The 56,371-nt window shown below is 69.5% G+C and carries 50 protein-coding genes and 2 pseudogenes (2 of these 52 only partly in view); 16 read left to right on the top strand and 36 right to left on the bottom strand.

What is annotated here, in order from left to right:
* The 6 genes from ACZ5Z2_RS07080 to ACZ5Z2_RS07055 form a co-directional block, all read right to left on the bottom strand.
* A protein-coding gene (locus tag ACZ5Z2_RS07080) for an SPOR domain-containing protein (RefSeq protein WP_464761247.1) crosses the window boundary here: on the bottom strand, positions 1-903 show its 5' portion. The gene continues 204 nt to the left of window position 1, outside the view; the window shows 903 of its 1,107 coding nt (coding positions 1-903); it begins with the start codon at positions 901-903; its stop codon lies beyond the left edge, outside the window.
* A gap of 76 nt (positions 904-979) precedes the next feature.
* Positions 980-2,272 (bottom strand): bifunctional tetrahydrofolate synthase/dihydrofolate synthase, encoded by a 1,293-nt coding sequence (gene folC, locus ACZ5Z2_RS07075; protein ID WP_464761246.1) that lies wholly within the window; start codon positions 2,270-2,272, stop codon positions 980-982.
* Positions 2,273-2,420: 148 nt separating this feature from the next.
* Positions 2,421-2,552: a hypothetical protein gene (locus ACZ5Z2_RS07070; RefSeq protein ID WP_464761245.1), complete on the bottom strand. Its 132-nt coding sequence runs from the start codon at positions 2,550-2,552 to the stop codon at positions 2,421-2,423.
* 100 nt (positions 2,553-2,652) lie between these two features.
* Positions 2,653-5,337, bottom strand: a complete 2,685-nt coding sequence (locus ACZ5Z2_RS07065; RefSeq protein WP_464761244.1) for a heavy metal translocating P-type ATPase — start codon at positions 5,335-5,337, stop codon at positions 2,653-2,655.
* Positions 5,334-5,759 carry a MerR family transcriptional regulator gene (locus tag ACZ5Z2_RS07060; RefSeq protein WP_464761243.1) on the bottom strand — a complete coding sequence of 142 codons (426 nt, stop codon included), beginning with the start codon at positions 5,757-5,759 and terminating at the stop codon, positions 5,334-5,336. Before ACZ5Z2_RS07060 ends, ACZ5Z2_RS07065 begins: the two co-directional genes overlap by 4 nt.
* A gap of 48 nt (positions 5,760-5,807) precedes the next feature.
* Positions 5,808-6,281: an Lrp/AsnC family transcriptional regulator gene (locus ACZ5Z2_RS07055; protein ID WP_464761242.1), complete on the bottom strand. Its 474-nt coding sequence runs from the start codon at positions 6,279-6,281 to the stop codon at positions 5,808-5,810.
* 161 nt (positions 6,282-6,442) lie between these two features.
* Between ACZ5Z2_RS07055 and ald the strand changes: the two genes are divergently transcribed.
* Entirely contained in the window at positions 6,443-7,561 is a 1,119-nt protein-coding gene (gene ald, locus ACZ5Z2_RS07050) for an alanine dehydrogenase (RefSeq protein WP_464761241.1), read from the top strand.
* Positions 7,562-7,834: 273 nt separating this feature from the next.
* On the opposite strand, the gene ACZ5Z2_RS07045 is transcribed toward ald, so the two are convergent.
* The 3 genes from ACZ5Z2_RS07045 to ACZ5Z2_RS07035 form a co-directional block, all read right to left on the bottom strand.
* Positions 7,835-9,679: an ABC transporter ATP-binding protein gene (locus tag ACZ5Z2_RS07045; RefSeq protein WP_464761240.1), complete on the bottom strand. Its 1,845-nt coding sequence runs from the start codon at positions 9,677-9,679 to the stop codon at positions 7,835-7,837.
* Positions 9,680-9,872: 193 nt separating this feature from the next.
* A complete protein-coding gene (locus tag ACZ5Z2_RS07040) occupies positions 9,873-10,214 on the bottom strand; it encodes a transcriptional regulator (protein ID WP_464761239.1) in 342 nt (113 codons plus the stop codon).
* Complete coding sequence (locus ACZ5Z2_RS07035) at positions 10,211-10,882, bottom strand: hypothetical protein (RefSeq protein WP_464761238.1); 672 nt, start codon at positions 10,880-10,882, stop codon at positions 10,211-10,213. Before ACZ5Z2_RS07035 ends, ACZ5Z2_RS07040 begins: the two co-directional genes overlap by 4 nt.
* 164 nt (positions 10,883-11,046) lie before the next feature.
* Between ACZ5Z2_RS07035 and ACZ5Z2_RS07030 the strand changes: the two genes are divergently transcribed.
* Positions 11,047-13,488: a DUF3772 domain-containing protein gene (locus ACZ5Z2_RS07030; RefSeq protein ID WP_464761237.1), complete on the top strand. Its 2,442-nt coding sequence runs from the start codon at positions 11,047-11,049 to the stop codon at positions 13,486-13,488.
* Between the two features lie 436 nt (positions 13,489-13,924).
* Here ACZ5Z2_RS07030 and ACZ5Z2_RS07025 read toward each other — a convergent pair whose 3' ends face one another.
* From ACZ5Z2_RS07025 to ACZ5Z2_RS07015, 3 genes are all read right to left on the bottom strand, one after another.
* Positions 13,925-14,386, bottom strand: coding sequence for a DUF3761 domain-containing protein (locus ACZ5Z2_RS07025; RefSeq protein ID WP_464761236.1), 462 nt, complete (start codon positions 14,384-14,386; stop codon positions 13,925-13,927).
* Between the two features lie 215 nt (positions 14,387-14,601).
* Positions 14,602-16,248, bottom strand: a complete 1,647-nt coding sequence (locus ACZ5Z2_RS07020) for an alpha/beta hydrolase (protein ID WP_464761235.1) — start codon at positions 16,246-16,248, stop codon at positions 14,602-14,604.
* A gap of 137 nt (positions 16,249-16,385) precedes the next feature.
* The gene (locus ACZ5Z2_RS07015; protein WP_464761234.1) at positions 16,386-18,044 is read right to left on the bottom strand and encodes a serine hydrolase; all 1,659 of its coding nucleotides are present in this window, start codon (positions 18,042-18,044) and stop codon (positions 16,386-16,388) included.
* Positions 18,045-18,171: 127 nt separating this feature from the next.
* Here ACZ5Z2_RS07015 and ACZ5Z2_RS07010 point away from each other — a divergent pair, with 127 nt between their 5' ends.
* The 5 genes from ACZ5Z2_RS07010 to ppk1 all read left to right on the top strand — a co-directional run bounded on the left by ACZ5Z2_RS07010 (position 18,172) and on the right by ppk1 (position 22,342).
* Complete coding sequence (locus tag ACZ5Z2_RS07010) at positions 18,172-18,963, top strand: phosphatase PAP2 family protein (protein WP_464761233.1); 792 nt, start codon at positions 18,172-18,174, stop codon at positions 18,961-18,963.
* Between the two features lie 31 nt (positions 18,964-18,994).
* A complete protein-coding gene (locus ACZ5Z2_RS07005; RefSeq protein ID WP_464761232.1) occupies positions 18,995-19,408 on the top strand; it encodes a guanyl-specific ribonuclease in 414 nt (137 codons plus the stop codon).
* Positions 19,405-19,830, top strand: coding sequence for a barstar family protein (locus ACZ5Z2_RS07000; RefSeq protein ID WP_464761231.1), 426 nt, complete (start codon positions 19,405-19,407; stop codon positions 19,828-19,830). The genes ACZ5Z2_RS07005 and ACZ5Z2_RS07000 overlap by 4 nt, the downstream gene beginning before the upstream one ends.
* Positions 19,827-20,054, top strand: coding sequence for an RNA-binding S4 domain-containing protein (locus ACZ5Z2_RS06995; RefSeq protein ID WP_464761230.1), 228 nt, complete (start codon positions 19,827-19,829; stop codon positions 20,052-20,054). Before ACZ5Z2_RS07000 ends, ACZ5Z2_RS06995 begins: the two co-directional genes overlap by 4 nt.
* Before the next feature lie 131 nt (positions 20,055-20,185).
* Positions 20,186-22,342, top strand: coding sequence for a polyphosphate kinase 1 (gene ppk1, locus ACZ5Z2_RS06990; protein WP_464761229.1), 2,157 nt, complete (start codon positions 20,186-20,188; stop codon positions 22,340-22,342).
* A gap of 21 nt (positions 22,343-22,363) precedes the next feature.
* On the opposite strand, the gene ACZ5Z2_RS06985 is transcribed toward ppk1, so the two are convergent.
* The 12 genes and pseudogenes from ACZ5Z2_RS06985 to ACZ5Z2_RS06930 all read right to left on the bottom strand — a co-directional run bounded on the left by ACZ5Z2_RS06985 (position 22,364) and on the right by ACZ5Z2_RS06930 (position 32,449).
* Complete coding sequence (locus ACZ5Z2_RS06985) at positions 22,364-23,437, bottom strand: protein-glutamate methylesterase/protein-glutamine glutaminase (protein WP_464761228.1); 1,074 nt, start codon at positions 23,435-23,437, stop codon at positions 22,364-22,366.
* Between the two features lie 28 nt (positions 23,438-23,465).
* A complete protein-coding gene (locus tag ACZ5Z2_RS06980) occupies positions 23,466-23,969 on the bottom strand; it encodes a chemotaxis protein CheD (protein ID WP_464761227.1) in 504 nt (167 codons plus the stop codon).
* Positions 23,966-24,844, bottom strand: coding sequence for a CheR family methyltransferase (locus tag ACZ5Z2_RS06975; RefSeq protein WP_464761226.1), 879 nt, complete (start codon positions 24,842-24,844; stop codon positions 23,966-23,968). Before ACZ5Z2_RS06975 ends, ACZ5Z2_RS06980 begins: the two co-directional genes overlap by 4 nt.
* 2 nt (positions 24,845-24,846) lie before the next feature.
* Positions 24,847-25,407, bottom strand: a complete 561-nt coding sequence (locus tag ACZ5Z2_RS06970) for a chemotaxis protein CheW (protein ID WP_464761225.1) — start codon at positions 25,405-25,407, stop codon at positions 24,847-24,849.
* A 9-nt stretch (positions 25,408-25,416) separates the two neighbouring features.
* Positions 25,417-26,409: pseudogene (locus ACZ5Z2_RS06965) on the bottom strand (methyl-accepting chemotaxis protein); the annotation flags it as partial.
* A 105-nt stretch (positions 26,410-26,514) separates the two neighbouring features.
* Positions 26,515-27,042 (bottom strand): annotated as a pseudogene (locus ACZ5Z2_RS06960) (MCP four helix bundle domain-containing protein); the annotation flags it as partial.
* Positions 27,043-27,095: 53 nt separating this feature from the next.
* Positions 27,096-29,276 (bottom strand): chemotaxis protein CheA, encoded by a 2,181-nt coding sequence (locus ACZ5Z2_RS06955; protein WP_464761224.1) that lies wholly within the window; start codon positions 29,274-29,276, stop codon positions 27,096-27,098.
* 1 nt (position 29,277) lies between these two features.
* Positions 29,278-29,589, bottom strand: coding sequence for an STAS domain-containing protein (locus ACZ5Z2_RS06950; RefSeq protein WP_464761223.1), 312 nt, complete (start codon positions 29,587-29,589; stop codon positions 29,278-29,280).
* A gap of 55 nt (positions 29,590-29,644) precedes the next feature.
* Positions 29,645-30,013 (bottom strand): response regulator, encoded by a 369-nt coding sequence (locus ACZ5Z2_RS06945; RefSeq protein WP_464761222.1) that lies wholly within the window; start codon positions 30,011-30,013, stop codon positions 29,645-29,647.
* A 12-nt stretch (positions 30,014-30,025) separates the two neighbouring features.
* Positions 30,026-31,228: a methyl-accepting chemotaxis protein gene (locus ACZ5Z2_RS06940; protein ID WP_464761221.1), complete on the bottom strand. Its 1,203-nt coding sequence runs from the start codon at positions 31,226-31,228 to the stop codon at positions 30,026-30,028.
* A gap of 143 nt (positions 31,229-31,371) precedes the next feature.
* Positions 31,372-31,929 carry an NADPH-dependent FMN reductase gene (locus ACZ5Z2_RS06935; protein WP_464761220.1) on the bottom strand — a complete coding sequence of 186 codons (558 nt, stop codon included), beginning with the start codon at positions 31,927-31,929 and terminating at the stop codon, positions 31,372-31,374.
* Between the two features lie 112 nt (positions 31,930-32,041).
* Positions 32,042-32,449 (bottom strand): hypothetical protein, encoded by a 408-nt coding sequence (locus ACZ5Z2_RS06930; RefSeq protein ID WP_464761219.1) that lies wholly within the window; start codon positions 32,447-32,449, stop codon positions 32,042-32,044.
* A 143-nt stretch (positions 32,450-32,592) separates the two neighbouring features.
* Between ACZ5Z2_RS06930 and ACZ5Z2_RS06925 the strand changes: the two genes are divergently transcribed.
* Positions 32,593-33,435: a class I SAM-dependent methyltransferase gene (locus tag ACZ5Z2_RS06925; RefSeq protein ID WP_464761218.1), complete on the top strand. Its 843-nt coding sequence runs from the start codon at positions 32,593-32,595 to the stop codon at positions 33,433-33,435.
* Positions 33,436-33,553: 118 nt separating this feature from the next.
* Here the strand turns inward: ACZ5Z2_RS06925 and ACZ5Z2_RS06920 are convergent, their stop codons facing one another.
* The 5 genes from ACZ5Z2_RS06920 to ACZ5Z2_RS06900 all read right to left on the bottom strand — a co-directional run bounded on the left by ACZ5Z2_RS06920 (position 33,554) and on the right by ACZ5Z2_RS06900 (position 37,476).
* Positions 33,554-33,937 (bottom strand): hypothetical protein, encoded by a 384-nt coding sequence (locus ACZ5Z2_RS06920; RefSeq protein ID WP_464761217.1) that lies wholly within the window; start codon positions 33,935-33,937, stop codon positions 33,554-33,556.
* A gap of 507 nt (positions 33,938-34,444) precedes the next feature.
* Positions 34,445-36,040 (bottom strand): carboxylesterase/lipase family protein, encoded by a 1,596-nt coding sequence (locus ACZ5Z2_RS06915; RefSeq protein WP_464761216.1) that lies wholly within the window; start codon positions 36,038-36,040, stop codon positions 34,445-34,447.
* 54 nt (positions 36,041-36,094) lie between these two features.
* Entirely contained in the window at positions 36,095-36,550 is a 456-nt protein-coding gene (locus tag ACZ5Z2_RS06910) for an iron chaperone (protein ID WP_464761215.1), read from the bottom strand.
* Between the two features lie 22 nt (positions 36,551-36,572).
* The gene (locus tag ACZ5Z2_RS06905) at positions 36,573-36,983 is read right to left on the bottom strand and encodes a VOC family protein (protein WP_464761214.1); all 411 of its coding nucleotides are present in this window, start codon (positions 36,981-36,983) and stop codon (positions 36,573-36,575) included.
* A gap of 28 nt (positions 36,984-37,011) precedes the next feature.
* Entirely contained in the window at positions 37,012-37,476 is a 465-nt protein-coding gene (locus ACZ5Z2_RS06900) for a helix-turn-helix transcriptional regulator (protein WP_464761213.1), read from the bottom strand.
* Positions 37,477-37,538: 62 nt separating this feature from the next.
* Between ACZ5Z2_RS06900 and pyrC the strand changes: the two genes are divergently transcribed.
* Positions 37,539-38,576, top strand: a complete 1,038-nt coding sequence (gene pyrC, locus ACZ5Z2_RS06895; RefSeq protein ID WP_464761212.1) for a dihydroorotase — start codon at positions 37,539-37,541, stop codon at positions 38,574-38,576.
* A gap of 91 nt (positions 38,577-38,667) precedes the next feature.
* Here the strand turns inward: pyrC and ACZ5Z2_RS06890 are convergent, their stop codons facing one another.
* Positions 38,668-40,302: a carbohydrate-binding protein gene (locus ACZ5Z2_RS06890; RefSeq protein ID WP_464761211.1), complete on the bottom strand. Its 1,635-nt coding sequence runs from the start codon at positions 40,300-40,302 to the stop codon at positions 38,668-38,670.
* A gap of 219 nt (positions 40,303-40,521) precedes the next feature.
* Here ACZ5Z2_RS06890 and ACZ5Z2_RS06885 point away from each other — a divergent pair, with 219 nt between their 5' ends.
* The 4 genes from ACZ5Z2_RS06885 to ACZ5Z2_RS06870 all read left to right on the top strand — a co-directional run bounded on the left by ACZ5Z2_RS06885 (position 40,522) and on the right by ACZ5Z2_RS06870 (position 48,317).
* Complete coding sequence (locus ACZ5Z2_RS06885) at positions 40,522-40,674, top strand: hypothetical protein (protein WP_464761210.1); 153 nt, start codon at positions 40,522-40,524, stop codon at positions 40,672-40,674.
* 218 nt (positions 40,675-40,892) lie between these two features.
* Positions 40,893-43,160 (top strand): beta-glucosidase, encoded by a 2,268-nt coding sequence (locus ACZ5Z2_RS06880; RefSeq protein WP_464761209.1) that lies wholly within the window; start codon positions 40,893-40,895, stop codon positions 43,158-43,160.
* A gap of 110 nt (positions 43,161-43,270) precedes the next feature.
* Positions 43,271-45,202: a CocE/NonD family hydrolase gene (locus ACZ5Z2_RS06875; RefSeq protein WP_464761208.1), complete on the top strand. Its 1,932-nt coding sequence runs from the start codon at positions 43,271-43,273 to the stop codon at positions 45,200-45,202.
* Between the two features lie 313 nt (positions 45,203-45,515).
* Positions 45,516-48,317, top strand: coding sequence for an EAL domain-containing protein (locus ACZ5Z2_RS06870; protein WP_464761207.1), 2,802 nt, complete (start codon positions 45,516-45,518; stop codon positions 48,315-48,317).
* 58 nt (positions 48,318-48,375) lie between these two features.
* Here ACZ5Z2_RS06870 and ACZ5Z2_RS06865 read toward each other — a convergent pair whose 3' ends face one another.
* The 4 genes from ACZ5Z2_RS06865 to ACZ5Z2_RS06850 all read right to left on the bottom strand — a co-directional run bounded on the left by ACZ5Z2_RS06865 (position 48,376) and on the right by ACZ5Z2_RS06850 (position 52,440).
* Entirely contained in the window at positions 48,376-48,720 is a 345-nt protein-coding gene (locus ACZ5Z2_RS06865) for a RidA family protein (RefSeq protein ID WP_464761206.1), read from the bottom strand.
* A gap of 84 nt (positions 48,721-48,804) precedes the next feature.
* A complete protein-coding gene (locus ACZ5Z2_RS06860; protein WP_464761205.1) occupies positions 48,805-50,109 on the bottom strand; it encodes a M24 family metallopeptidase in 1,305 nt (434 codons plus the stop codon).
* Positions 50,110-50,276: 167 nt separating this feature from the next.
* On the bottom strand, positions 50,277-51,290 hold the full coding sequence (locus ACZ5Z2_RS06855) for a VOC family protein (RefSeq protein WP_464761204.1): 1,014 nt from the start codon (positions 51,288-51,290) through the stop codon (positions 50,277-50,279).
* Between the two features lie 214 nt (positions 51,291-51,504).
* Complete coding sequence (locus tag ACZ5Z2_RS06850) at positions 51,505-52,440, bottom strand: GlxA family transcriptional regulator (RefSeq protein ID WP_464761203.1); 936 nt, start codon at positions 52,438-52,440, stop codon at positions 51,505-51,507.
* Between the two features lie 228 nt (positions 52,441-52,668).
* Here ACZ5Z2_RS06850 and ACZ5Z2_RS06845 point away from each other — a divergent pair, with 228 nt between their 5' ends.
* The gene (locus tag ACZ5Z2_RS06845) at positions 52,669-53,367 is read left to right on the top strand and encodes a DsbA family oxidoreductase (protein WP_464761202.1); all 699 of its coding nucleotides are present in this window, start codon (positions 52,669-52,671) and stop codon (positions 53,365-53,367) included.
* On the opposite strand, the gene ACZ5Z2_RS06840 is transcribed toward ACZ5Z2_RS06845, so the two are convergent.
* On the bottom strand, positions 53,347-53,880 hold the full coding sequence (locus ACZ5Z2_RS06840; RefSeq protein ID WP_464761201.1) for a gluconokinase: 534 nt from the start codon (positions 53,878-53,880) through the stop codon (positions 53,347-53,349). The two genes, ACZ5Z2_RS06845 and ACZ5Z2_RS06840, sit on opposite strands and share 21 nt — an antisense overlap.
* A 211-nt stretch (positions 53,881-54,091) precedes the next feature.
* Here ACZ5Z2_RS06840 and ACZ5Z2_RS06835 point away from each other — a divergent pair, with 211 nt between their 5' ends.
* Together ACZ5Z2_RS06835 and ACZ5Z2_RS06830 are read left to right on the top strand one after the other, a co-directional pair.
* Positions 54,092-54,703, top strand: a complete 612-nt coding sequence (locus ACZ5Z2_RS06835) for a dihydrofolate reductase family protein (RefSeq protein ID WP_464761200.1) — start codon at positions 54,092-54,094, stop codon at positions 54,701-54,703.
* A gap of 112 nt (positions 54,704-54,815) precedes the next feature.
* Positions 54,816-55,571, top strand: a complete 756-nt coding sequence (locus ACZ5Z2_RS06830) for a M90 family metallopeptidase (protein ID WP_464761199.1) — start codon at positions 54,816-54,818, stop codon at positions 55,569-55,571.
* A gap of 14 nt (positions 55,572-55,585) precedes the next feature.
* Here the strand turns inward: ACZ5Z2_RS06830 and ACZ5Z2_RS06825 are convergent, their stop codons facing one another.
* Positions 55,586-56,371, bottom strand: partial view of a GGDEF domain-containing protein gene (locus ACZ5Z2_RS06825; protein WP_464761198.1) — the 3' portion only. 279 nt of this gene lie beyond the right edge of the window; the window shows 786 of its 1,065 coding nt (coding positions 280-1,065); its start codon lies off the right edge, out of view — the gene reads right to left on this strand; its stop codon occupies positions 55,586-55,588.

Raw genomic sequence — 56,371 nt, 5'->3', positions numbered from 1 at the left:
CATCGCCGCCACCTGCACGGCATAGCCGCCGGCACGAGCAGTGGTTGTCGCGGCCGGCTGCGCGGAGGCTGAGGCATGCCCCATCGGCATCGTCGACACGCTGGAACCGGTATGGCCCAACCCGGCCTCCAGCTTCGCCGGCACGCCGGGAATCGACTGGGTGATCTTCAGCCTCGCCGCCTCGGCGCTGGTGCGCGAATCGAACGGGCCAGCGGTCACCAGGGTGAGTTGCTTGCCCGCCTGCGTGACGACACGGGTGAGCACCGGATAGCCGAAGCCGCGCACGCGCCGCACCAGCCGATCCACGCTGCTGGCGTTGGCATAGGCGCTGAGGTTGAGCACGTACAACGCATGATCTCCCGCCGCCACCGATGCCGGAGCGGCAGGCGACGCGTTGGGAGGAACTGCTGCCACAACCGGCGTCGTAGCCGTCTTCACCGGCGCCTTGGCGACCGCGGGTGCGGGCGCGGGCGCGGGCGTGGCGGCGGCGCTGCCTCGCAGCGGGATCACCGGCTGCGACGGCGAAGCGCCGGAGCCCATCGTCGGCGCGCTCGCCGGCGTCTTGGACGCAGCCGCGTCCGTGCCCACGTCGGCGGGACGGCTGGAAGGGATGTTGACCGTGGCCAATTGGCTGCCAGCCGGCGCCGTCTGCGCCGGTGCTGCCGTCGCGCTGGCGGCGGGCGCGGGCGCGGGCGCCGCGGCCGAGCCGGAGGCCGCCGGCGCACCCGGCGTGAGGCTCATGGTGCGGGTCTGCAGGCTGCTGTCCTGCGCAGCCGGAATCGCCAGGCTAACCGACTGGTCGCCGGCCGTGGCGGACGGCGGCGGATTGCTGGAGAAAAACATCGGCACGAAGATGACGAGCAGGGCTACCAGTACGAAGGCCCCCAGCAGACGTGTTTTCAAGAGTTCGCTCCGAGGCGGCCGGCGCGGCCCGCAATCCGGCGATTATACCTGCCCGGCCGCGACTCCCGCCCGAAACTCACCGTTCGTGTTCAGCCACCACCGCCGCAGCCACGAAGAACGAGCCGAACGCGAGGATGCGTTCGCCCGGCCCGGCGGCGGCGCGCGCCGCAGCCAATGCCGCAGCCAATGCCGCGGCCACGTCGGCGTGCCGGTCGAAATCCGCGCCTGGCAGGGTCTGTTGCAGCACATCCGCCAGCACGCCGGCCGCCAGCCCGCGCGAGGTGGCGCCATCCAGCCCGGCGAGGTGCCAGTGATGGATGCGCGCGCCCAGCGCGGCGATCACCCCGGCCACGTCCTTGTCCGACAGCGCGCCGTACACCGCATGGGTACGGGCGGGCGGTTGCGCATCCAGCCACGCCGCCAGCGCACGCGCGGCCTGCGGGTTGTGGCCCACGTCCACGATCAGCGGCGGATCGCCACCCAGCAACTGCAGGCGCGCCGCCACGCGCGCATGGCGCAGGCCGTGGCAGATCGCGGCATAGGCCTGTTGCGGCGCCAGCAGATCGCCGGCCGTCCACAACGCATGCAGCGCCGCGATGGCGGCGGACGCGTTGGCGATCTGCACCGGCGCGGCCAGCGCGGGCAGCGGCAGTTCCATCGCGGTACCGTCGCGATGCCGCCAGCGCCAGCCGTCCGCGCGACGTTCCGCGACGAAGTCCACGCCCGCGCGTTCCACGCGCGCCCCGATCGAAGCCAGCGCATCGAGCAAGCCTTGCGGCGGATCGGATTCGCCCACGACGACGGGCCGCCCGGCGCGCGCGATGCCCGCCTTCTCGCGGCCGATGCTGTCGCGATCCGGGCCCAGCCAGTCCATGTGGTCGAGATCCACCGTGGTGACCACGGCCACGTCGGCGTCGACGATGTTCACTGCATCCAGCCGGCCACCGAGGCCGACTTCGAGGATCGCCACGTCGAGCTGCGCGCGCGCGAAGAGATCCAGCGCCGCCAGCGTGCCGTACTCGAAATAGGTCAGGGGCGTGTCGCCCCGCGCCGCCTCGATGCGCTCGAAGCTGGCGACCAGCGCCGCATCGTCCGCGTCCACGCCATCGATGCGCACGCGCTCGTTGTAGGCGAGCAGGTGCGGCGAGGTGAACGCTCCCGTACGCAAGCCCGCGCCCTGCGCCATCGCCTCCAGCAGGGCCACGGTGGAACCCTTGCCGTTGGTACCGCCCACGGTGATCACCTTGCGCGCCGGCGAGGGCGCACCCATCCGCCGCCATACGCCGCGCACGCGCTCCAGGCCCAGTTCGATGCTGCGCGGATGGACGTGTTCCTGGTAGGCCAGCCATTCGGCGAGGGTGCGGGACATGCTCGGCTTCGCGCATTGAGAGAGTGCGCGAAGCTTAGGGGCTGTCCGGCAGCTCCGCATCATGGAACCGTCCTTTCGGCCGGCAAGGCGCGTGGAGGCGCAAGGGCAAAGCCATTGAAGAAGCCGGACAGATCCCCAGGCGCCTTCATCAACCCAGCGGGTGGATGAGTCCGCGCAGCGACCAGACGAGGACGGATGCGATCAGCGCGCTGGAAGACAGCGCCAGCAGCAGCGGCGCAAGGCGATCCATGGCGATGCGAATCCGGGCAATGGTGTTCATGCGGCATCTCCTTCGACCCGTGATTGGGTGCGGGAGAAATACTCCCCTGCCGGCCCGCGGCCCGGCAGGGTCGCCCGTCAATCATCGCCAGTGACAGCCGTCACAACGCCGTGCGGCGCAGCCGCAACGCATTGCTCACCACCGAGACCGAGCTAAGGCTCATCGCCAGCGCCGCGACCATCGGCGACAGCACGATGCCGAACGCGGGATACAGCGCGCCCGCCGCCAGCGGCACGCCGATGCCGTTGTAGACGAAGGCGAAGAACAGGTTCTGGCGGATGTTGCGCACCGTGGCGCGCGACAGCGCGCGGGCGCGCAGGATCGCGGCCAGGTCGCCCTTCACCAGGGTCACCTGCGCGCTTTCCATCGCCACGTCACTGCCATTGCCCATCGCGATGCCCACGTCGGCGGCGGCTAGCGCGGGCGCGTCGTTGACGCCGTCGCCGGCCATCGCCACCCTGCGGCCCTGCGCGCGCAAGGCATCCACCGCCGTGGCCTTGTCGGCCGGCGACACCTCGGCATGCACTTCGGCGATGCCCAGCTCACGCGCCACGGCTCGCGCGGTGGTGGCGTTGTCGCCGGTGAGCATGACGACTCGTACGCCCGTCGCCTTGAGCGCCGCCACGATCTGCGGCGCCTCGGGCTTGATGCGGTCGGCCACCGCGAGCAGCGCGGCCGGCGTGCCATTCACGGCAAGGTGCATCACCGTGGCGCCCTGCCCGCGCAGCGCATCCGCGCGACGGCTCGCTTGCGCATCGAGCGCGATGCCGAGCTCCTCCAGCAGCTTCGCGTTGCCCAGCGCCACGCCGGCGCCATCCACCGTGGCGACCACGCCGCGACCGGCAAGTGCACGGAATCCGGTTGCGTCGAGCAACGCCACCTGTTCGGCATCGGCGGCGGCCACGACGGCATGCGCCAGCGGGTGCTCGCTGGGTCGCTCCAGCGCGGCGGCCAAGGCCAGCAGCCGTTCGCGCGGCTGGCCGTCCAGCACCACCAGCTCGGCGAGCGCGGGCCGGCCTTCGGTGAGCGTACCGGTCTTGTCCACCGCCAGGGTGTCGATGCCCTGCAGCGCCTCGATGGCGCCGGCGTCCTTGAACAGCACGCCATGCTGCGCGCCGCGCCCACTGGCCACCATGATGGAGATCGGCGTGGCCAGGCCCAGCGCGCAGGGGCAGGCGATGATCAGCACCGACACCGCCGCGATCAGCGCATGCGCGAGTTGCGGCGACGGCCCGAATGCCGCCCATGCAACGAAGGCCAGCATGGCCGCCGCCACCACCGTGGGCACGAACCACGCAGCCACCCTGTCGGCCATCCGCTGCAACGGCGCCTTGCTGCGCTGCGCCTGCGCGACGAGGCCCACGATCTGCGCCAGCAGGGTTTCGCTGCCCACCTTGTTCGCGCGCATCAGCAGCGCACCGTCGCGGTTCAAGGTGCCGCCGGCAAGCATGTCGCCCTTGCCCTTCGCCACCGGCATGGGCTCGCCGGTGAGCATGGATTCGTCGACATGGCTGCCGCCCTCGATCACCTCGCCGTCCACCGGCACCTTCTCGCCGGGACGCACGCGCAGCGTGTCGCCCACGCGCACCTCGTCCAGCGGCACGTCGGACTCGCTGCCGTCGGCGGCAAGGCGCCGCGCCGTCTTCGGCGCCAGCCCGAGCAGCGCCTTGAGCGCCGAACCGGTGCGGCGGCGCGCGCGCAATTCCAGGAAATCGCCCAGCGTCACCAGGGCGACGATCACCGCCGCCGATTCGAAATACACGGCCACACGGCCGTGCATGTCGCGGAAGCCCTCGGGAAAAAGCCCCGGCGCGAGAAAGGCCACCGCGCTGTACGCCCACGCCACGCCGGTGCCCAGCGCGATCAGCGTGTACATGTTGGGCGACCACGGCCTGAGCGAGCGCCAGCCGCGCGCGAAGAACGGCGCGCCGCCCCACAGCACCACGCCGGTGGAAAGCAGCGCCTCGATCCAGCCTGCCGGCGCGGGCGGATGCCAACCGAACAGGTGCGGCCCCATCGCCAGCAGGAACACCGGGAGAGTGAGCGCAAACAGCACCCAGAAACGGCGCGCCATCACACGCAGCTCGTCGCCGCCGTCCTCGTCCAGCGTGGGCATCATCGGCTCCAGCGCCATGCCGCACTTCGGGCAGTCACCGGGGCCGGCCTGCCGCACTTCCGGGTGCATCGGGCAGGTGTAGATGGCGCCAGCCGGTGCGGGCGGCGCGGACTTGCGTTCGCCGAGATACGCCGCGGGATCGGCCACGAACTTCTCGCGGCAGCGCGCGGCGCAGAAGTGGTAGTCGTGGCCATCGTGCGTGGCGTGATGCGCGGTGGCTTGCGGATCCACGGCCATGCCGCAGACCGGGTCTTTCGCCAGGCCTGATTCCGCGTCCACCTGCCCGTCATCCCGGCGAAAGCCGGGATCCAGTGGCTCTGAAAGCCATGAACCCAAGGCGCTGGATCCCGGCCTGCGCCGGGATGACGGCATGGCGATGTGGCCGTGCTCGTGATGACCGCACGCTGCCGATGCCTGGATATGCAACACGGGCGGCATGGCAGGCGTGGCGCAACATCCACCAGCCGCACCCTGCCGGCCATCGTGGTACCGCTCGGGATCGGCATCGAACTTCGCCTTGCAGCCGGCGCAGCAGAAATGCACCTCGCTGCCCGCATGCATGCTGCGATGTCGCGAGGTGGCCGGATCGACCGCCATCCCGCACACCGGATCGCGCGCCGCGACGCTCGCGTTGCCTGTCGACGCGCAGCAACCGCCCTGCCGGCTCATGCGTCCGCCTCCGTGTCGCCCAGGGCACGCAGGATCGGACACTCCTCCGGCTTGCCGTGGCCGGGACACGAGGACACCAGTTGCGCCAGTCCGTCGCGCACGCGCTGCAGTTCAGCGATGCGCTGCTCGATCGCCGCCAGCCGCTGCTCGGCGCGCTTCTTCACCGCCTTCACGCCACGCTGGCGATCCGCCGACAGCGCCAGCAGCTCGCGGATTTCCTCCAGCATGAAGCCCATGTCCTTGGCGCGGCGGATGAAGCGCAGTTGCGCGACGGCGCTTTCGTCGTAACTGCGATAGCCAGAAGCGCGCCGCAGCGGTTCGGGCAACAAGCCTTCGCGCTCGTAGTAGCGAATGGTGTCGATGGCCACGCCGGCGCGCCGGGCGACGGCACCGATGGTGAGATGGGCAGCTTGTGCGTTCATGCACCAAGTCTAGAGCCTGGATCAAGATCCAGAGTCAAGCGTCGATATCTATACCGGCAACTCCGTCGTCCGCTTCACCGTGCGCAGGGCCAGTGTGGACTGCACGCGCACCACGCCGGGGAGCTGGGTGAGGATGTCGGTGTGGATGCGCTCGAAGTCAGCGGAGTCGGCATAGGCCACGCGCACCATGTAGTCCGCCGCGCCGGCCAGCAGGCAGCATTCGGTGACTTCCGGATGGCGCTGGATCGCCGCCTCGAACGCGTCGAGCGCGGTGCGGCCCTGCTGATCCAGCGTCACCAGCACGAAGGCGGTGCCGGGCAGGCCCACGGCCTTTTCGTCCAGCAGCATCACGTAGCGCGAGATCAGGCCGCGCTCCTCCAGCAGCTTCACCCGGCGCAGGCAGGCCGAAGGCGAAAGATTGATCTGCTGGGCCAGCTCCAGATTGGTCAGGCGGCCGTCCTGCTGCAGCAGTTTGAGGATGGCGCGGTCGCGGTCGTCGAGGGCCGGATCAGGGTGCTGCATGGAATTTCAATCTCAGCATGTTTTACACGTGATAAATTCTACATGAAGGCCGTTATACCACCGAAATTGGCGAGTAATTGCGCAACGCAGTCGTCATACTGCCGCCGCATCGGCAGGCAACGCGCCGATCCGCCTTCCACTCCACTCAGAGAGTCATCGCCATGCGCATCGGTGTGCCGAAAGAAATCAAGAACCACGAATACCGCGTGGGCCTCATCCCCTCCTCCGTGCAGGAACTGGTGCATCACGGCCACCAGGTGGTGGTGGAAACCGGCGCCGGCCTGGGCGCGGGCATCAGCGACGCCGACTACGTCGCGGCGGGCGCCAGCATCGCGAACGGCCCCGACCCGATCTTTGCCGAAGCCGACATGATCGTGAAGGTGAAGGAGCCGCTGGCGGTGGAGCGCAAGAAGCTCCGCAAGGGCCAGATCCTGTTCACCTACCTGCATCTGGCCCCCGACCTGGAGCAGACCAAGGATCTGATCGATTCCGGCGCGATCTGCGTCGCCTATGAAACGGTGACCGCCGCGAACGGCACGCTGCCGCTGCTGACGCCGATGTCCGAAGTGGCCGGCCGGCTCGCCCCGCAGGTGGGTGCGCACTCGCTGGAGAAGGCGCAGGGCGGCCGCGGCGTGCTGCTGGGCGGCGTGCCCGGCGTGCCGGCGGCGGAAGTGGTGATCCTGGGCGGCGGCGTGTCCGGTACCCACGCGGCGACCATCGCCGTGGGCATGGGCGCCAAGGTCACCGTGGTCGACCGCTCGGCCGACGCGCTGAAGCGCCTTGCCGCGCAGTTCGGCACCGCGATCTCCACCGTGTTCTCCACCCGCGCCGCGATCGAGGAACTGGTGCGCCGCGCCGACCTGCTGATCGGCACCGTGCTGATCCCGGGCGCCGCCGCGCCGAAGCTGGTCACCCGCGACATGCTGAAGACGATGAAGCCGGGCTCGGTGATCGTGGACGTCGCCATCGACCAGGGCGGTTGCGTGGAAACCTCGCACGCCACCACCCATGCCGAGCCGACCTACGTGGTCGACGGCGTGGTGCACTACTGCGTGGCCAACATGCCGGGCGCCGTGGCGCGCACTTCCACCTTCGCGCTCAACAACGTCACCCTGCCGTTCGCGCTGTCGCTGGCGAACAACGGCTGGAAGAAGGCGCTGGCGCAGGACGCGCACCTGCGCAACGGCCTCAACGTCTGCGAAGGCAAGCTCACCTGCGAGCCGGTGGCCGAGGCGCACGGCCTGCCGTACGTGAAGGCCGAGACCGCGATCGGGATGTAAGACCTGCGAGAAGCCCCTCTCCCTCCGGGAGAGGGGTTGGGGTGAGGGTTCGGTGATACCGCAGCGTTTCGCTCCGCACGCACCCTCACCCGCCTGGATTCGCGCCATCCCTGGCGCTCACCCCTTTGGGGCCGGCTTCGCCGTTCCGCAGGCGCTCCAGCGCCTGCAGGTCGGCACCCACTCAAGGAGGGAGAGGGATTCACTCGGCAACGTCTCGGCAAGTAATCAAGCAGCCAAGCTAGGCCAGGCGCGCGAGCGTCTGGCCTTTTTGTTTCAGGCCGACTCGTCCTCCATCGCCACGAAGCCGCCCGTCTGCCGCTTCCACAGCCGCGCATACAGACCATCGCGCGCCACCAGCTCCGCATGCGTGCCGGTTTCCACGATGCGGCCCTTGTCCAGCACCACCAGCCGATCCATGCGCGCGATGGTGGACAGGCGGTGCGCGATGGCGATCACCGTCTTGCCCTGCATCAGGATGTCGAGGCTTTCCTGGATCGCCGCCTCGGCCTCGGAATCCAGCGCGCTGGTGGCTTCGTCCAGCACCAGGATGGGCGCGTCCTTCAGCAGCACGCGGGCGATCGCGATGCGCTGGCGCTGGCCGCCGCTGAGTTTCACGCCACGCTCGCCCACCAGCGCCTCGTAACCGGTGCGGCCTTCGCCGTCCAGCAGCGTGGGGATGAACTCGTCGGCACGCGCCTTGCGCACGGCCTCGGCGATCTGCGCCTCACTGGCATCGGGCCGGCCGTAGAGGATGTTGTCGCGGATCGAGCGGTGCAGCAGCGAGGTGTCCTGCGTCACCACGCCGATCTGCGAGCGCAGGCTTTCCTGCGTCACCTGCGCCACGTCCTGGCCGTCGATGGTGATGCGGCCGCCTTCGAGGTCGTACAGCCGCAGCAGCACGTTCACCAGCGTGGACTTGCCCGCGCCGCTGGGCCCGACCAGGCCGATCTTCTCGCCCGCGCGCACGGCGAGGTCGAGGCCGGAAATCACGCCGCCCTGTTTGCCGTAGTGGAAGTGGATGTCGTGGAAATGCACGGCGCCGTTGGTCACTTCCAGCGGCATCGCACCTTCGCGATCCTGCACCGCGCGCGGCTGCGCGATGGTGGTGATGCCGTCCTGCACCGTGCCCACGTTCTCGAAGATGCCGTTGACCACCCACATGATCCAGCCGGACATGTTGTTTATGCGGATGACCAGGCCGGTGGACAGCGCGATCGCGCCCACCGTGACGTGCCCCTGGCTCCACAGCCAGAGCGCCAGCCCGGTGGTGCCGGCGATCAGGAAGCCGTTGAGCGTGGTGATGCTGGCATCCATCGCCGTGGTCACGCGGGTCATCCGGCGCAGCTTGTCAGTCTGCTCGCCCATCGCCTCGGCCACGTAGGCCTCTTCGCGCCGGGTGTGCGCGAACAGCTTCAGCGTGAGCACGTTGCTGTAGCCGTCCACGATGCGCCCCATCATCTTCGAGCGCGCCTCCGACGCCTTCCACGAGCACTGCTTGATGCGCGGGATGAAGAACCACAACAGCCCGACGTAACCGAACACCCAGACCGCCAGCGGCAGGGCCAGCCACACGTCGGCATGCGCGAACAGCGCGATGGCGCTGCCTGTGTAGATCACCACGTACCAGATCGCGTCCACGATCTGCACCGCCGACTCGCGCAACGCGCTGCCGGTCTGCATGATGCGGTTGGCGATGCGCCCGGCGTAGTCGTTCTGGAAGAAAGCCAGGCTCTGGCGGATCACGTAGCGATGGTTCTGCCAGCGGATGCGGTTGGTGAGGCTGGGCACGATCGCCTGGTTCACCAGCAGGTCGTGCAGGCTGTTGAACACCGGCCGGGCCACCAATGCCACCAGCGCCATGCCGAGCAGCTCGCGCCCGTGCCGCTGGAAGAAATCGGCGGCGGGCAGCCCCTTCGTCATGTCCACGATGCGGCCGATGAAGCCGAACAGCGCCACCTCGATGATCGCCACCAGGAACCCGACTACGATCACCGCCGCGAACACCGGCCACGCCTGGCGCAGGTAGAACGCGTAGAAGCGCGACACCCGCTTCGGCGGCATGCCGTCGACCGGCTCCTTGAACGCGTCGATCAGGGATTCGAACCAGCGGAAGATCATGAGGTACACGCCGTGCAGGGATGTGCCTAGCGTGGGTGCATGCCCGCCGGTTCGCAAGAGCGGATTTATTTCTTCGTCCGCCTCCTGTACGTGGCATACGCGACGACGAAAGCGACGATGAAGATGGCGGCGATGGCACCCGGCATGGGCTGGCTCCCTCTGGTTGATGGATAGAAAACGGGCGGCGGGCGCCCTACTTCCGCTTCGCCGGGACGTTGGGTGCGGGCAGTTCCTGCACCACCATCGCGAGGCTCTGCCGGTAGTCGGCCAGCGCCTTGCGGCCGGCGGCGGTGATGCGCAGCTCGGTGAGCGGGCGCTTGCCGCGGAAACTCTTCTTCACCTCGATCAGGCCGCCCGCCTCCAGCTTGCCCATGTGGCTGGAAAGGTTGCCCTTGCTGAGCCCGCTGACCTGTTCGAGGAAACCGAACTCCACTTCCTTCGCATTGACCAGCACGGCGAGTATCAGCAGCCGCGCCGGCTCGTGCACCAGCCGATCCAGCGCCATCACCGCGCCGATGCGCGACGGCGCGTTCATGCCTTGCCCGCCTTGCCGCGAAGCTGCAGCAGCCGTTCGCGCAATGGCCGGAAGCGGCGATGATCGGCCACGCCGCGCGCGATCAGCAGCAACGCCGCCAGCGGAAACAACAGGGCCAGCAGCGCCATCGGCGGATTCGCGCCTGCCGCGGCCGTGCCCATCACCGGATACGCGAAACCCGCGCAGGACACCGCCGCCTGGCAGAACAGGAACGCGCCCACCACGAAATCCAGCGGGCTGCGCAGCCAGCGCCACCCGGCCAGCACCAGCAGCCAGACCAGGGCGAGATACCCGAGCGTGGCCGGCGGCAGACGCAGCCCGTGCGACAGCGCGGAGGCCGTCAGCGCCACGGCCACCAGCAAGGCCATAGCGATGCACCAGCGATGGATGCGGCGTTCGGCCATACCCTCCTGCTCCTCCACGCGGCCGAAGCGCTGGTAATAGCCACGTGCCATGCCCTGCTTGGCCAGCAGCCACGCCAGCGGCAGCGCCGCGAGCGCGACACGCAAACCCGGCGTCGTCGGCAGCAGCCCGCCGAGCAGGTACGCGAGCAGGCAGCACGCGCCGCCCAGCACCGATGCCAATCCGCCCGCGCTGCGCGAATAGCGCGCGTACTCGCGGGTCAGGGATTCCAGCTCGCCCAGTTCGCACTGCATCCCGTTCGGCAAGGCGCGACTCCATGTTCATCAAAGTGCAAATAGGTTTGCACCGCAAACTTATCTGTGTCAACCATGAAAGGTCGCCCTGCCAGTCGGGCATTGCCCTGAACGCCAGCGCCACCCGCACGGTTCCGCCGGTTGACCCCCTGCGACGCGGCCCGGATCATGCCGGGATGCTTACCTCGATCCGTCGCCTGCCGGCGCTTACGGCCATCCTGCTGGCCCTGGCCCTCGTTGCCGCTCCCGCCTGGGCGCGCGCCGACGCGGACACCGGCGCCGCCACGACCACTCCGGCGCAGGCCCTGCAGCAGTTGGGCGACCAGCTCGACACGGTGAAGGCCGCGCTGAAGAACGCGCAGGCCGGGAAAGCCGGCACGCCTCCGCTGGCCGACCTGCGCATCAGCGCGATGCAGGTGCAGGATCAGGCGAACCAGTTGGCCGCCGGCCTCGCGCCGCAAATGACCGCCCTGCAGGCGCAGATCACCGTGCTGGGCCCGGCGCCCGCCAAGGGCGTGCCGCCGGAGGCGCCGGAAGTGGCCGCGCAGCGCCGGCAACTGGACAAGGCGCAGGCCGCCCTAAACGCGCAGATCGTGCAGGCGAAGTCGCTCAACCTCGATGCCATGCAGGTAGTGACGCAGATCAGCGGCCTGCGCAGCGACCAGTTCCAGGCGCGGCTGGCGGAGCGCACCAGCACGCCGCTGGGCCACGCGTTCTGGGCCGATCAGGCGCGAACGCTGCCCAACGACATGGCGCGCCTGCGCCGCTTCGCCGCCGATTGGGCCGAAGGCTGGAGCGACGCGTGGCAGGCGCCCAACCGCACGCCGCTGCTGCTGTGCTTGTTCGCCGCCGCGCTGCTGCTGGTGGGCGGACGGCAGGGATTGCAGCGCCTGTGGCAGACCATCGCCGCACACAGGTTGCCGGACGGCCACCTGCGCCGCAGCGCGACGGCGACAGTGGCGGCGCTCTCCACCATGCTGGTGATCGGCCTGGCCGCGAAGCTGGCGCACCTGGGCATCGACTGGAACGACACGCTGGACGCCGGCCTCGACGCCCTGGCCGCGTCGGCGACGCACGCCGCGGCCTTCTCCGCGCTGATCGCCGGACTGGGCAGTGCGCTGCTGTCGGCACAGCGCGCGTCCTGGCGGCTGCTGCCGCTGTCGAACATCGCGGCGCAGCGATTGCAACGCTTCCCGTGGTTGCTGGGCGGCGCCGCCCTACTCACAGGAGTCAGCGAACGCATCGGCCGCAGCATCGGCGCCAGCCTGCCGGCCACGGTGCTGCTGCACGCCTTGCTGGCCCTGCTGGTCAGCGGCCTGGTCGGCGCGCTGCTGCTGCGCCTGCGCCGCGCGCGGCGCGAGGCCGACGCGCAGGGCGATGCCCGCCCGCGCCAGCCGTTGTGGGTCGGCCTGCTGAGCTTCGCCGCCACGCTGGGCGTGGTGGTGTGCTGGCTCGCGGTGTTCACCGGCTTCATCGCGCTGGGCTTCTTCGTGGCGACGCAGATGCTGTGGGCCGGCCTGGTGGTCGCCAGCCTCTACCTGCTGATGCAACTGGTGCGCGACCTGTTCGAGGCGCTGCTGTCCCCGCAGGGCCGCAGCGGCCAGCACCTGCAGGCCGGCTTCGACATTTCCTCCGAGACGCTGGAGCAGGCCACCGCCGTGCTCACCGGCGTCAGCCGCGTGCTGCTGGCGCTGGCCGCGCTGTCGATGGTGCTGGCGCCGTTCGACGCCGGCCCGGGGGAACTGGCGCAGCGCACGTCGCAGTTGTTCGCCGGGCACAGCCTGGGCCAGTTGCCCATCAGCCCCGGCATCATCCTTCGCGCCATCGCCGTGTTCGTGCTGGGCCTGCTTGCCCTGCGCGCGCTGAAGAACTGGCTGCGGGATCGCCTGCTGCCCACCACGCCGATGGACGCGGGCATGCGCGACTCGGTGGTCACCCTGCTCGGCTACCTGGGCGGCGTGGTCGTGTTCACCCTGTCCCTGGCCGCGATGAACGTGAGCCTGCAAAGCATCACGTGGATCGCCAGCGCGCTGTCGGTGGGCATCGGCTTCGGCCTGCAGGCGGTGGTGCAGAACTTCATCTCCGGCCTGATCCTGCTGGTGGAGCGGCCGGTGAAGGTGGGCGACTGGGTGAGCCTGTCCAGCGACGTGGAGGGCGACATCCGCCGCATCAACGTGCGCGCCACCGAGATCCAGCTGTGGGATCGCTCCACCGTGATCGTGCCGAACTCGCAGCTGATCACCCAGAACGTGCGCAACGTGACCCACGGCAGCGCGCAGGGCCGCGTGCGCATCCTGCTGCCGATGCCGCTGGACACCGACGCCGACCAGGCGCGCCAACTGATGCTGGAGGCGCTGCAGGCACACCCGGCCACGCTGGACACGCCGGCGCCGGTGGTGCGGCTGGACAACATCAACGCCAGCTCGATGACCTTCAGCATCACCTCCTACGTGCGCAGCCCGCGCGACGTGGGCGCGGTGAAAAGCGACATCCTGTTCGACGTCCTCGCCCGCCTGCGCGCGGCCAACCTGCCGCTGTCCACGCCGACCAGCATGGTGGTGCGCAACCTAGGCCCGCTGGGCGAGGACAGCCCGGCCGTGCCAGCCCAGGGTTCGTGACGCGTCGCCTCGGCGACGTCGCCTTGGGTTTCAGGCACGCGCCCACTGCTGTCCAGAATAATCTGGGGACGGTGTCGAAGGATGAAGGCCCGCGCCGCTTGCACGAAGCATTGCGAGAAGGCGACTTCATTTCCGATAACGACCACCTATCCAGACTGTCATCCCGGCGAAGGCCGGGATCCAGTAGCGACCATGTTCGCTCAGGCCGCACGGCCACTGGATGACTCGCTTCGCTCGCCCCTTCGGGGCCGCCCTGCGGGCGTTCTGCGCGCTTCGCGCTTGTCCGGCCTGCGCCGGAATGACGAGAAAGACCGCGGCCACGAATGTTCAAAATTATTCCGGACAGTAGTGGGCACGCGCCGAGACCGAACGACCGACAAGCGAAGGCCGGCTTGCGCCGGCCTTCGCTTTTCTTCGGCGGGTGCGGTGCCCGTGGTTACGGCGCGCAGGCCTTGCCGTGCTCGCCGTGGAAGCCCTTGGCCTTGGCGTCGGCCTCGCTCATGTACTCGCCGTGCTTGGTCTTGCCGTACCACTTGTCGCCCTGGCAGTGGTAGACCTTGCTGCTGTCGTTGACCCACACCATGCCTGGGCCGCCGCCCGGCGCCGCGGTGGCGGCCGGCTTGGTCCACGACATCGACTTCTTGGCCGGCGCCGCGGGTGCGGCGGCGGCAGGCGCAGCCGCCGTCTTCGACGACGCGCCAGCGGCGGCATACCACTCCTTCACACCCTTGTGGCCCTTGCAGGCGCCGCGCTTGGTGGCGGTGCTGGTGTAGCTGCCGTCCTTGCACAGGCCGGTGGAGCCGGCGGGCGCGGCGGCGGGTGCGGCGGACTGCGCCTGCACCGCCGGCACGGCCAGCAGGCAACCGAACGCCAGGGCGAACACGATGGACGCTTTCATCATCAAACTCCCTCTTGCGCGATGGTGGTCTCGTTGGCGGACGGCCCTGCCCTCGCCCAGGTCGCCGTGCCGCTCGCCCCTTGCATGCCCGCGCCCCGCAAGGCGGAGCCGCATGCACGCATCGTGGCGCCCGTGCGCGGGAAACTCCGCACCGGTGGCGCCACTATGCCGCAAATCCCCGGCCGCGCAATGCAGGCCGAACACCCCATTCATCGTCAGTGTTGCGAGGGCGGCTTCAGCGTGGAATGCGGCCGAGCCACGGCATACATCTGCCAACTGATCTCCTTCAGCAGGCCCTGGCGGTCGTCGCCGACGCGGTACAGGTCGAAGTGGGTGCGGTCGGGGATGAAGCGGATGTCGGACTTGGCGTGCAGGCCGTCCAACACCGCCTTGAGCCGGTGCGCGGCGCCATCGAGATAGAACGTGTCGGCGGTGCCCACGTAGAGGTGGATCCTGCCGTCGAGGTCGGGCGCGAGCTCCTGCCAGTGGCGCTGCAGGCGGTAGGCGATGTCGTAGTGGTCGCGCCAGTAGTCCACCACGGCCGGGTTCACGTCGCCGGTGGCGCGGTCGAACATCGGTTCTGGCCGGCCGTCCTTGCCCTTGGGCGAGAACACCCACTCGAACGAGGCCATCTGGCCGCCGTACGGCCCCATCACGCGCTCCAGCTGGGCGAACTGCTGGAAGGTGGCCAGCACCTTGCCGTGGTCGCGCACCAGCGGGTACGCCGTGCCGTCGGCCCTGCGGTAGACGTTGGCGTGCGGCGCATACAGATCCACGCCGGTGAAGTCGTGGAAGTCGCTGGGGTCGGGCGAGGTGGACCAGGTGCCGCCGAAGACCTTCGGGTAGCGCGTCTGCAGCCACAGCGTGGCCCAGCCGCCGGAGGAATGCCCCTGCAGGAAGCGCCCGCTGGGCCTGGCGTCCATGCGGTAGGTCTTTTCCAGTTGCGGGATCAGCTCGGTGGTGAGCGCCACGCCCCACGGGCCGTTGTTCACCGAGTCGGCGAACTCGGTGGTGCCGGTGGGGCTGGACTGGTCGAGGAACACCCAGATCATCGGCGGCATCTGCTTTTCCGCCGTGGCACCGTAGACCATCGCGGCGCTGCCGGCCAGCGTGTCCGCGTCGCCGCCGTAGCCGTGCGTGTAGTACACCGTGGGATAGGTCACGGCGGCCTTGGGGTCGTAGCCCGGCGGCAGCATCACCCAGCCGCGCATGTGGATCGGCCGGCCCCAGAACGCGCTCAGCACGGGGCTGACGAAGTCGATGGCCTGCGTGTGCTGGCGCGCCTCGTCGAAGTGCTTGAGCGAAGTCTCGCTCATGTAGCGCTTCGGGATGTCCCACGCCTTGCGCTCCGGCAGCGTGTCCGTGAGCGTCAGGTCGGGCGTGGCCGCCATCGGCAGGTGCAGCTTCACCACCTTGCTCACCAGGTCGCCGCCGTCGCGGCCGTGGTAGTTGTAGTCGTGGTGCACGTCGAGCACGGCCTGCACGTAGTAGTCGCCTGCCGGCAACCGCGACCAGGCCTGCGGGAAGGCGATTTCGTCAGCATCGACGTCCACCGCCTGGCCCGGCGCCAGCCGGCTCACCTCGCGCGCGGCCACGGCGGTCTGGGTGGGGAAGAACGGGCTGGTGTCCACTTCATCCACCTTGCCGTCGCCGCCGTGTTCCTTCGCCGCGACCTCGGCGTCCTTCGCGGCGATGGCGAACAGCAGCAGGCGGCCCGACGCCGGCTGCGTTTCCGCGCTGCCCAGTTGCACGTGGAAGAAACTCCGAACCGGCGCGGTCGGCGCGGTGTCGCGCGCAAAGACGGTGGTGGAGAGCAGCAGGCCGCTGCCGAGCAAAGCAGAGAGAAGATGACAGTGGCGCATATGTGCTTCCCCTTGGTGGTGAATGCAACGACAGGCAGTACCGTCATCCCGGCGCAGGCCGGGATCCAGTGGCGGTTACGCCTGTTCAGGCCGCACAGTCACTGGATTCCGGCTTTCGCCGGAATGACGGGCGCCAATCAGTTCTTCTTGTCTCCAGCCTTCACCGGCACCGGCCGCAGATCCTGGAAATCGAAGCTGAAGTCGGTGAGCGGCGAGACCGGCTGCATGCGCATCTCGCGCACATGGCCGTCGTCGTCCAGCGCGAAGTTGACGAAGGCGTCGGCATCCAGCGAGCGGTCGTCCCAGCGCACGATGAAGGTGTCGTGCTGCCACGGCGTCATCGTGCCCACCAGCTGCCTGGTCTTGCTGAAGCGCAGGCGCAGCTTGCCGCCTTCGTCGTTGACCAGGATGTCGCCGTACCACGGGTCGCGGTAGGTGCCGGCGTAGCCGGACAACGGCAGCGAAGGCTTGCTGTTCTTGTCGCGCGCCGCCTCGTGCCTGGCCCAGCTGGTGTCGGCGTCCGCTTCGGACTTCTTCACCAGTTTGTCGTACACCGCCGCCCAGTCGGTCTTGTGCGCGGCGTTCAGGTACGCATCGAGCACGCGGTAGGTGACCGCGTTGAACGCGGCGCCGGACTGCTGGTTGGTGAGCACCACCACGCCGAGGTTCTGTCCCGGCACCAGGGTGAGGCGCGAAACGAAGCCAGGCCAGCCGCCGGTGTGCCACACCAGCTTGTTGCCCATGTAGTCGGACAGGAACCAGCCTTCGCCATAGCCGGAGAACTGCGGCACGAGCTGCGCCATTTCCGGCAGCGGCGGCTTGCCGATCGGAATCGGCGTGAGCATCGACCACATCTCGCGATGGCTCTTCTCGGAGAACAACTGCTTGCCGTCGGGCAGCTTGCCGCCCGCGAGCTGCACGTTCATCCACTTGGCGAGGTCGTTGACGCTGGCGTAGATGCCGCCCGCGCCGGGGTCGTTGAGCCAGGCCATCGGCGGCACCGGCTTCACGTCCTTGAAGTTGTACGGCGCGTGGCCGGTGGCCGCGTCCATGCCGGGCTTCAGGTAACTGCAGTCGATCAGCGACTCGTCCATGCCCACCGGCTTGAAGATGTGCTGGCGGATGAAATCCGCATAGCGCTGGCCGGAGACTTTCTCGATCACTTCCGTGGCCACCGCGAACAGGATGTTGTCGTAGGCGTAGTGGCCGCGGAAGCTGTTCTTGATCGGCACGTCGGCGAGGCGCTTCACCACGTCCGCGGTGGTGTAGCTGGTCGGCGGCCAGTACAGCAGGTCGCCCGCGCCGAGGCTGAGGCCGCTGCGGTGCGCCAGCAGGTCGCGCACGCGCATCTCGCGCGTCACGTAGGGATCGGACATGCGGAACCCCGGCAGGTAGTCGATCACCCGGCCGTCCATGTCCAGCTTGCCCTCGTCGGCCAGCATCTGCAGCGCCGCGGCGGTGAACGCCTTGGTGTTGGAGGCGATCGCGAACAGCGTGTCCGCGTCCACCTTGTCCGGCTTGCCCAGCTCGCGCACGCCGTAGCCCCTGGCCAGCACCACCTTGCCGTCCTTGACGATGGCCACCGCGATGCCGGGCACCTTGAAGGTCTTGAGGATGTCGGCCATGTAGGCATCGAAATCCTGCAGCTGCGCGGGCAAGGCATCCTGCGCGCCGGCGAGCGCGGGCGACGACGCGGACGCCACCTGCTCGGGCGCGGCCTGCGCCGACGACGCGGTGGCGAAGGCAAGCAGCGCGGCGCAGACCGCCAGGCGCAGGGAAAGGGGACGCTGGGACATCGCAGACTCCGGTGGCATGAACCGGCCCACTATCGCGACAAAGCCAGGGCAAGGCCAGCGCTGGAAGTCACGCCGGCCTTCCGGCACGCTTCACCGCTTCATCGGATGCGGACGGTAACGAATTTCAATGGAATCCCTGCCCCACTGGATCGGCTGGCATGCCATGGCGCTATGGGCCGCCGCCCTGATCTTGGCACTGTTCGCCGGCGACCTGCTCTGGCGCCTCGCGCGCCGCCGCAAGCTGGCCGCCACCGGCAAGAACGACTACCTCTCGCCGCAACCGCGCACCGCCGTGCTGTTGCTGATGCTGTCCGGCGCGCTGTTCGTCGTGCTGTCCTGGGCGGTGTGGGCGCATACCGCGCTGGTCGGCTTCGACGTTGCACTGGCGCAGGCCTTGCGCGCGCGACTCTCGCCCGACGTGCTGGCCGTGGTCGCCCTCGTCACCAACGCCGGCACACCCGCGCTGCTGGCGGCCGTTGGCGCGGCAATTGCCTTGCTGCTGGCGCTGAAGCGCCGTTGGCGGTTGTTCGTACCGTGGTGCGTCGCACTGGGCGGCGCCGCGGCCTGCGGTGAAGCGGCGAAGGGCCTCGTGAAGCGCGTGCGACCGTTCGACGGCCACGCCTTCCTCGCCGAAACCAGCTACAGCTTCCCCAGCGGCCACGCCACGATGAGCATGGTGTTCTTCGGCATGCTGGCCTACCTGCTGTTGCGCCGGCTCCAGCCACGTCGCCATCGCGCCATCGTCGCCGCCGCCGTGACGCTGATCGCCATCGTGGGCGTCAGCCGCGTGGTGCTGCAGGCACACTACCTCAGCGATGTGCTGGCCGGCTATGCGCTGGGTACGTTCTGGCTGGTGCTGGGCATCGCAACGGCGGAATGGATGCAACGGCGGGGCGCCCAGCCGCGCCGGTTGTCCTAAACTCGCCTGCCGCCCGCCACCGGTTCTGTACATGCGTTCCTGGAAGCCGCTACTCGTGCTTGCGATCGTCGTGATCGCGCTGTTCCTCCAGCGGCAGGCGCACACGCCGGATCTGGCCGCACCGGCCTCCACGCCTGCCGCATCGTCGAACGCCGGCAACGGCAGCACCCTGCCCTCCTTCCTGCCGCCCGAGGCGCGCGACACGCTGGCGCTGATCGCCAGCGGCGGCCCGTTCCCGCATCGCCAGGACGGCGTGGTGTTCGGCAACTACGAGCATCTGCTGCCGGAGCAGCCGCGCGGCTACTACCACGAGTACACGTTGGACACGCCCGGCGCGCGCACGCGCGGCACGCGGCGCATCATCACCGGCGGCACACCGCCCGCGGTGTACTACTACACGGACGACCACTACCGCAGCTTCCGCCAGTTCGCCGCGCCACGATGAACGCGCACCCGCTCGATCCCGACCTCACCCGCCCCAGCCAGAACGGCGTGTATTTCGTGGGCGACGCCGACCTCGCGCGGCTGGCCGCCGCCGCCGTGCGCGCGGAACTGGCCGTGAGCCGCACCGACCTCGCCGGCTGCAACCGCAAGGCCGAACTGCTGCAGCGCCTCGCCGCCTCGCTGTCGCTGCCCGCCGACTTCGGCCACAACTGGGACGCGCTGGCCGACTGCCTGCGCGACCTCGACCGCTCGCCCGCCCACGGCCACGTGCTGCTGTTCGAGCACACCGGCGATCTGCACCACGGCGCCGACCAGGATTTCGAGGTGCTGCTGGGCATCCTCGACGACGCCGCCACCTTCGCGCAGGACGCTGATCGCCCGTTCTTCGCCTTCCTCGCCCTGCCGGACAACCACCACGCATGAACACGCAAACCCTGCGCTTCGAGCTCGACCGCGACTTCGTCAAGCTCGACAACCTGCTGAAACTGGTGGGCCTGTGCGACAGCGGCGGCGCCGGCAAGCACCTGGTCGCCAGCGGTGCGGTGACGGTGGACGGCGCGCAGGAGCTGCGCAAGACCTGCAAGATCCACGCGGGCCAGGTGGTACGCGTGGACGGCGTGGAGATCCGCGTGGTGGGCCTGGCCTGAGCGGCGAGCGTCATCCGGCCGTCACGAACCGCCTGCACAGTCGACGCGACCATGCACGAAGCGCATGAACCGCGAAGGGTTACCATGCCTGCACGGATGGCGCGCGGCATGCGCCCCACGGATACCGCCCGATGAGTTCACGCGCCCCCCGCAAACCCTCGCTCCCCGCCGCGGACACCGCGGCGGCCAACGACGCCACTGCCGCTGCCGCACCGGCGCCTGACCTCGGCGAGCGCCGGCTGTACCTCAACCGCGAGCTGTCGCAGTTGGCCTTCAACACGCGCGTGCTCGACCAGGCGCTGGACGAGCACACGCCGCTGCTGGAGCGGCTGAAGTTCCTGCTGATCTTCTCGCGCAACATGGACGAGTTCTTCGAGATCCGCGTGGCCGGGCTGAAGGGCCAGATCGCGCTGGAACGTGAAGTGCCCGGCGCCGACGGCATGACGCCGCGCCAGGCGCTGACCGAGATCGGCGCGATCGCGCATCAGCAGGTCGAGCGGCAGTACGCGATCCTCAACGGGCGCATCCTGCCCGAGCTGGCTGCGCACGGCATCCGCATCGCGCGACGCGACGAGTGGACGCAGAAGCAGAAGCAGTGGGTGCGCCGCTATTTCCGCACGGAGGTGGCGCCGCTGGTGACGCCGATCGGGCTGGATCCCACCCACCCGTTCCCGCTGCTGGTCAACAAGAGCCTCAACTTCATCGTGCAGCTGGACGGCGTGGATGCGTTCGGCCGCGACTCCGGCCTCGCCGTGGTGCCGGCGCCACGCGTGCTGCCGAGGCTGATCCAGATGCCCGACGACATCGCCGAGCACGGCGACTGCTACGTGCTGCTGTCCTCCATCATCCACGCGCACGCCGAGGAGCTGTTCCCCGGCATGGAGGTGCTGGGCTCCTATCAGTTCCGCCTCACCCGCAACGCCGACCTCGCGCTCGACCCCGAAGACGTGGAAGACCTTGCGCTGGCGCTGCGCGGCGAGCTGTATTCCCGCCGCTTCGGCAGCGCGGTGCGGCTGGAGGTGGCGGACAACTGCCCCAAGGAACTCAGCGCGCACCTGCTCAGGCAGTTCGGCCTCGCCGAGTCGGAGCTGTACGAGGTGAACGGCCCGGTGAACCTGGCGCGGCTGTTCCGCATCGCCAGCAAGGTGAATTACCCGGCGCTGCAGTACCCGCCCTTCGTGCCGGCGCTGCCGAAGGCGCTGAAGCACGCCGACGACCTGTTCGCGGTGGTCGCGAAGCACGACGTGCTGCTGCTGCATCCGTACGAATCCTTCACGCCGGTGGTGGATCTGCTGCGCCAGGCCGCGAAGGATCCGCAGGTGCTGTCGATCAAGCAGACGCTGTACCGCACCGGCGCGGACTCGGAACTCGTCGACGCGCTGGTGGACGCGGCGCGCGCGGGCAAGGAGGTGACCGCGGTGGTGGAGCTGCGCGCGCGCTTCGACGAGGAGTCCAACCTCTCGCTCGCCTCGCGCCTGCAACAGGCCGGCGCGATGGTGATCTACGGCGTGGTGGGCATCAAGACGCACGCCAAGCTGATGCTGATCCAGCGCCGCGAGGGCAGCGAGCTGGTGCGCTACGCGCACATGGGCACCGGCAACTACCACACCGGCAACGCGCGGCTGTACACCGACTACAGCCTGCTCACCTCCGACGAGGCGCTGTGCGAGGACGTGCACAAGCTCTTCAGCCAGCTCACCGGCATGGGCAAGGCGCTGCGCATGAAGAAGCTGCTGCAGGCGCCGTTCACGCTGAAGCAGGGCCTGCTCGACCTGATCGCGCGGGAGGCCGCGCACGCCGCGGCAGGCAAGGACGCGCGCATCCTCATCAAGGTCAACGCGCTCACCGATCCCAGGATGATCCGCGCGCTGTACCAGGCCAGCATCGCCGGCGTGCGCATCGACCTGATCGTGCGCGGCATGTGCTGCCTGCGGCCGGGCGTGCCCGGCGTGTCGGAGCACATCCGCGTGCGCTCGGTGATCGGCCGCTTCCTGGAGCACAGCCGCGCCTACTGGTTCGCCAACGACGGCGAGCCGGTGCTGTACCTCTCCAGCGCCGACCTGATGGAGCGCAACCTGGATCGGCGCGTGGAGTGCGCCTTCCCGGTCGAAAGCCGCAAGCTGCAGCAGCGCATCCACGCCGCGCTGCAGCTCTACCTCGACGACAACAGCGGCGCGGCCGAGCTGCAGGCCGACGGCAGCTATCGCCCGGTGGCGCGCGCCGCCGGCGAGGCGGTGCGCGACGCGCAGGCGCAGCTGCTGGAAAAGTTCTGCGGCGCCCCCGCCTAGGCTCCTGCGGAAAAGCCGCGCTCAGCCGCGCGCCTGCAGGGCGATCTCGCGCGCCAGCGCGCCCAGCGGCAGGATGCGCTCTGCGGCGCCGCGCGCCACCGCCTCCTTGGGCATGCCGTAGACCACGCAGCTCGCCTCGTCCTGCGCGATGGTGCGCGCGCCGGCCTTGCGCATTTCCAGCAGGCCCGCCGCGCCGTCGTCGCCCATGCCGGTCATGATGACGCCCAGCGCGTTGGCGCCGGCGCATTTCGCCACCGAGCGGAACAGCACGTCCACCGACGGCCGGTGCCGGTTCACCAGCGGGCCGTCGACCACCTCGACGTGGTACTGCGCGCCCACGCGCCGCAGCAGCATGTGCCGGCCGCCGGGGGCGATCAGCGCGCAGCCCGGCACCACGCGGTCGTGGTTGCGCGCCTCGCGCACGTCGATGTGGCACAGGCCGTCCAGCCGCGCGGCGAACGCCGCGGTGAACTTCTCCGGCATGTGCTGCACGATCACGATGCCGGGCGACACGCGCGGCAGCGCGGTCAGCACCTCTTCCAGCGCCTGGGTGCCGCCGGTGGAGGTGCCCAGCGCCACCACGCGCTCGGTGGTGCGCACCATCGCGCCGCCAACGTCGGGCGGCAGGATCGCGTCGGCGGTGAGCTTCTCGACGACCGGCGGCGCCGCCGCGCGCCGCGCCAGCCGCCCGACGTTGGCGCAGGCCGCCGAACGCACCGCCGCAACGAGGTCGTCGGACGAATCCAGCAGGAACTTCTTCAGCCCCAGCTTGGGCTTGGCGACGATGGCGCAGGCGCCGGCGGCGAGCGCCTCCATCGTGGTCTGCGTGCCCTTTTCGGTGAGCGTGGAGCAGATCACCACCGGCGTGGGCCGCTCGGCCATCAGCTTGCGCAGGAAGGTGATGCCGTCCATCCGCGGCATCTCCACGTCCAGCACGATCACGTCCGGCCACTGCTTCTTCATGCGCTCCATCGCCAGCAGCGGATCGGCCACCGCGCCCAGCACCTCGATGTCCGGCTGGGCGGCCAGCATGGCCGCCACCACCTGCCGCACCACGGCGGAATCGTCGACGATCAGCAGCCTGGTTCGTTTCATGCAATGCCTCGATGCGCCAGCGCGGGAATCATGCCCACGATTCCCCCGCGCCCGGATCGACCTGCCGCGACCAGACGTCGCCGCTGTCCACGTCGAACACGATCATGCGATGGCCGACGCCGAACAGCGATTCGGCGACGATGGGTATGTGCCGCCCGTGCAGCAGCGCGCGCGCGGCCTCCCCGTTGCTGCGGCCGATCTCCGACACGCCGGCGATGACCTGTCCCGGAAACATGTTGCCGCCGCCGAACAGCTTGGCCTGGCAGCCGGCGAGGGGTACGCCGGCCATGCCCAGGCCGTCGAGCATCAGCGCCAGCGCCTCGTCGCAGTAGCGGCCGTCGGCCTCGCCCCGCATGCCCTCGCCGCGCCGCGCCAGCAGGCAATGCGACATCGCACCCACGCGCGCCGCCGGATGCCACAGCACGATGGAGATGCAGGAGCCCAGCACGGTGCGCACCCTGCAGCCGGCGTCCCCGACGAACCAGTCGCCCGGCTTGAGGAAGATCTCGGCCTTGTGCGCGCTTGTCGTCATCGTGGCTTGCGGTACGACGACGGCGCGAGCGGGCGCAGGCCGTCGGCGATGTCGTTGAGGCTTTCCGCGTGGCCGATGTAGAAATGCCCGCCCGGCTTGAGCAGGGGCAGCACGCGGCCCACCACCTGGCGCTTGGTTTCCTTGTCGAAATAGATCATCACGTTGCGCAGGAAGATCGCGTCGAAGCTGCCCAGCGAAGGCAGCTGCGCGATGAGGTTGGCCTGCACGAAGCGCACCCGGTTGCGCAGCACGCGATCCACCAGCAGGGTGCCCTGCTGCTCACCGATGCCGCGCAGGCAATAGCGCTTGAGGAAATCGTGCGGGATGTTGCGGCAGCGCTCCAGCACGTAGTGGCCGCGGCGCGCGTGCTCCAGCATGCGCACGCTGATGTCCGAGCCCACCACCTCCCACGGCGCGTCGCCCAGGCAATCGGCCAGGGTCATGGCGATGCTGTAGGCCTCCTCGCCGCTGGAGCTGGCCGCGCTCCACACGCGGAAGCTGTCGGTACGCCGCTGCGCGTCCGCGATCAGCTGGCGCAGCAGCTCGAAATGCCTGGGCTCGCGGAAGAAGTAGGTTTCGTTGGTGGTCAGCAGGTCGATGGCGACCTGGGTTTCCTCGGGCGCCGTGCCGTCGCTGAGCAGGCGGAAATACGCCTCGTAGCTGTCCAGCCCGTGCAGCTTGAGCCGCTTGGCGAGGCGACCGCAGACCAGCGCCTTCTTGGCCGGCGAAAGTGCGATGCCGGCGGCATCGAGGATGAAGCGCTGGAAGCGCGCGAACTCCCGATCCGTGATGACCGTGCCCGGCGCGGCATCCGCCGCGGGCGACGTCGACCTGCCCCGCACGTCCGGCGACGCCGGCATGGATGCGCGCGCCACGCTCAGCCGGCCTCCGCTTCGGCCGCCTCAGCGCCCCCGCCCATCCGCGCCATCTCGCCGATCTCGTCGGCGGAAAGTACCTGGTCGATGTTCAGCAGTATCACGAAGCGGCCGTCGACCTTGCCCATGCCGGCGATGAAGTCGGTGCGGATCTTGGCGCCGAACGCGGGCGGCGGCTCGATCTGCGACAGCGGGATCTCCAGCACCGCGTTCACTGCGTCGACGATGACGCCCATGTCGTGCCGCTCGCCGGCGGACTCCACCTCGACGATCACGATGCAGGTGCGCCGGGTGATCGCGGCCACCTTGCGGCCGAAGCGCGCGGACAGGTCGAGCACCGGCACCACCGAGCCGCGCACGTTGATGACGCCGCGGATGCACTCCGGCATCAGCGGCACTTCGGTCAGCCCGGCGTACTCGATGATCTCCTTGATGCCGAGGATGGCGATGGCGAAGGACTCGCTGCCGACCTGGAAGGTGAGGTACTGCGCCGACTCGTCCGCGCCGGGCGCTTCCGTCGCGGCGGCGTCCGGGCGCCGGTCGGTTCGGATTGCTGCGTTCATGGCGCCACCTCAATACCGGGCGAAATTGGATTCGTCGGGCTCGCCGGCCAGCACCAGGTCGCGGCTGGCCCTGGGCGCGGCACGCACCACGTTCCGGCGCACGGCGGCGGCCGGCCGGCGCACCAGCGGCGGCGCACCCGCCGAATTTTCGTCGAGCTTGAAGAACGCCATCAGCTGCTGCAGGTGCTCGGCCTGCCCGCTCATCTCCTCGGCGGTGGCGGCGAGTTCCTCCGAGCTGGACGCGTTCTGCTGGGTGGCCTGGCTCAGCTGGTTCATGGCCTGGTTGATCTGACCCACGCCGGCGGTCTGCTCGACCGAGGCGGCGGCGATCTCCTGCACCAGATCCGAGGTCTTGCGGATGCTGGGCACGATCTCGCCGAGCAGCTTGCCGGCCTTCTCCGCCACCGCCACGCTGCCGGAGGCCAGCTCGCTGATTTCCAGCGCCGCCACCTGGCTGCGCTCCGCCAGCTTGCGCACTTCGGTGGCCACCACCGCGAAGCCCTTGCCGTGCTCGCCGGCGCGCGCGGCCTCGATGGCGGCGTTCAGCGCCAGCAGGTTGGTCTGGTAGGCGATGTCGTCGATGATGCCGATCTTCCTGGCGATGTCGCGCATCGCGATCACCGTGGCGTCCACCGATTCGCCGCCGGTGGCGGCGTCGTCGGCGGCCTTGCTGGCCATGCCGTCGGTGACCTTGGCGTTGTCGGTGTTCTGCGAGATCGAGGCGTTCATCTCCTCGATGGAGGCACTGGTCTCCTCCACGCCGGCCGCCTGTTCGCTGGCGGACTGCGCCAGCGACTGCGCCGTGGTGCTGACCTCCTCCGAGGCGCTGGCCAGCGCCTCGGCGCTGCCGTTCACCTCGGCCACGATCTGCGCGAGCTTGCCGATCATGTTGTGCATCGCCTGCAGCAACTGCCCGGTCTCGTCCTTGCCGGTGGCGCTGATGCGCACGGCCAGGTCGCCCTGCGCCAGCCGGTCGGCGGCATCCACCGCCACCCGCAGCGGCCGCACGATGCCCAGCGTCACCACCGCGGCGGCGAGCAGCGCCACCACCAGCGCGGCCAGGGACAGGCCCAGCATCAGGCTGCGCGCGGATTCGTACTCCTGCTTGGCCTGTTCGGCGGTCGCGTCCATCGCATGGCTCTGGCTGTCGTCCAGGCTCTGCATGCTGGCCTGCGCCGCGCGGAACGCGGGATCGAGGCTGCTGAACAGCAACTGGGTCGCCTCGTCCTTCTTGCCGCCCTGCACCGAGGCCAGCACGCGGTCGCCGGCCTCGCCGAACTTGGCGTAGCTGGCCTGCACGTCCTTGAAGAGGGCGATGTTCTTGTCGTCGTCCAGCATCTTGCCGAGCTTGTCGCTTTCGCTGGCGATGACCTGGCGGGATTGCGCGAGGCGGCCCGCTTCCTCCTGCTGGCGCGCGGGATCGCTGGTCAGCAGGCTGTTGTGGATGGCGGTGAGGATGGCGTCGTCGTTGCTCTCGATGTCGTCGATCAGCACCACCTTGGCGTAGCGGTTGTGCACGATGATGTCCAGTTGCTGGTCGACGCGCTCCAGCCGCGTGATGCCGAGCCAGGCGATGGCGCCGATCAGCACGACCAGGATGCCGAAGCCGATACCTAGCCGTACACCGATTTTCATGTTCTTCAACATGGTTCGTTCTCCCCTGCCCGCATGGCGATGGATGTCTGGATTCAGTTCGCGGCCGCGATGCCCGCCGGCCGGCTTGCAATGGATGGAGCGCCCCGCCGCACGGCCTGCTGCACCAGCGCGGGCACGTCGAGGATCAGCGCCACTTCGCCGCTGCCCAGGATGCTGGAGCCGCTGACGCAGCGCACCGCGCCGAACAGGCGATTCATGGGCTTGATCACGGACTGGATTTCGCCTACCAGGGCGTCGACCACCAGCCCGGCCATCTGCCCCGCGTGCTTGAGCACCACGATGTTCTCGCGCCGCGGCGGCTCGCCGGCGACGCCGAACAGCTCGCGCAGGCGGATGAAGGGCAGCACGCGGCCGCGCAGGTTGGCGTAGTCGTGGCCCGGCTCGGCGACCAGTTCCACGCATTCCTCGATCATGTCCAGCGGCACCACGAAGGCAGTGTCGCCCACGCCGACCTGGAAGCCGTCGATGATCGCCAGCGTGAGCGGCAGGCGCACCGTGACCGTGGTGCCCACGCCCTCCTCGCTGGCGATGCCCACGCTGCCGCGCAGCTCGGCGATGTTGCGCTTGACCACGTCCATGCCCACGCCGCGCCCGGACAGGTTGGTGATGGCCTCGGCGGTGGAGAAGCCGGGCTCGAACACCAGGTTCAGGATCTCCTGGTCGCTCAGCTGCGCATCGGCGTCCACCAGGCCGCGCTCGACGGCCTTGGCCAGGATGCGCTCGCGCTTGAGGCCGCCGCCGTCGTCGCTCACCTCGATCACGATGGAGCCGGAGTCGTGGTAGGCGTTCAGCCCCACCGCGCCCTGCGCGGGCTTGCCACGGGCGGCGCGCTGCTCGGCCGATTCGATGCCGTGGTCGATGGCATTGCGCACCAGATGGGTGAGCGGGTCGGCGATCTTCTCCACCACGGTCTTGTCCAGCTCGGTGTCGCCGCCCGAGGTTTCCAGCCGGATGTCCTTGCCGATCTCGCGCGCGGTGTCGTGCACCACGCGCTGGAAGCGGCTGAAGGTGGTGCCGATGCGCACCATGCGCAGTTGCAGCGCGCTGTCGCGCACCGCCTCCACCAGGCTGGCGAGCAGGAAGGCGCGCTCCTTCAGTTCGTCGTCGCGCACGCGCTGCGCCACCAGGCCGATGCCGGCGCCGGCCACGATCAGCTCGCCGACCTGGTTGATGAGCAGGTCGAGCTTGTCGGCGTCGATGCGGATGGAGCGGTTCTCGGCGCGCTGGTCGCTGGCCTGCTTCTGCCGCGCCAGCGCGGCCTCCACCACCGGCGCCACCGCCGCGCCCTGTTCCAGCAGGATGGCGCCCAGCGCCCGCTGCGCCACCTGCGGCGCCTGCGCCATCTGCACCGTTTGCGCGTCCAGCGCGGCGTCGAGTTCCGCCGCGGTCACCGAGCCGCAGCGCACCAGCATCTCGCCCAGTTGCACGGGGTCGTCGGGCAGCTCGCGGATCAGCCGCAGGTATTCGGAGATGCGGCTGTGCGGCGGCAAGATGCGCAGCTCCAGGTCGTCGCGCACGAACTCGAACACGCCTTCGATGGCGGCCTTGTCGGCGTCGCTGGCGAAGGCGATCTCGAAGCCCAGGTAGCAGGTTTCCGGATCCATCGCCTCGGCGTCCGGCATGGCGTCGGAGAGGATGGCGATGCCCGCGATGCGGCCGATCCGCCCGAGGTAGCGCAGGAAGGCGAGCGGATCCATGCCGTCGCGCAGCACGTTGGGGCCGAAACGCAATGACAGGTGCCACAGGTCGCGGCTCGACACCGCGCCGTCGGCCGCTTCGGCCATGCCGTCCGCGTCCGCTTCGGCCACGTCCGCCAGCGCCTCCGGCTCGGCATCGAGATAGCCGCTCAGGCGGGCGACCAGCGCCGTGCCCTGTTCGCCGGCCGCCGCGCCGGCATCGCCCGCCGCCGCGTCGACCAGCGCGCCAATGTGGTCGCGGCAGGCCAGCAGCAGCGCCACCAGTTCGTCGTCCAGCGGCAGCTCGCCGTTGCGCACGCGATCCAGCACGCTTTCCGCCACGTGGGTGAAGGCCACGATGTCGTCCAGCCCGAACAGCCCCGACGAACCCTTGATGGTGTGGGCGGCGCGAAAGATCGCGTTGACCGCCTCGGACTTTTCGTCGGCCTGCCCCACCGCGAGCAGGGCGGCCTCCATGTCCTCCAGCAATTCGCGGCTTTCGGCGATGAAGGTCTGCAACGCCTGATCCAGATCCATGTCAGCCGGCCTCCCCGGTGTCGGCGCACTCGCGTGCGTCGAGGCGTTCGTCCAGTTGCAGCAGCGCAAGCATCTCGGCGATGGCGGGGCTTTGCGCCACCACGCGCAACCCGCCCTGCCGCGCCAGCGCCTCGCGCCGCGCCAACAGCAGCAGCTGCAGGCCCGTGCTGTCGATCTCGGTCACCGCCGAAAGATCCAGCTCCAGCACGCCGCCGCCCAAGGTCGGCTCAAGCATGGCCGGCTCAAGCAGCGCCGGCTTCAGCTCGGCGGCCCGGTAAACGCTCATTTCGCCTTCGATGCAGACCACTGACATGCGTTCCCTCCACGATCCCGTGCACCACGCCACGCCCACCCGCCGCCCGATACGCCTATGCTGGACAGAGCTTGCGCACCGCTCCCAGCAGCACGTCCGGCTTGAACGGCTTGACGATCCAGGCCTTGGCGCCGGCCGCCTGGCCCTCCTGCTTCTTCTGTTCGGTGAATTCGGTGGTGAGCATGATCACCGGCGCGAAGCGGTACTCCGGCTGCTGCTTCACCGTGCGCACGAAGGTGAGCCCGTCCATGTTGGGCATGTTCACGTCGCTGATGATGAGGTGCACCTTGCGTCCGTCCAGTTGCGCCAGCGCGTCCAGGCCGTCGCAGGCTTCGATCACGTCGTAGCCGTCGCTCTTCAGTGCGATGGCCACCACCTGCCGCAGCGAAGCGGAATCGTCGACGATGAGAATGGTCCGTGGCATGCCGCCCTGCTCCTAGAAGAAAGTGATGTCGTCGCCGGCGTCGACCGGCCTGCCGGTTTCGTGGTTGTGGTGTTCCTGGCGCGTGGCGTAGGAGCGCTCCAGTTCGTCGCGCAGTTGCGACCAGTCGATGGCGGCCAGCCGGCCCTGCTCGCGCCAGGCCTGTTCGCTGCGCGCAAGGCAGGCGGGGAACGCGCGGATGTTGTCGCGCACGTGGCTCAGGATCTGGCCGGTACGATCCTGGAACTGCAGCAACACCAGCGCCTCGGCCACTTCGCCGCGGATGTCCACGCCGGTGCGGCGCAGGCGGTCGGCCGCGCCGGACAGGTTGCCGGTGGCGCGGCGGAAATCGTCGAGCACGCGGTCGATGGCCGCCTCGGCCACGCCCACCGAGGCCGCATCCTGCTGCGCGAAGGAATCCGCCGCCGCGATCGCGGCATGGATGGCGTCGTTGATGGCGGTCACCTGCTTGCCCATCTCGCGGCCGGTTTCGCCGGAGATGGCGGAGAGCTTGCGCACCTCGTTGGCCACCACGGCGAAGCCGCGCCCGGCCTCGCCCGCGTGCGCCGCCTCGATGGTGGCGTTGAGCGCCAGCAGGTTGGTCTGGTGGGCGATGCTGGCGACGGACTCGGACATCTCGCGCAGGCGCTCGACGAACTGCGCCAGGTTGCCCACGCCGCCCAGCATCTCGTTGCCGCGGCCGTGCGCGGCGCGCAGCGAGCCGGTGACTTCGCGCAGGCTGGCCTCGCTGCGCGCGAACATGCCGGCCAGCCCCTCGGCGCCGTCCGCCGACTGCGCGGACTGGTTCGACGCGTCCACCGCCTCGCCCAGCTTGTCCACGATGCCGGAGAAGCGGCCGGAAAGTTCCACGATGGCCTGCTCGCAATCGCCGCGCACGCTTTCCACCTGGCGCGCCCAGATCGAGGTGATCTCCCGCTCCACGCCGTCCAGCCCGCTGAAGAACGTTTCCACCTCGCGGCGATGCCCTTGCCGTATCGCCGCGGGCGCGTTGCGCCAGGCGATCACGCCGCCCGCGGCGAAACTGGCCACCACCAGCAACATGGCGCCGAAGGCCGCCCACGAAAGCCCGCGCGTCAGCGGCAGCAACAGCGCCAGCCCCGCCACTGCCCATGGCGCGTAACGGTCGAGGCGCCGGCGATAGAACGGCAGAAACCTCGCCCAAAGCGCGACGAGCTTGTCCTTGATGCGGTTTCCCATGCTCTCGGATGCCCCCTGGCTACTGTCGCAGACGTCTTTGCATCGATGCGTCTGGCCCGTGGTTGCGGCGCCTGCCGTGCGATTCCGGCCCTGCGCGCCTGCCCCATGGGCACGAAGCCATAACGGCAAACCGGCAAGCAGCTTTAACGCAAATTCTTGCGAACCCAGGCCACGTAGCGATCCATGAAGGCCTGCAGGAATTTCCGCGTGTCCCCGTTGGTGATTTGGCCGTCCGAATCGACCGGGCCATCGTCCCTGAACTGCACGAACACCTCGGGCTGCGCCAGCGTCGCCACGTCGAGGAACACCAGCGAGTTGCGCAGGTGCTGCTGCGCCAGCGCGCTGCCGATCGCGCCGATGGAGGCGCCGATCACCGCGCCCGGCTTGCCGGCGAAGGAATTGGTGCCCCAGGGCCGCGAGGCGAGGTCGATGGCGTTCTTCAGCACCCCGGGCACGCCGCGGTTGTATTCGGGGGTGACGAACAGCAGCGCGTCGGCGGATTCGATCTGCCGCTTCAGGCGTTTCGCCTCGGCCGGGTAGTCGGCGTCGAAGTCCTGGTTGTACAGCGGCAGGTCGTCGAGGCGCACATGCTCGAAAACGAAATCCTGCGGCGCCAGCCGCTCCACCGCCTTCGCCAGCCGCCGGTTGATCGACGCCTTGCGCAGGCTGCCCACCAGTACCGCCACCTTGATCGTGCCCATGCTCGGATGCTCCACCGGGGATAAGGAAGTTCGCGGCGGGGCATCGTGCCCATGGCGCGCGCGGCGCAATCAGGCCGGCGCGCGCGGAACCGGCGCGCGCACGGCAACAAGGCTATTTCGCCTGCAGGGTTTCCATCACCTGCTTCGCGTCGGCATGGACGGCGTCCAGCGCGGTTTCCTTCAGGCCATGCTCGGCCTGCCCCAGCGCCGCATTCAGGCGATCCACGGTCGCGACATCGCCCTTGGCGTCAACGATGGCGCCGTGCCCCATGCCCTTGCATGGGTTCTCCGCCTTGGCGTCGAAACCCTTGCCCGACGGCCCGACCAGGCAGTTCACGACGTGATGCAGATGCGCATGCGCCGTCGCCAGGTCGGCCGCCCCCATCGCCATGCCGGCATGGGCGGCGGCCGTCGCGATCTGCTTCGAGGCTGCACCGTTCGCAGCGGCCGCCTGCGCCGCCATCGGCAGGGCGAGCGCCAGCAGCAGGGCCGGCAAGGCATGCGTGGAATGTTTCGTCATGGCACGACTCCCGAACGTCGCGGCACGCGCCGCAATCCGCCGACTATGGCGCGGCCACTGTGAGGAAAGCGGAAAGAACCCAGGTGCCGGCAATCGCGGCGCCTGCGCTACGATGCGCGCCCGTCCACCATGGATCGCCCGCCGTGCCGCACTACACCGGCCCCCTGCTCACCCGCGCCAGCGCCCTCGCGCTGCTCGCCGCGCGCGATGCCGGCGCGGCCGAGTGGCATGGCTCGCTGGATCTGGGCCGCAGCACCGGCGTCGCGTCGCTGCATGCGGACGGCTGGCGATGGCGCGGCGAAAACTACCCGTGGCCCGCCGCGCCGAAGGAGCGCGCCATCCACTACTGGGATGGCGAAGCGTTCGCCGCGGTGGCGCGCTTCTCCGGCTCGCTGATCAAGCTGGTGCCCACCGAATGGGACGTGCCCACCTTCGAGATCGACGGCATCAAGATGCTGCCCACCTCGAAGGAATCGCCGCTGGACGACGCGCGGCGCAAGGTGGCGCTGATCGAACCGCGCGGCAAGGCGGTGCTGGATACCTGCGGCGGCCTGGGCTACTTCGCCGCCTGCTGCCTCGAAGCCGGCGCGGCGCGCATCCATTCCTTCGAGAAGAACCCCGACGTGCTGTGGTTGCGCACGCTCAACCCGTGGTCGCCCGACCCCGGGGCGCCGGCAAGTGGCGGCCGCCTGGCCCTCGCGCAGGCCGACGTGTCGCAGGCCATCGCGCAGGTGGCCGACGCCTCGGCGGATGCGCTGCTGCACGACCCGCCGCGCTTCGGCATCGCCGGCGAGCTGTATTCGCTGGCGTTCTACCGCGAACTGGCGCGCGTGCTGCGCCGTGGCGGCCGGCTGTTCCACTACACCGGCAGCCCCAACAAACTCACCAGCGGCCGCGACGTGCCGCGCGAGGTGGCGAAGCGGCTGGAGCAGGCCGGGTTCAAGGCGCAGCTTGCGCTGGACGGGGTGTTGGCAGAGCGCCGGTAGGCGCGAGTCCACAAGGATGGAGCATCTGGCCGACGCGGTGCGGAATAGCGCGGTGTACACCGGGCTTCGCGCAGCCGCCCAGGCCGCGATCACCACCCGTGGCGCCAACCGGCACGGCTCAACGCGGGCGCAGCCGGCTCACGTGCAGGATGTGCTCGCCGTCCTCGCTGCGCCGGCCTTCGCGCGCCTCGACCACCACGCCCCAGCGCGTCTGCGGGCCGGCATCCGACTGGCTGTCGACCCGCACGTCCTCGCCTTCGGGCAAGGGGAAGCGCGTGATCAGCAGCATCGTGCCGTCGTCACCGGGCGCCAGCAATGCGGGCCGGCCGGCCGTGTTGGCCTGCCAGCTGCAACCGACCTGGATCCAGACCGAGCTGGGTGGCAGGTCGCTGCGGCTGTGCATGCGCCAGCCGTCGGCCTTCTCCAGCAGCGAACTCAGCAGCGGGTCGCTCCAGTCGACCGCGCCGATCGGAAAATCCGAACGTGACTTCTCGTGTCCCATGCACGATTCCCCCCACATTGCGCGGCGCTGGCATGCGCGATGCCACAAACCCCTGTTGAGACGCACTGCTGTTCGGAATAATCTTGGGATGGTGTCGAAGGATGAAGGCCCGCGCCGCTTGCACGAAGCATGGCGAGAAGGCGACTTCATTTCCGATAACGACCACCTATCCAGACTGTCATCCCGGCGAAGGCCGGGATCCAGTAGCGACCATGTTCGCTCAGGCCGCACGGCCACTGGATGACTCGCTTCGCTCGCCCCTTCGGGGCCGCCCTGCGGGCGTTCTGCGCGCTTCGCGCTTGTCCGGCCTGCGCCGGAATGACGAGAAAGATCGCAGCCACGAATGTTCAAAATTATTCCGGACAGTAGTGTGTTGAGACGGGGAAAACGCCCGGCAACCGCGATTCCCGAAAAACATAGCACGATCGGCGACGGCCGCGACGGCACGGCTGGGAGCCCGCCTTCAGCACTGCCGGCATACCCGTGCCGAGCACGGGAAGCCCCGCGTCACAGGTGCGCGTCGGGCTCCACGCGCTGCAGGAACTCGTAGCGCGCCGCGTTGTGGTCGACCACGGAGTGCGTGTCCGCGCCGATCACCTGGCGCAGCAGGCCGCCATCCTTCGCGGCTACCGCGGGCCAGTGCGGCAGGCCCTCGCCATTGGGGTCGCCGCTCTTGATGAAGTTGGCCCAGTAGCCTTCCATCGTGGCGGAGACGCGGCGGTCGGTGGCCGTCCACGCATAGACGGTGTTGCCGGCCAGGTTGCCCAGCGCGTATTCGATCTCGCCGCTGTGCACCGCGCCGGTGCCTGGGCCGGCGCTGCCGTCGCGCGTCGCCGGGCGCGGCTGCTCGAAGTAGTAGTAATAGACCGGTGCCTTGCCGCTGCGGTATTGCCCGTCCATCCAGCGCCAGGTGGAGAACGCGATGAACTGGTCGCCGGAGAGCGCGGTGCCGGAGGACTTCACCTCGGCCTCGTCCTTGCCCGGATACAGCTTGAGCGCCTCGTCCCCGTGCGCCGCACCGAACATCTTCTGCACCGCGGCGCGGTAGTTGGCCGGCGTGGGCGCCTGCTCGCCGAGCAAGCCCGCGTAGTAGCCCTCCTGCGAGTTCGAGCCGACCAGCAGGGGAATGTGCGCCTGCTCGCCAGCGGCGTAGATGTCTTCCGGCGAGCGCGCCAGGAAATAGCCGTCGATGGTCGGGTTGAAGCTGTCGCTGTCCGACGTGCCCAACGCCTTCAGCAGGTCGGCCGCCGGCATCGCGCGCAGCTCGGCCAGCGAGCTGGCGCCGACCTTGCGCATGAAGTTCTCGCCACGCTGCTCGGCCAGCGCGAACGGCTCCGGTTTCAGGTTGCCCAGCACCGCGCCGCTCTCGCCGATCGCACGCTGCATCAGCCCCTTCGACAGCGGCGAGGCCATCAGTGCCGACACCGCCATCGAGCCTGCCGACTCGCCGCCGATGGTGACCTGCGCCGGATCGCCGCCGAACGCGGCGATGTTGTCGCGCACCCACTGCAGCGCCGCCGTCATGTCGAGCAGTGTGTAGTTGCCGGCGGCGTGCTGCGGCGATTCGGCGGCCAGCGCGGGCAAGGCGAGCAGGCCGAACACGTCGAGGCGATAGTTCACCGTGACGGCGACGATGCCGCGCCGCGCGAGGCTGGCGCCGTCGTAGCGCGGCTCCGAGCCATCGCCCGCCAGCATGCTGCCGCCGTAGAAGTACACCAGCACCGGCAGCTTGCCTTTTTCACGATGCGCGGGCGTCCACACGTTGAGGTAGAGGCAGTCCTCGCTCATGCCGTTGGAGCGGAACACCATGTCGCCGTACAGCGGCCGCTGCATGCAGCGCGGGCCGAAACGATCGGCGGCGCGCACGCCGCTCCACGCAGCCGCCGGCTGTGGCGGCTTCCAGCGCAGCGCGCCCACCGGCGGCGCGGCGTAGGGGATGCCCTTGAACTCGTCCAGGCCGGCCTTGGCGTCGTGGATGCCCGACAGCATGCCGTCGGCGACTTTCGCCATCGGCCGCGCCTCCGCGGCCATGCCGCACGGCGCGGACAATGCCAACGCGATGCCGAACAACGCACAGCACGAACCCGGAACGATCTTGCGCATGACGGACGACCTCGGTCGGTGGACAGGCAGGGGATCGTAGCCGCTGGCGCCGCTTCAGCCCACCGCTTTCTTCAGCAGCGCCACGATGCGCTTCTCCACTTCCGCGGTGAGCGCCTTGATCGCGAAGTCGGTCGGCCACATCGCGCCGTCGTCCAGCTTCGCCTTGTCGCTGAAACCCAGCGTCGCATAACGCGTCTTGAATTTCTGCGCGGCCTTGAAGAAGCAGACGATCTTGTCGTCCATCGTATAGGCCGGCATGCCGTACCAGGTCTTGGGCATGAGCGCAGGCGCGGTGGCCGCGACGATGGCGTGCAGCCGCGTCGCCATGGCGCGATCCGGCTCCTGCAGCGCGGCGACGGCCGCGAGCAGCTCGCGCTCGCCTTCCTCCCGGCCCTTGTTCGCGCGCGCCTCGGCCTTCAGCTCCCTGGCGCGGGCCTTCATCGCGGCCTGCTCCTCGGCGCTGAACTTCGGGACAACCTTGCGTGCGGTTTTCTTTACGGCGGAGCTCATCGGAATCTCCTTCGTCGGCATGTCAGCGCCGTTCCTGCACGCGCAGCAGGTTGCCGGCCGGGTCGCGGATGGCGCAATCGCGCACGCCGTAGGGCTGCATGGTCGGCTCCTCGACGATCTCGGCGCCGCTGGCCTGGATCTTCCCGAACGCCGCATCGAGGTCCGCGGTGGCCAGCAACAGCATTGCGTAGGTGCCCTTGGCCATCATCTCGGCGATGGTGCGCTTCTCGCCGTCGGTGACGCCGGGGCTGGCGGCCGGCGGATACAGCACGATGGACGTGCCGGGCTGGCCGGCCGGCCCCACCGTGATCCAGCGCATGCCGTTGTAGCCCACGTCGTTGCGCACCTCGAAGCCCAGCATGTCGCGGTAGAACGCCAGCGAGGCGTCCGGGTCGTCGTGCGGGAGGAAGCTGGCGTGGATGCTGATGTCCATGGCGTTGCGCTCGTGGCGGAAGGAGCGGTCATGCTAGTCCGGGCGCATCGGCCGGCGCTTCTCCATTCCTGATCGGTTGCGTCCTGACCGGTCGCGTCACCTGCCGCGCCACGCAGGACGGCAGCCCCGCCGTCGCCTGCGCCGCTTCGCGCCGGTAGGCGCCGGGCGACATGCCCACCAGTTCGGCAAAGCGCGTGCCGAAGGTGCCCAGTGAGGCGCAACCCACCGCATAGCAGGCCTCGGTGACGCCGACATCGCCACGGCGCAGCAGCGCCATCGCGCGCTCGATGCGCCGCGTCATCAGATAGCTGTAGGGCGATTCGCCGAAGGCCAGCTTGAACTGGCGGCTGAAGTGCCCGGCCGACATGTGCGCTCCGCGCGCCAGCGCTTCCACGTCCAGCGGCTGCGCGTACTCGCGGTCGATGCGGTCGCGCACGCGACGCAACAGGGCGAGGTCGCGCAGGCGATGCGCCGGGGCCGGTCTGCTGCTCATCGGCCCGATCATCCCATGCACGCGATACCATGTCGCCCCCGATTCACCCACCGAGCCGACCCATGACCGCCACGCGCCTCGAAATCGCCCGTCCCGACGACTGGCACCTGCACCTGCGCGACGGCGCGGCGCTGGGCTCGGTGGCGGCGGACACCGCACGGCAGTTCGGCCGCGCCATCGTGATGCCCAACCTAAAGCCGCCGGTGGCCACGCTGGCGCAGGCCGAGGCCTACCGCGCGCGCATCCTCGCCGCGCTGCCGACGGACACGCGCTTCCAGCCGCTGATGACGCTGTACCTCACCGAGGCCACCACGCCGGAAGAGATCGCCCGCGCCAAGGCCAGCGGCATCGTGCACGCGGTGAAGTACTACCCCGCCGGCGCCACCACCAACTCGCAGGCCGGCGTGCGCGACCTGGCGAACGTGCGGGCCGCGCTGGAAGCCATGGAGCAACACGGCCTGCCGCTGCTGATGCACGGCGAGGTCACCGATCCGGCGGTGGACATCTTCGACCGCGAGCAGGTGTTCATCGACCGCCACCTGGTTCCGCTGCGCGAGCGTTTTCCGCAACTGCGCATGGTGCTGGAACACATCACCACGCGCGCCGCGGCGGAATTCGTGCGCGCGGCGCCGGCACACGTCGGCGCCACCATCACCGCGCACCACCTGCTGCTCAACCGCAACGCGATCTTCGAGGGCGGCATCCGCCCGCACCACTACTGCCTGCCGGTACTGAAGCGCGAGACGCACCGCGAAGCCCTGGTGGAAGCCGCCACCGGCGGCGACCCGCATTTTTTCCTCGGCACCGACAGCGCGCCGCATGCGCAGGAAGCCAAGGAAGCGGCCTGCGGCTGCGCCGGCATCTATACCGCGCACGCCGCCATCGAGCTGTACGCCGAGGCGTTCGAGCAGGCCGGCAGGCTGGATCGGCTCGAAGCCTTCGCCAGCTTCCACGGCCCGGACTTCTACGGCCTGCCGCGCAATGCCGACACCATCGTGCTGGAGCGCAAGCCGTGGACGGTGCCCGACGCCCTGCCCTTCGGCGACAGCCGCTGCGTGCCGTTCCGCGCGGGGCAAGCGGTGGCGTGGTCGCTGGCCTGAGCGATCCGCGCACCCATGAAAACGGGCGCCGCATCGCTGCGGCGCCCGTCGCGTAACGCTCGCCCCGGCTACGCGCCGGGGACGAAACCGCTTACCTCCCCAGGTCGCTCAGGAAGCGCTTGGTATACTCCAGCGGCGTGGTCGTGGACACGGAGTTGCAGGTGGGCGAAGCGGTGCCCTGGCTGCACGGCGTGTCGCGATCCAGCGACCAGAAGTGGATGCCGGCAAGGCCGTTGGCAACCGCATAGCTGGTCAAGGTGTCGGCGTTGGCGATGCTGAAGTTCTCGCTGGACACGTCGTTGACGCCGATCATCGGGGTCAGCTCGATCTTGTTCGGCGAGATGCCGTAGGTGTGCTCCAGGTTCACCGCGGCCTGGATCGCCGTCTGCGCCATGTCGCACGAACCGTTCGACACCACGCACACGCCGGAACCGGCCGCGCCGTAGTCCATCGTCATCAGGTTGATGGTGTAGTTGGTGAGCGTGGAGGCCTTCACCGCCTTCACCACCATGTCGCCCAGGCTGTTCACGCCGCCGTAGCTGCCGTCCGACGCGCCCAGCGTGGCGATGGTGAACGAGAAGCGCAGGTTGGGATACAGCGACTGCCCGTACACCGCGGCGGCCACGAGGTTGTTGATGCCGGCCTGGGTCTGGCCGCCCTCGATGTCGAAGTCCACGCCCACCATCTGCGGCGACATGTAGCGCGACAGGAAGGTGGCGAAGTTCGCCGTGCTGCCGCAGGTGAAGGTGCCGGCCTGGCCGCCCGTGGAAACCACGTAGGGCAGACCCGCGCTGGACAGCGCCGGGATGTTGGCGCTGGCGAAGTTCGCACCCGGCACACCGCCCCAGTTCTCGCTGCCGCACTCGCCGGTGGCGAAGGCCAGCGTGATCGCGCTGAGGTTGGTCACGTAGTTGGACTTGAGGCTGCCCGTGCCGACAACCGGGATGGACGCGCCCGTTGCCGCGGCGGTCTGCATGGTGTCGGTGTTCCAGTTCATGTTGATCGTCACGTCCTTGTACGGGCTGAACAGCAGGCTGGCGCCCATGCCCGGCGGGTTGGCCGGGCCGCTGCCGCCGGTGCCGCCACCGGTACCACCTCCCGTGCCGCCACCCGTGCCGCCACCCGTGCCGCCGCCGGTGCCGCCGCCGCTGCCGCCACCGCTCGTGCCGCCGCCGGAACTGCCGCCGGTGCACGTGCCCTGCGACGTCCACGGCTCGGCGGTGCCCACCGCGCCGTTGTTGGTGGCCGGGTCGTTGCCCTGCGTCCACCAGTTGGCGACGTAGTTGACGCCGTCCTCGCTGGCCGTCTGGCCACCGGTGTAGACCTGCGAGGCCGCCCATGCCGCCGCGCAGGTGCCGCCCGAACCGCCCGAGCCGCCGCCACCGCTGCTGCCGCCCGAGCCGCTGCCCGAACCGGAGCCCGAGCCCCCGCATGCACCCTGCGAAGTCCACGGCTGGCCCGAACCGCCGGCGCCGTTGCTGGTGGCCGGGTCGTTGCCTTGCGTCCACCAGTTGGCGACGTAGTTGGTGCCGTTCTCGCTGACCACGGCGCCGCCGTTGTAGGCCGTGGTCGAACTCCACGCCGCCGCGCAGGCCGTCACGGTCTGCGCGTGCACCGCCTGCACGGGCGCCATCGTCATCAGGCTCATGGCCATCGCGCCGCCCGCGGCGGTACCGATGGCGTGGATCGCCGTGCGTATACAGACAACCGACTTCTTCAAATGCATGAAAGCGTCTCCTGGTTGTGTTGCGTCATTGAGGCAAAAGGTGGTCTCCGCGGCAGACGGCGCGTGCTCCCTGGTTGCATCCCCCTGGTTCGAATCGCCCAGTCCGCGCGATTGCCGCAACCGCGGCCGGACTGTCCTGGCGTCATCGCATGACAACGTTGTCCAACAAACTGGAACCGTTCTGTGACGCCCGTTGCGAACATACAAGGTTGTCGACGCATGTTCTTGCGAAAATTCCATCCGGCAATATCGCGCATTGCAGCATCAAATCGACCAGAAATTCGCCATGCAACGCTCGTGGCGCGTGATGCGGCGCAACTAGATCGTTTTAGGCGTCTAGACATCCGCGTGAAAATGATCGGACTTTTTTGACAACGTTGTCTTGCAAGCCGCCATCCATCGCCCCTGCTCGCGCACTCCGCTCCCTCCGCACGGGGAACATGCGGGACGGCACGCCCGCGCAAGCCATCGCGTTTCATGCTTCCTGTCGCGGCCATTGCGAAACGACCGGCCGCCGCGCATCGCGCTTGTCATCCCCGCCGCCTGTGCGCATGCTTGCGGCCTGCCCGGGAAACGACGAAGGAAACGCGATGACACTTCGCAAGACGAGCATGGCCACCCTGATCGGCATGGCGCTGCTGGCCATTGGCGGCACCAGCGCCGCGGCAAGCACTGGCGGCAATGCGCGCCCCTGGATGAACACGAAGCTGTCGCCCGATCAGCGCGCCGGCCTCGTGCTGAAGGCGATGACGCAGGACGAGAAGTTCCGCCTGATCCGCGTCGATTTCGGCGACACCGAGAACGGCCACGTCATGGCAGCGGGCGCGCTGGGTTCCGCCGGCTACGGCCCGGCGATCGCGCGGCTGGGCCTGCCCGCCATCCAGGAAAGCGACGCCGGCCTCGGCGTGGCCAAGCCGCTCAAGCTCGGCGCCACCGCACTGCCCTCGGGCCTGGCCACCGCGGCCAGTTTCGATCCGGCTATTGCCTACGCCGGCGGCGCGATGATCGGCGGCGAGGCGCATCGCCGCGGCTTCAACGTGATGCTGGCCGGCGGCGTGGATCTGGTGCGCGACCCGCGCAACGGCCGCAATTTCGAATACGCGGGCGAGGATCCGCTGCTGGCCGGCGTGATCGTCGGCCACGCCATCGCCGGCATCCAGAGCCAGCACCTGGTTTCCACCGTCAAGCACTACGCGTTCAACGACCTGGAAACCAACCGCAACGCGGTGAGCTCGGACATCGACCAGGCCGCCGCGCGCGAGTCCGACCTGCTCGCCTTCGAGATCGCCATCGCCGCCGGCCATCCCGGTTCGGTGATGTGCTCCTACAACCGCATCAACACGGTCTATGCCTGCGAGAACGACTGGCTGCTCAACCAGGTGCTGAAGCACGACTGGCACTACCCCGGCTTCGTGATGTCGGACTGGGGCGCGGTGCACAGCGGCGCGAAATCCGCGCTGGCCGGGCTGGATCAGGAGTCGGCCGGCGAGACCTTCGACAAGGAGGTGTACTTCGACAAGCCGCTGCGCGCTGCGGTGGCCTCCGGCGAAGTGCCGCAGTCGCGCCTCGACGACATGGCGCGGCGCATCCTGCGCAGCTTGTTCGCGGATGGCGTGATGGATCATCCGGCCACGCAGTCGCCCATCGACTTCGCCGCCGACCGCAAGGTGGCACAGCGCGCCGAGGAAGCCGGCGCGGTGCTGCTGCGCAACCAGGACGCGCTGCTGCCGCTGTCCGCCGCGCAGTCCGTGGCGGTGATCGGCGGCCATGCCGACAAGGGCGTGCTGACCGGCGGCGGTTCCTCGGCAGTGCAATCGCCGCAGGGCAACGCGGTGCCGGGCTTGCCGCCCGCGGAATGGCCTGGGCCGCGCCTCTACCAGCCGTCCGCGCCGCTGGCCGCCATCCGGCAACGCGCGCACGGCACGGTGAGCTATGCCAGCGGCGACGACATCGCCGCCGCCGCTAAGCTGGCCGCGCAGGCCAAGGTCGCTGTGGTATTCGTCGAGCAGTGGGCGGCGGAAAGCATCGACGCGCCGCACCTGACCCTGCCCGGCAACCAGGATGCGCTGGTCGAAGCCGTGGCCAAGGCCAACCCGCACACCGTCGTGGTGCTGGAGAACAACGGCCCGCTCGCCATGCCATGGCTGGGCCAGGTCGGCGCGGTGCTGGAAGCGTGGTACCCCGGTGCGGCCGGCGGCGAGGCCATTGCGCGGCTGCTGTACGGCGAGGTCGATCCCTCCGGCCGCCTGCCGCTGACCTGGCCGCGCGACGAGTCGCAACTGCCGCGCCCCGAAATCCCCGGCGCCGTGCTCACCGCCATGGGCCAGCCGCCGCAAGGCCAGCCCGCGCAGGACGTGGACTACAACATCGAAGGCGCCGACGTGGGCTACCGCTGGTACCAGCGCAAGCACCTCGAACCGCTTTTCCCGTTCGGCTACGGCCTCGGCTACACGCACTTCGACTACAGCGGCTTCGCGCCGCGCGTGGCGAACGGCAAGGTCACCGCCTCGTTCACCGTGACCAACCGCGGCGCGCGCGCGGGCGTTGACGTGCCGCAGCTCTACGTGACCCTGCCCGGCTCGAACGAAGTGCGTCGCCTGGCCGGCTGGTGCCGCGTCGACCTCAAGCCCGGCCAGTCCGCGCACCTGACGGTCGCCGCCGATCCGCGCCTGCTGGTGGACTTCGACGGCAAGAGCCAGCATTGGCAACGGCCCGCCGGCGACTACCAGTTGCAACTGGGACATTCGGCGACGTCGTTCCAGGGCGAGGGCAAGGTGATGCTGCCGGCGGCCAGTTGGGCCGCGGACGCGTCGCCGGCCGGCACGACGCAACCCTGCGTGGCTGGCGGCAGCCACTGACCCGCGCGATCTTCCCCCTGCCTGCAGGGGGATGCCTTCGCTGCTCGCCCACCCGGCCTCCTCCCGCACGCGATGGAGGAGAAAAGCATCCATCGCAAGGATTCCCCGCAATGAACAAGGCCATCCTCCGCCCGCTGCTCGCCCCGCTCGCCTGCGTCCTCACGACCGCCGCGTTCGCCATGCCCCCGGCGGGCCAGGACTCCGCGAAGGTCACGCCCGACATGATCCAGACCGCGTCGGACATCCCCGCCGGCTGGACGCAGCCTGAGGGCAACTTCGACTACGTCAAGCGCGACGTGATGATCCCGATGCGCGACGGCGTGAAGCTGCACACCGTGATCCTGATCCCGAAGGACGCGCACGACAGTCCGATGCTGCTGGAACGCACGCCCTACGACGCCAGCGGCTTCGTCGTGAGTAACAGCCCGCACATGGCCGACGCGGTGTGGTCGGGCGACAAGGACTGGGCCAACGCCGGCTACATCCTGGTGTGGCAGGACGTGCGCGGCAAATACGGCTCGGAAGGCAAATACATCATGACGCGCCCGCCGATGGGCCCGCTCAACCCGACCCGGACCGACGACACCACCGACGCCTGGGACACCATCGCCTGGCTGGTGAAGAACGTGCCCGAGTCGAACGGCAAGGTCGGCATGATCGGCTCGTCCTACGATGGCTGGACGGTCGCCATGGCCCTGCTGCACCCGCACCCCGCGCTGAAGGTCGCCGCGCCGGAAAGCCCGATGGTCGACGGCTGGATGGGCGACGACTGGTACCACTACGGCGCCCTGCGCCAGGTCAACCTCGACTACTTCACCGAGCAGATGACCAAGAAAGGCTCGGGCGAACCCGTGCCGCACGGAAACTACGACGACTACAGCAACTTCCTCGAAGCAGGCTCGGCCGGCGACTACGCCGTGGCCCACGGCTTCAAACAACTGCCGTGGTGGAACCGCTTCGCCGCGCATCCCGCCTACGACGCGTTCTGGCAACTGCAGGCGCTGGACAAGCTGCTCCCCGCGCATCCCTCCGACGTGCCCACGATGTGGCTGCAGGGCCTGTGGGATCAGGAGGACATCTACGGCGCCGTGCACGCCTGGGAGGCGCTGGACAAGGCCGGCCACGGCGGCAACAACCACCTGGTGATGGGCCCGTGGTGGCACAGCCAGATCAACCGCGACGGCTGGAACCTGGGCCCGCTCAAGTGGCCCGGCAACACCACCGCCGAGTTCCGCCAGCAGGTGATGATCCCCTGGTTCGACCATTACCTGCGCGGCACGCCGCTTGCCACGCCGCTGCCCGAGGCGATGATCTACAACCCGGTCGAGCAGCGCTGGGACAGCTTCGCGCACTGGAAGCCGGCCAGCGAGCAATCGCTCACCCCGCTCTATCTGCAGGCGGGCATGGGCCTCGGCTTCCAGCAGCCGGGCGGCGGCGGTGACAGCTACGTCGCCGATCCGGCCAAGCCGGTGCCCTACCTGCCGCGCCCGATCCCGCAGAAGAACGACCACTGGCGTACCTGGCTGGTCGAGGATCAGCGCTTCGTGACGGATCGCCCCGACGTGCTGTCCTACAGCACGCCCGTGCTGACGCAGACCGTGACCGTGCAGGGCGCGCCGATCGCCGACCTGTTCGCCCGCACCACCGGCACCGACGGCGACTTCGTGGTCAAGCTGATCGACGTCTACCCCGGCACCGATCCCGCCGATCCGCAGATGGGCGGCTACGAGCTGCCGGTGTCGCTGGACATCTTCCGCGGCCGCTACCGCAAGAGCTTCGCCGAGCCGTCGGCGATCCCGGCGAACGTGGTGCAGGAATACAAGTTCCGCCTGCCCACGGTGAACTACGAGTTCAAGCCCGGCCACCGCATCATGGTGCAGATCCAGTCCAGCCTGTTCCCGCTCTACGACCGCAACCCGCAGACGTATGTGCCCAACATCCTGTTTGCGAAGCCTTCCGATTACCAGAAGGCGACGGTGACAATCGAGCATGGCGCGGACGGGCGCAGCGCCGTGCTGTTGCCCGTGGCGGCGGTCCGCTGATCCGCTCCCGCCCGCTTCGTGGCGCGCGTCCCCGGATCGGCGAGCCCAGGCCGGTGCGCGGCGCCAGCTACAGAAGCCGCAGCCGTGGCCGATACATGGCATGCCCGCGGTGGACGGGGAACCGCCCCTCCCCCGCGGACGCGGCTTGCGCGCCCGCCGGCATGGGCCGACACGGCCGGCAGATCGGGATCGTCTGGATACCGGGGTATACGTGAAAGGTCGACGATTCGCGTGCGTCGCATGGTTATGCTGCGTTGCGCTCGCGGCGCCGCTGGCGGCCACGCCCGCGCCTGCCGCCCCGGCGCGCATCCGCGTGGTCGCTCCCGGGGACTACGCGCCGTACCTGTTCCGCGACGCCGACGGCCAGGTCAGCGGCTACGTGGCGGATCGCTGGCGGCTGTTCGAGAGGCATACCGGCATCCGCGTCGAACTCGACCTGATCGACTGGCACGCCGCCAAGCAGGACGTGCTGACCGGCAGCGCCGACGCGATCGACCTGATCTACCGCACCAACGCGCGCGAGGCCAAGTTCGACTTTTCCTCGCCTTACGCCACCCTGCCGCAGGGCATCTACGTGGACGCGCACGACACCGATGTGCGCGACACCGCCTCGCTGCACGGCCTGGCGGTGAACGTGGGCCGCGGCAGCGCCTGCGAGAGAACGCTGACCGGGCTCGGCTTCGCCGACCTGCGGCCTTTCGGCAAATACGAAGATGCTGTGAAGGCGGCGATAAGCACGGCGCCGCACGTCTTCTGCATGGACGAGAACCGCGCCTACCATTACCTGGGCAAGCTCGGCGCGCAGCATAGCTTCGACCGCGCCTTCGTGCTCGACACCAACCACTTCCACGTGGCCGTGCGCAAGGGCAACACCGCGATGCTGCAGCTGATCGAACGCGGCATGGCCAGCATCACGCCCGCGGAGAACCGCGCGCTGGACGAGCGCTGGCTGCAGAAACCGCCATCGCTGTCGCCCTACGGGCGCATCGCGGTCATCGCACTGGCGGTGACGCTCACGCTGGGCATGCTGATGCTGGCGTGGATCTGGGCGCTGCGGCGCAGCGTGGCCGCTCGCACGCGCGAACTGCAGGCGGGCGAAACCAAGCTGCGCGCGCTGATAGACGCCAACCCCGACGCGATGTGGGTGAAGGATCTGCAAGGCGTTTACCGCGAGTGCAACGACCGCGTGTTCGAGCTGCTGCGCATGGAACGCAGGGAACTGCTCGGCCATACCGACGACGTGCTGTTCCCGCCGGCCAAGGCGGCCGAGGTGCGCGCGATGGACGCCCGCGCGATACGCCGCGGCGCGCAGGACACCTACGTCTTGTCGGCCGAGGGCAGCGACGGCGCGCGCCTGCAGTTCGAGGTGATCAACGTGCCGCTGCGCGACGCCGGCGGCGCGGCCTACGCCACCCTCGGCGTGGCACGCGACGTCACCGAGCGCAAGCGCGCGGAAGCCGAGCTGCGGCTGGCCGCGGCGGCCTTCGACTCGCAGGATGCGCTGCTGGTGATGGACGCGAACCACGTCATCCAGCGGATCAACCAGGCCTTCACCGCGCTCACCGGCCATACCCCCGAGGCGGTGATCGGCCACCCGGTGAACCTGCTGCGCTCGCGCTACCACGACACCGCGTTCTACGACCAGCTGTGGGCGCAGGTGGCGCGCAGCGGCTCCTGGCACGGCGAGCTGTGGCTGCAGGCCGCGCAGGGCGAGCCCAAGGCCGCGCGGATGACGCTGTCGCACGTGCTCGACGCCGACGGCAAGGTGAGCCACTACGTCTGCTCCATCGTCGACCTGACGCGCGAACGCGAGGCGTATGCCAGCGTCGACCACATGACGTACTTCGATCCGCTCACCGACCTGCCCAACCGCTACTTCCTGCACGCCCGCCTGCAGCACCTGCTGGAATCCGCCGCCAGCGGCGGCGCGCTGCTGCTGGCCGACCTCGACCATTTCAAGCGCGTCAACGACCTGCGCGGCCACGCCGCCGGCGACCGCCTGCTGATCATGATCGCGCAGCGCCTGCGCCAGGGCCTGGGCGAACACGGCGTGCTCAGCCGTTTCAGCGGTGGCACCTTCGCCTTGCTGGAAACCTGCGAGGACGGCGCCACGATGCCGCCGGCGCGGGCCGGCGAATGCGCCGAGAACCTGCGCCACGCCCTGCGCGAGCCGTTCCTGCTCGACGGCACGCCGGTGCTGGTCACCGTCAGCATCGGCTGGATCCTGATCGCGCCGGGCCAGGGCAGCTACGAATCGGTGCTCAAGGGTGCCGAGCTGGCGATGTACCACGCCAAGGCCGCCGGCCGCGACCAGGCGTGCCGCTACGAGCCGGCGATGCAGGACGAACTGGCGCAGTACGAGGCGCTGGTCGGCGACCTGCGCCGGGCCATCGCCGACGATGCGCTGGAGCTGCATTACCAGGCGCTGGTGAACCGGCGCGGCGGCATCGTGGGCGCCGAGGCGCTGCTGCGCTGGACGCGCCCCGACGGCACCCGCATCGGGCCGTGCGCCTTCATTCCCATCGCCGAGGAAAACGGCCTGATCCTGCCGCTGGGAAGCTGGGTGCTGCGGCGTGCCTGCGCGCAACTGGTCGCCTGGGCCGGCGACGAGCGCTACGGCGGGCTGTCGCTCGCCGTCAACGTGAGCGCGCGGCAGTTCGCCCAGGCCGATTTCGTGGACGGCGTGCGCGCCGCGCTGGCCACCACCGGCGCCAACCCGGCGCGGCTCAAGCTGGAGGTCACCGAGACGGCGATCCTGGACGACCTCGACGACTCCGCCGCCAAGCTCGCCCAGCTGCGCGCGCTGGGCATCCACGCCGCGCTGGACGACTTCGGCACCGGCTATTCCTCGCTGGCCTACCTCTCGCGCCTGCCGCTGGATCAGCTCAAGATCGACCAGTCCTTCGTGGCGCGCCTGCCGGACGATCCCAACGACGCGATGGTGGCGCAGACCATCATCGCGATGGGCCACGGGCTGGGCATGGAAGTGGTCGCCGAGGGCGTGGAAACGGAGGCGCAGCGGCAGTTCCTGCTGACCCAGGGCTGCGATGCGTTCCAGGGCTTCCTGTTCTCGCGGCCGCTGCCGCTGGACGCGTTCGAGGCCCTGCTCGCCTAGCGATGCCGGGCACCTGCAACGGAAAGGCGGCGAGACCCGACCGGCCGCGCCGCTCTTTTCAGACCGCCGCCGTGACCACGATCTCCACCTTCCATTCCGGCTTGGCCAGTTTCGCCTGCACCGTGGCCCGTGCCGGCCCCTGGCCCGGCACCACCCATGCGTCCCACACGCGGTTCATGCCGGCGAAATCGGCGATGTCGGCCAGGAAGATCTGCGCGCGCAGGATGCGCGTCTTGTCGCTGCCCGCCTGCGCCAGCAGCGCGTCGATGGCCGCCAGCACCTGGCGCGTCTGCCCTTCGATGTCCGCGCCGTCGTCCTCGGCAACCTGCCCGGCAAGGTAGGCGATGCCGTTGTGGATGGTGGCCTCGGACATGCGCGGGCCGGCGTCGATGCGCTGGATCATGGATGAAGCTCCGGGATGGGGTCGGGAGAACAGGGTTCCCCCGATACTGCCATCGTCAGGATGCGAACCCTAATGACGAATGGTTCAACCGAACGGCCGCTCGATCGACGGACTCTGCGGCGTGAACCAGCGCGCGCCATCGGCGCCGACGTGCATGTCGTCCTCCAGCCGCACGCCGAACTCGCCGGGGATGTAGATGCCGGGCTCGTCGCTGAAGGTCATACCGGCCTCGATCTTCCGCATGTTGCCCTCCACGAGGTAGTACCACTCGTGCATGTCCATGCCGATGCCGTGGCCGAGGCGGTGCGAGAAATATTTGTAGCCTGGGCCGTAGCCGGCGTCCGCGATTACCTTGCGCGCGGCGGCATCGACCGACTCCATCGCCGCGCCCGGATGCGCGGCGGCGAGCGCGGCCTGCTGCGCCTTGCGCACGATGTCGAACACTCGCTTCATCTTGTCGCTGGCCTTGCCCAGCGTGAAGGTGCGCGTGATGTCGCTCTGGTAGCCCTCCACGAAGCAGCCGTCGTCCAGCATCACCGGCGTGCCTTCGCGGATCACCTGCGGCTCGCGCGAGCCGTGCGGCAGCGCGGTGTAGGTGCCCACGTTGATGCTGGCCTCGCCGCGCAAGCCCATGCGCGCGTAGCCGGCGTCCACCCACGCCGTGATGTCCTGCTGGGTCATGCCGGGTTCCAGCCCCTGCCAGATCGCCTTGTACAGGGCCAGCGTGGCGTTGTTCGCCACCTGCATCAGCGCCAGTTCCGTCGGGCTCTTGATCGCGCGGCAACCGGCGGTCACCGGCGTGGCCAGTACCAGCTTCGCCTGCGGCATCGCTTCGGCCAGACCGTTGGAACGGAAGAACGGCACCTTCTCCTCGATGCCCAGCGTGCCCGTACCGGCACCTTTCTCGCGCATCGCCTGCGCGACCAGCGCATAGGGGCTTTCGTTCTCCTGCCAGGTGCGCACGTCGTGGCCGAAGCGGATCTGTTCCAGCGCGCGGCTGCGCTCGAACGCAGGCGTGATGTACACCGGGTCGCCCGAGCGCGGCAGCAGCATGCCCATCAGGCGCTCGCTGGTCCACCAGCGCATGCCGGTGTAGTAGTCGAGCGTGGTGCCGCCGTCCAGATAGACGGCGTCCATCCCCAGCCTGCCCATCAGCTCCTGCGCCCTGGCCAGCCGGCTGCGGCGCTCGTCATCGGTGATCGGCACGATCTGCGACTGCACCGGCTGCAGCGCGAGGATCGACGCCGGCAGCTTGATGGCCTCCGTGCCGGCCGCCTCCGCCGTCGCGCTGCCGCCCAGCATCGCCAGCGGCAGCGCCGCGGCGCCCAGCGCGGTGGACTGCAGGAAACGGCGACGGCCGGGGCGCATGGCTTCGTGGGGATGGTTCATGGGTGCTCCCGGTAATGGATGAGTACGGCCGCCGGATCAGCCCGCGACCCGGACTCACCTTCCGACAGAGCCGGACGATACGCCACTGGCGGAAGGCATGGGCTACCGGAGCCGGAGTGTGGCGTCTTCCCTGCCGGCCAACGCATGCCGTTCCATCGCCCGAAAGCCTACTTCGCCGCCGGCCCCTCCATCGCGCCGGCACACGGCGCCCGGTTCGCCGCGATGGCATGGAATTCGATCGACAGGCCGAGATCATCCCGCGTCGGCGCCAGGAAGGATTCGCCCCACAGGCCGCGATACGTGGCCAGCGAACGCTCGTAGCCACGCTCGACCCAGCGTTGCGCGCGGCCAAGGTCGCTCACGCCGAAGCTCACGCCCAGCACGCGCGGGCCACCGTTCGCCATGGTTTCGGCGGCCACGCCCTTGCCCGCCGGCTGCAGCGCCAGCAGCGCCGTCGGCCCCACCGGCACGCAGAAACCCACGGCACCGAGCTCGGGCAGCTTCACCGGCACGGCGTGGCCGAAACCCATCTTCTCCAGCTGCCTGCGGTCGGCTTCCGCGTCGCCAGACACCAGCCAGATCGCCGACAGTTCGCGCGCGCCGTTGGGATGCTCGCGCGTCGCGCGGTAATCGCCGGCATTGGAGGGATCGAACTGGTCGGGCGCGTAGCCCGCGGCGTAGTCGATGAAGAAGGTGTTGCTCGACAGCGGCGCGCGGTCGAACGCGAACAGCCGCCAGCCCGGCTTCGCGCTGTCCGGCCCGGTGAAGAACGGCGTCACCGCGTAGTGCAGCGCCTGCAGCGAGCGATGGATCGCATCCAGCGACGAGGTGCGGAAGCCGAAGGTGCGCGAGCCCGGCCCGCCCTTCAGCGCCTGCTGGTCTTCCTTCATCCCGGGATCGAACGCGGGATCGGAGCGGGTGATGCCCAGCAGCTCGATGAAGCTGCTGTCGGCGAAGCGGATGTAGCGGTTGGCCACCCCGCCCGGGTCGTGCCCCGGCCGCACCTGGAAGCCCAGCTTGACCGCCATGACCGCCGTGGTCTGGTCGATGCCGCGCCCCCACAGCAGGATGTGGTCGAGCCGCGTAGCGGGCGCCGCGGAAGCGGAAGCGGAAGCAGGCGTCGAAGCCTGCGCGGCGCCCATGCAAAGGAGCAATGCCGAAACGAACCGGATCAGGCGCATGTGAATCCTCACGCAAAAGTGTTGTGGTGTCTTGCCCGGCAAACCGCGGGCACCCGTGCAACGGAAGGCCGATGAACATGCGTCGACCGATGCGCAGCAGGCGCCACTTATATGGCCGGCCAAGCTCCGGCCCGCAAGGACAATTTCCGGACAAAAACGGCCACCGCGGAATGCACGCCCTGCACGCGTCGCGTTGCGCCAGTGCGGCGGGCGATCAGGCGCCCGCGCTGCGGCGCAGGGATTGCGGCGACATGCCGAAGGCGCGGACGAAGGCGCGGCGCATGCGGCTGGCATCGCCGAATCCGGTGGACGCCGCGATGTGATCCAGGCCGAGATGGCTGGTCTCCACCGCGATGCGCGCGGCCTCCAGGCGCAGGCCCTCCACGACCTTCGCCGGCGTCGCGCCGATCTCGGCCACGAAGGCGCGGGCGAAATTCCTCGGGCTCATCGCGGCGCGCTCGGCCAACCGCTCGACCGTCATCGGCTCGCCGAGGCGTGCGCGCGCCCAGCCGATCAGCTCGCCGAAGCGGCCCGTGCGCCCGCCACGCTCCACCAGGGCGGAATACTGCGACTGGCCGCCGTGCTTCCGCTGGTGCACCACGAGCTGCTGCGCGGCACGCCGCGCGAGGGCGGGGCCGAGATCGTCCTCGACCAGCGCCAGCGCGAGATCGATCCCCGCGGAAATGCCCGCCGACGTCCACACCTCGCCGTCCCTGACGAACATGCGGTCGGCATCGAGCCGCACCTTCGGATAGCGCAAGCGGAAACGCTCGGCCGCGTCCCAGTGCGTGGTGGCGCGCCGGCCGTCGAGCAGGCCGGCCTCGGCGAGGAAGAACGCGCCGGAGCAGACGCCCGCCGTCCGGCGCGACGCGCCATCGCCGAGCCAGGCCATGACGTCGCACTGGTGCTCCTCGACCTGCGCCAGGTTGCCGCCCGAAACGATCACCGTGTCGAAACGGCCCGACTGCAACGGCATGGCCGCCAGGCTCACGCCCGAGGAACTGCGCACGAGGCCGCCGCCGGGGGCGAGCACGCTGATCGAATAGCTGTCCGGCCGGAAGCGCTCCGCCATCTCGAACACAGCGACCGGGCCGGCGGCATCCAGCAGCTGGAATCCCGGGAAAACGACGATAGCGATCTCGCGTCGCATGGGTGGCAGCCGCTCACTTGATCCAGTGACGGAAAGTGGCGTACCGACGCGACAGCCGTCAAGTTGCGTCACAGGTGCCGGGACGATCCAGGCCGCATGCGCGGACGACAGCCGCAGAAAACGCCCTCGCACCGGGCATGCCGCCCGACAGGCCATCGCACGCCACGCGATTGAGATGCGCGCCGCCGCCTCCACATCGAGGAAATCCGAACCCGCACTGGATCGCTCATGACTTCCCCTGCCCCGCTCCGCATCGATTTCGTTTCCGACGTCGCCTGCCCGTGGTGCGCGGTCGGGCTCGCCAGCCTGCAGCAGGCGCTGGCCAGGCTCGACGGCGAGGTGCGTGCGGAAATCCACCTGCAGCCGTTCGAGCTGAACCCGCAGATGACGGCCGAAGGCGAGGACGCCGGCGAGCACATCATGCGCAAGTACGGCATCGACGCGGCCCGCATGGATGCCAACCGCGTGGCGATCCGCGAGCGCGCCGCGGCGCTCGGCTTCGCCTACAACGTGGGGCACGGCAGCCGCATCTGGAACACCTTCGACGCGCACCGGCTGCTGCACTGGGCCGAACTGCAGGACAACGCACGCGCGCTGGCGTTGAAGCAGGCGCTGCTGCGCGCCTACTTCAGCGACGGCGAAAACGTCTCCGACCGCAATGTGCTCGTCCGCATCGCCGGGAGCACCGGCCTCGACGCCGACGAAGCGCGCCGCGTGCTGGACAGCGGCGGGTACGCCGACGAGGTGCGCGCGCAGGAACGGCGCTTCCAGCAGGCCGGCATCCATTCCGTGCCGGCCACCATCGTCAACGGCACGCACCTGATCTCGGGCGGGCAGCCGCCGGAAGTGTTCGAGCGCGCGCTGCGGGAGATCGCGGGGACGGTCGCCGACAGCGCCAGCCAGAACTCAGGCCCGCAAGTGAGCTGAAGCAGGCGGCACCGACAACGCCCGCACGGCCATGGCGACCGTAGCGGCGAGATCGTCGCCGGCTTCCAGCACGATGGCGCGCTCGGCCGCGGCAGGTTCCTCCAGCGTCGCCAGCTGGCTGTCGAGCAGGACCGGCGGCATGAAGTGTTGGCGCTCGCGCATGCGGCGCGCCAGTTCGTCGCGCGGCACGCGCAGGTAGAGCAGGCGCAACGCGGGATCCGCCTGGCGCAGCACGTCGCGATAGGCGCGGCGCAGCGCCGAACAGGCGACCACTACGCCCTGCCCGCGATGCGCCGCGATCGCCGCGGCGATCGCCTCCAGCCACGGCCGGCGATCCGCGTCGTCCAGCGGAATGCCCGCGCTCATCCTGGCGATGTTCGCGGCGGGATGCAGCGCGTCGCCTTCCACGAAATCCACGCCGCACGCACGCGCCAGCGCGGCGCCGACATGGCTCTTGCCGCTGCCGGAAACGCCCATCACGACGATGGCCGGCCATTTCAATGATTCCTGCATGACACGCCTCGCCAGAGCCTCTCGTGCTTCCTTCGCGCCAACAATGCGCCGCGCGGTGCCAAAGCATGCGCGGACAGCGACGGAAGCGCCAGTCGGGCACTCCTTCGGTGCCCCATGCAGGCGAACCCGCCGCGATTCCGCCCTGTCGATTTCCCGCTGTCCCGTTCGTCGGCAAGACAGGCAACCACACCGATCCGCACAGGAGCACGTCATGCGCAAGCTCATCGTCCCCGCCTTCACCAGCATCGACGGCGTGATCCAGGCGCCCGGCAACCCGGAGGAAGACGCCGGCGGCGGCTTCGCCCTCGGCGGCTGGTTCTGGCCGTACGCCGACGAGTCCACGGACGCGATGGACGATCTGTTCCAGCGTCCGTTCGAGCTGCTGCTCGGGCGCCGCACCTACGACATCTTCGCCGGGTTCTGGCCGCACGTAGCGGAGGATTCCCCGCTGCGCGGAACCGCCGACCTGTTCAACGGCACCACCAAGCACGTCGCCACCCACCGCCCCGGCACGCTCGACTGGAACCGCAGCCGCGCCCTCGGGCCCGACGCCGTCGCCGCGGTGCGCGAACTCAAGCGCAGCGGCGGCCCCGACCTGCTCGTGCAGGGCAGCAGCGACCTGGTGCACCAGTTGCTGGCGACGGATCTGGTCGACGAGCTGATCCTGATCGTCGTCCCGATCCTGCTCGGCAAGGGCAAGCGCCTGTTCGACGCCGGCACGCAACCGGCGGCGTTCCGGCTGGAGGGTTCGAAGGCCTCGACGAAGGGGAACGTGGTGATCCGCTACGTGCGCGAGGGCGAGGTGCGAACCGCGTCGATGTAGATCCGGCGAGCGGCGCACGCGGCAAACCGCGCGTGGCGAACATGCCGCACGCACTTGAGAAAACGTGCTTCGCCCCGATGCTGGTAGCGCCCGGACTCCTCCCGCGTGGGACATGCTCGACAAACTCCGAAACTGGCGCGTGCGACGCATCGTCGCCAGGCATCCGCTTCCCGAGCCGCTGTGGCAGGCCGCGCTGGCGCGTTGCGCGCCGGCGCGTCGGCTGGGCGCTTCCGACCAGGCCGCGCTGCGCGTGCTGGCCACGCTGTTCCTGGAGCAGAAGTCGCTGGAGCCGGTCCAGGGACTGGAGCTTGGCGATGCCGACCGCGTGCTGCTCGCCGCGCACGCCTGCATCCCCATCCTGAAACTCGGCCTGGACTGGTACGACGGCTGGCACAGCATCGTCGTGTATCCGGACGCATTCGTTCCGCGCCGCACGCACACCGACGCGGCGGGCGTGGAACACCCGACCCGCACCGCGTTGGCCGGCGAGGCCTGGGTGCGCGGGCCGGTGATCCTGTCGTGGGCGGACGTGGTCGATGCCGGCAGGAAGCCGGGGCACAACGTGGTCGTCCATGAAATGGCGCACAAGCTCGACATGCTCAACGGCGACGCCAACGGCTTCCCGCCCCTGCACCGACGCATGGATCGCCGCGCCTGGTCGGCGGCTTTCTCGGATGCGTGGGATCGCCTGCGCGACGACCGGAACAACGGCCTTGCGCTGCCGATCGACCCGTATGCCCTCGAAAGCCCGGCCGAGTTCTTCGCGGTCGCCAGCGAGCAGTTCTTCGAAACGCCCGCCGTCTTGCAGCAACACTTGCCGGAGATCTACCGGCAGCTCGAGCTGTTCTACCGGCAGCATCCCTACTGATACCCGCTCGCGCCTCAGGGGATCAGCACCACGCAGTTGCCGCCCTGCTCCTTGGCCGCATACAGCGCGCGGTCGACCCTTTGCAGCACGCTGTCGAAGTCGTCCGCATCGTCGATCATGGTGGCGCCGAACGAGGCGGTGAGCTGGCGCACCGGCGCCACCGGCAGGCGCGCGACCGCCATCTGCAGGCGCTCCGCCACCATGTGCAGGCCGGCCGCATCGAGGCCCGGCACGATCACCAGGAACTCCTCGCCGCCCCAGCGCGAGATGCACTCGTCCGCGCGCAGCAGCGCCTTGCAGCGCGCGGCGACCGCCTGCAGCACCTGGTCGCCCACCGGGTGGCCGTGGGTGTCGTTGACCGACTTGAAGCGATCCACGTCCAGCATGATCACGCCGGCGGCACGTGCGCCGCCGAGCAGCTCCCTGAGCATGCGCTCGCCCAGGCGGCGGTTGTGGATGCCGGTGAGCGGGTCGCGATGCAGCATCACCTCCATCCGCTCGCGCTCGGACGCCATCCGCCGGATCGTGCCGGCCAGCCCGCGCTGCACCGGCAACAGCACCACCACCAGAATGCTGACCGGCCCGTACGCCATCAGCAGGTCGGTGCCGCGCGGCGTCCACATCTCGCGCGTGTGAAGCGCCAGGTAGGCCAGCACCGGCAACGCGATCAGCAGCCAGCACAGCAGCGCCAGCATGAGGGCCCGGCGCCCATGGATGAACACCATCACCATCACCAGCAGCATCACGAACAGCGACGGCACCGGCGGCAGCACATCGATCAGCCGTACGCCGGGCGTCGA

This window comes from Rhodanobacter sp. G1 (genome assembly GCF_055397855.1).
Note: the sequence above shows the minus strand (reverse complement) of the source record. Positions and strands in the feature narration are given on the sequence as shown.

Coding starts and splice junctions, on each gene's coding strand:
- folC (WP_464761246.1), bottom strand. CDS start 2,272: ATGTCCCGCACCCTCGCCGAATGGCTGGCCTACCAGGAACACGTCCAT.
- ACZ5Z2_RS07070 (WP_464761245.1), bottom strand. CDS start 2,552: ATGAACACCATTGCCCGGATTCGCATCGCCATGGATCGCCTTGCGCCG.
- ACZ5Z2_RS07065 (WP_464761244.1), bottom strand. CDS start 5,337: ATGAGCCGGCAGGGCGGTTGCTGCGCGTCGACAGGCAACGCGAGCGTC.
- ACZ5Z2_RS07060 (WP_464761243.1), bottom strand. CDS start 5,759: ATGAACGCACAAGCTGCCCATCTCACCATCGGTGCCGTCGCCCGGCGC.
- ACZ5Z2_RS07055 (WP_464761242.1), bottom strand. CDS start 6,281: ATGCAGCACCCTGATCCGGCCCTCGACGACCGCGACCGCGCCATCCTC.
- ald (WP_464761241.1), top strand. CDS start 6,443: ATGCGCATCGGTGTGCCGAAAGAAATCAAGAACCACGAATACCGCGTG.
- ACZ5Z2_RS07045 (WP_464761240.1), bottom strand. CDS start 9,679: ATGATCTTCCGCTGGTTCGAATCCCTGATCGACGCGTTCAAGGAGCCG.
- ACZ5Z2_RS07040 (WP_464761239.1), bottom strand. CDS start 10,214: ATGAACGCGCCGTCGCGCATCGGCGCGGTGATGGCGCTGGATCGGCTG.
- ACZ5Z2_RS07030 (WP_464761237.1), top strand. CDS start 11,047: ATGCTTACCTCGATCCGTCGCCTGCCGGCGCTTACGGCCATCCTGCTG.
- ACZ5Z2_RS07025 (WP_464761236.1), bottom strand. CDS start 14,386: ATGAAAGCGTCCATCGTGTTCGCCCTGGCGTTCGGTTGCCTGCTGGCC.
- ACZ5Z2_RS07020 (WP_464761235.1), bottom strand. CDS start 16,248: ATGCGCCACTGTCATCTTCTCTCTGCTTTGCTCGGCAGCGGCCTGCTG.
- ACZ5Z2_RS07015 (WP_464761234.1), bottom strand. CDS start 18,044: ATGTCCCAGCGTCCCCTTTCCCTGCGCCTGGCGGTCTGCGCCGCGCTG.
- ACZ5Z2_RS07010 (WP_464761233.1), top strand. CDS start 18,172: ATGGAATCCCTGCCCCACTGGATCGGCTGGCATGCCATGGCGCTATGG.
- ACZ5Z2_RS07005 (WP_464761232.1), top strand. CDS start 18,995: ATGCGTTCCTGGAAGCCGCTACTCGTGCTTGCGATCGTCGTGATCGCG.
- ACZ5Z2_RS07000 (WP_464761231.1), top strand. CDS start 19,405: ATGAACGCGCACCCGCTCGATCCCGACCTCACCCGCCCCAGCCAGAAC.
- ACZ5Z2_RS06995 (WP_464761230.1), top strand. CDS start 19,827: ATGAACACGCAAACCCTGCGCTTCGAGCTCGACCGCGACTTCGTCAAG.
- ppk1 (WP_464761229.1), top strand. CDS start 20,186: ATGAGTTCACGCGCCCCCCGCAAACCCTCGCTCCCCGCCGCGGACACC.
- ACZ5Z2_RS06985 (WP_464761228.1), bottom strand. CDS start 23,437: ATGAAACGAACCAGGCTGCTGATCGTCGACGATTCCGCCGTGGTGCGG.
- ACZ5Z2_RS06980 (WP_464761227.1), bottom strand. CDS start 23,969: ATGACGACAAGCGCGCACAAGGCCGAGATCTTCCTCAAGCCGGGCGAC.
- ACZ5Z2_RS06970 (WP_464761225.1), bottom strand. CDS start 25,407: ATGAACGCAGCAATCCGAACCGACCGGCGCCCGGACGCCGCCGCGACG.
- ACZ5Z2_RS06955 (WP_464761224.1), bottom strand. CDS start 29,276: ATGGATCTGGATCAGGCGTTGCAGACCTTCATCGCCGAAAGCCGCGAA.
- ACZ5Z2_RS06950 (WP_464761223.1), bottom strand. CDS start 29,589: ATGTCAGTGGTCTGCATCGAAGGCGAAATGAGCGTTTACCGGGCCGCC.
- ACZ5Z2_RS06945 (WP_464761222.1), bottom strand. CDS start 30,013: ATGCCACGGACCATTCTCATCGTCGACGATTCCGCTTCGCTGCGGCAG.
- ACZ5Z2_RS06940 (WP_464761221.1), bottom strand. CDS start 31,228: ATGGGAAACCGCATCAAGGACAAGCTCGTCGCGCTTTGGGCGAGGTTT.
- ACZ5Z2_RS06935 (WP_464761220.1), bottom strand. CDS start 31,929: ATGGGCACGATCAAGGTGGCGGTACTGGTGGGCAGCCTGCGCAAGGCG.
- ACZ5Z2_RS06930 (WP_464761219.1), bottom strand. CDS start 32,449: ATGACGAAACATTCCACGCATGCCTTGCCGGCCCTGCTGCTGGCGCTC.
- ACZ5Z2_RS06920 (WP_464761217.1), bottom strand. CDS start 33,937: ATGGGACACGAGAAGTCACGTTCGGATTTTCCGATCGGCGCGGTCGAC.
- ACZ5Z2_RS06915 (WP_464761216.1), bottom strand. CDS start 36,040: ATGCGCAAGATCGTTCCGGGTTCGTGCTGTGCGTTGTTCGGCATCGCG.
- ACZ5Z2_RS06910 (WP_464761215.1), bottom strand. CDS start 36,550: ATGAGCTCCGCCGTAAAGAAAACCGCACGCAAGGTTGTCCCGAAGTTC.
- ACZ5Z2_RS06905 (WP_464761214.1), bottom strand. CDS start 36,983: ATGGACATCAGCATCCACGCCAGCTTCCTCCCGCACGACGACCCGGAC.
- ACZ5Z2_RS06900 (WP_464761213.1), bottom strand. CDS start 37,476: ATGAGCAGCAGACCGGCCCCGGCGCATCGCCTGCGCGACCTCGCCCTG.
- pyrC (WP_464761212.1), top strand. CDS start 37,539: ATGACCGCCACGCGCCTCGAAATCGCCCGTCCCGACGACTGGCACCTG.
- ACZ5Z2_RS06890 (WP_464761211.1), bottom strand. CDS start 40,302: ATGCATTTGAAGAAGTCGGTTGTCTGTATACGCACGGCGATCCACGCC.
- ACZ5Z2_RS06885 (WP_464761210.1), top strand. CDS start 40,522: ATGTTCTTGCGAAAATTCCATCCGGCAATATCGCGCATTGCAGCATCA.
- ACZ5Z2_RS06880 (WP_464761209.1), top strand. CDS start 40,893: ATGACACTTCGCAAGACGAGCATGGCCACCCTGATCGGCATGGCGCTG.
- ACZ5Z2_RS06875 (WP_464761208.1), top strand. CDS start 43,271: ATGAACAAGGCCATCCTCCGCCCGCTGCTCGCCCCGCTCGCCTGCGTC.
- ACZ5Z2_RS06865 (WP_464761206.1), bottom strand. CDS start 48,720: ATGATCCAGCGCATCGACGCCGGCCCGCGCATGTCCGAGGCCACCATC.
- ACZ5Z2_RS06860 (WP_464761205.1), bottom strand. CDS start 50,109: ATGAACCATCCCCACGAAGCCATGCGCCCCGGCCGTCGCCGTTTCCTG.
- ACZ5Z2_RS06855 (WP_464761204.1), bottom strand. CDS start 51,290: ATGCGCCTGATCCGGTTCGTTTCGGCATTGCTCCTTTGCATGGGCGCC.
- ACZ5Z2_RS06850 (WP_464761203.1), bottom strand. CDS start 52,440: ATGCGACGCGAGATCGCTATCGTCGTTTTCCCGGGATTCCAGCTGCTG.
- ACZ5Z2_RS06845 (WP_464761202.1), top strand. CDS start 52,669: ATGACTTCCCCTGCCCCGCTCCGCATCGATTTCGTTTCCGACGTCGCC.
- ACZ5Z2_RS06840 (WP_464761201.1), bottom strand. CDS start 53,880: ATGCAGGAATCATTGAAATGGCCGGCCATCGTCGTGATGGGCGTTTCC.
- ACZ5Z2_RS06835 (WP_464761200.1), top strand. CDS start 54,092: ATGCGCAAGCTCATCGTCCCCGCCTTCACCAGCATCGACGGCGTGATC.
- ACZ5Z2_RS06830 (WP_464761199.1), top strand. CDS start 54,816: ATGCTCGACAAACTCCGAAACTGGCGCGTGCGACGCATCGTCGCCAGG.